Below are 54,858 nucleotides of genomic sequence, written 5' to 3' on the forward strand. Positions count from 1 at the left end.
GGCATGGCCGGGTGACCCATGTCGATGCCTCCAAGAAGTCGGTCGCACAGGCGCGTGAGAATGCGACGCTGTCGGGCATGGACGATCGCCCGATCCGCTGGCTGATCGACGACGCCGCCAAATTCGCCGCGCGCGAAGTCAGGCGCGGCAATCGCTACGACGGGATCATCCTCGATCCGCCGAAGTTCGGTCGCGGTCCGAAGAACGAGACCTGGCGGCTGGAGGAAAGCCTTGCCGGGCTGCTCGGCGATTGCGGCCAGCTGCTCGATGGCGACAGCCGCTTTCTCTTCCTCACCGTCTATGCCGTGCGCATGAGCAGCGTCGCGCTGGCGGAACTGATGAAGGAAAAGCTCGCGCACTTGCCGGGTAGAATCGAATTCGGCGACCTCGTCATGCGCGAGGAAGGCGAGGGCGGGCGGATGCTCCCGACAGCGATCTTTGCGCGGTGGAGCAATACTTGATCCGATCGTTGCTGATGCTGGCTGGCGCCTGTCTCGCGAGCGGCTGCGGTGCGCCCGACAGGAGCTCTGGCGCGTGGATCGGCGACATGCGGATTTGTGCGGACAAGATCGAGACGACGCGCCAGCGGTTCGACCGAAGTCAGGGGCTCGACACACTCCGGATCGGGTTCACGCCCGAGGCTGCCGTGGAATTGCGAGCGATGAGCGAGGACTACGTCGACGAGCAGCTGCCGGTGATCGTCAACGGCGGCGAGATCGCTGCGCCGAAGCTGGTCGAACCGCTCGAGGGCACCGGCATCGATCTCGTCGGCATTCGCCCCGAACACCTCGTCGACTTCCTCGCCTACGCGAAGCGGCCGTGCTGATTTCGCCTGCCGGGTGAAAGCGGCTAGAGCGTGCCTGCAATGAACGATTCGCTGATCCTCGAAGTCGCCGATCTCGAACACGATGTCCTCACCGGCATCTATTCGGAGGAAACCGGCAAGCCGCAGCCGCTGCGCATCACGATCCAGGCCAGGCTGAAGGTCGAGGACCGCTACGAGCCGGACACACCGCTCGAGGCGAGCAAGAACTACATGGACCTCAAGTTCGCCGCGACCGATGCACTTCCGCCGGGCGTGCATTTCAAGCTGATCGAGGCCGTGGCCGATCACATCTGCGAAACGCTGTTCCTTCAGGACGAGCGGATCGAGGCTGTGACGGTCAAGATCGTGAAGCTCGCCATTGCCGAGGCGAACGAGAAGATCGGCATCACGCTTACGAGGCACCGGCGCTGATTTGATGCAGCAGGTCGTGACCATCGAACAGCTTCCCGAAACCGCACTCGATGCGGCGGAGGCGTTCCGGGTCACCTACCTGGCTGACATCCGCAAGATCCTCGAAGCGGGCGACGACGTGGCTATCCGCTTGCCTGCCGCAACCTACGACCATGAGGACTGGCGCAAGGCGATCGTCCGCGACCTCGCGCGCGCTCATGCCCCTGCCCGGGTCAACATGGTATCGGGCGCCGGCGCTGCGGCGATCGAGGCGACTCTCGCCTATCTCGCAAAAGCACCCGGCGTGACCGGCCAGTATCTGCCGCTCGCAGGGGCGGGGAGGCATGACACCCATGGGTAGCGAGCCGCTGGTCGACAGCTTCGCGCGGCCGATCACCTACCTGCGCCTCTCGGTCACCGACCGCTGCGACCTGCGCTGCACTTACTGCATGCCCGAGCGGATGACCTTCCTCCCGCGCGAGGATATTCTGTCGATCGAAGAAAGCTACCGGCTCGCGCGCGGGTTCATGCAGCGCGGCATCCGGCGCATCAGGCTGACGGGCGGCGAGCCGCTCGTCCGGCGCGGCATCGTCGATCTGCTCGCCGCACTGGGTTCGCATATCGGCAGGGAGCTGGACGAGCTTACGCTGACGACCAACGGCACGCAGCTGGCGAATCATGCCGAAGCGATCGCGGCGGCAGGAGTGCGGCGGATCAACGTCTCGCTCGATACGCTCGACCGGTCGAAATTCGCCGCAATCGCGCGGCGCGATGCCTTGCCGCAGGTGCTCGAAGGAATCGCGGCGGCCAAGGCAGCGGGGCTTGCCGTCAAGATCAACACCGTTGCCCAGAGCGGAGTGAACGCCGACGAGCTGCCGGCGCTGATGGAATGGGCGCATGGCGAAGGCTTCGACATCTCCTTCATCGAGACCATGCCGCTGGGAACGGTCGATCATGACCGGGCTTCACGCTTGCTGTCGCTGTCCGACCTGCGCCGTGACCTCGCAGGCCGGTATTCGCTTTCTCCATCTTCTCATCGGACGGGTGGCCCTTCACGCTATTTCGAAGTCGCCGAGACGGGCGGCCGTGTCGGCTTCATCACGCCGATGTCGGACAATTTCTGCGACGGCTGCAACCGCGTGAGGGTGACCGCAACGGGCCAGCTCTATCCATGCCTTGGAGGAAGCGAGGCGATCGACCTGCGCGCGGCCATGAGGGAGGGCGACGATTCGGCCTTCGACCTGGCACTCGACCGGGCCATGCACATCAAGCCGCGCCGCCACGAATTCCGGATAGATAAAGGCAATGCTGTCGGCCCGGCGCGCCACATGTCGGTCACGGGGGGATAGAATGTCGGTCCGCATCCTGTTCCTCGGCCCGCTCGGCGAAATAGCACCCGAAAGCGAGATGCAAGTCGATGCTCCACTCGACTGGAAGGGCCTGCTCGGCCTTTGTCATGCCGATCTTGCAGAAGCGCTTGCGGAAGAGCGGGTCAATGTCGCCTGCCGGGGCAAGGTCCTCGCCGACAAGACGCAGCTCCTCGCGCAGGATGGCGACGAGGTTGCGCTCCTGCCGCCGGTGAGCGGAGGCTAGTCGCTTGATCGACGTGCAGCTGCTGGAGAAGGGCTTCTCGCCCGGGCAAGCGCTCGGCCAGTTCGCCAAGGCGCATCACCCGTCAGGCGCGATAGCCAGCTTCGTCGGAAAGGTGCGTCCCGATGACGGGGTGAAGGCGCTAAACCTGCAGCACTACGAGCCGCTAACCCTACCGGGGATGGAGCAACTGGCGCAGCGAACACATGACGCATTCGAGCTGGACGGCGTGCTCGCCTGGCACCGCATCGGATACCTCAGGCCTAACGCGCCGATCGTGCTCGTCGCCGCTGCCGCGCGCCATCGCCGGAACGCATTCGAGGCTGTCGATTGCCTGATGGACCATCTCAAAAGCGCGGCGTGGTTCTGGAAGCGCGAGAAGCGCGGAGACGGCTGGCACTGGATCGAACCGCGAGCCCAGGACCATGCCGATCTCGCGCGATGGAGCGGAAAACTCGCGTGATTTGACTTGGGTCAAAGCGCGAATCACTCGTCGCCAGCAAAGTGGCTCCACAAGCAAAGGAGTCCAGCATGTCCAAACGTATCCTCCGCGAAGAACTTCTCGTCCGCGCCGAAGTTCGCGACACGCCGAAGACCGCGCATGAGGTCGACCGCACCTTCGAAGTGCCGAAGGGCCTCTATGGTGCGACCGTGGCATGCTACCTGGGCTTCCTCGCCATCATGGCGGTCGGCTTTACCAGCCCCGGCCTGATCATCCCGATGGCGATCTTCACCTTCTTCATCGCGGCTGGCTTCGGCGTCCCCGCGATCTGGACGCGCCTTGCGCCCGCCACGAAGAGCAAGCCGATGACGCTCGGCCAGTTCAGCAACCGCGGCATCATGACCGCGACCGGGCGCCTCAAGGCACGCGATGCAACTGTTCAGATGCTTATCCTGCCGACCCTGATTGTGTGCTGGGCAATCATCGTCGTCACGATAGCGGCCCTGGTGTAGGAACGGAGAGGAAGCGACCCCCTCAGACGGGAGCCTTCACCAGGAACCGCAGGCGCGCGGGGTCGAGCAAATCGATCCCGCGCGTTCCGTTTTTCCGGATCATCCCCGATTTCTCGAGACCCGTCAGTCTTCGGCTGACGGTTTCGATCGTCAGGCCGAGCATCTGTCCCATCTCGCCCCGGCTTAGCGGCAGGGTGAAGGAAGATGCCGGATGGCACGGCGAATCGCTTGCCGCATGGGCGAGCATCAGAAGCAGCGCCGCAACCTTGCCTTCGGACGTTCCGCGGCTGGTCAGCTCGAGCAGCTGGCGCGTGTTGTGGACGTCCTCTTGTGCGCGGCGGAACAGCGCCTGGGTGAGGGCGGGGAACTCGTCGAGCGCGCTTTTCATGGCTGAGCGCGGGAAAACGCACAGGCGGCTCTCGGTTAGTGCGACGACATCGTAATCGGCAAAGGGACGGAACATCTCGCCGACGAAGCCTGCCGGGTGGATGAGGGCGAGGATCAGTTCGTTGCCTTCCTCGTCGATGCTCGTGACCTTGAGGGCCCCGGTCAGCAGTGTCGCACAGACGGTATCCTCGTCGCCGGCAACGAAGAGGGTCTCGCCAGCCTTGAGCACGCGCGTGCGCCCGGTTTTGGCCAGCGCATCGCGTTCCTCGTCTGTCAGGACCGCGCAGGCCGCCCGGTCGCGGACGGGGCAAGTGTCGCAGGCAAGGTTCATCGTTCCACCAGCCCCCGCAGTTCGGCGAGAATTGCGTCTTCCTGCCGGATCTTCACCAGCGAGGCATCGCGCGCCGCCTCGACTTCCTCGCGCACGACGAAATCGAGCGTGGTGTCGGCGTAGAGTAGGTCGAGATCGCCCAGTACGACTGCCGACTGGCTGCGCTCCGAATCGAGCGCGGCGAAGGCGACCTGGGCCGATGCCCAGCGATCGTCGCCCGGCTGCGTGCCCGTCGCCTGGTTGGCGAGGCGGCGCGCCGTGGGGGCGTATTCCATGAAGCGGGCATGCGCCTGGTCGAGCTGCGCGGCCAAGGCGGCAAGCCGCTCGCGCGTATCGGTCGGCAGCGGCGCCGGGGTAAGCGTCGGGCGGGCGTCGGGCGCCGTAAAGCTGCCCGTACGCTCGAAATCTCGCAGCGCGAGCGAAGGATAGTCCTCGCTCGACGTCGCGCATCCGGCCAGCAGGACCGACATTGCGATTACAGGGAACAGGGCTTGCCGTTTATCCATTGCGCCCCATCTAGCACGCAGCTTCGCGAGCGCCAGCCTCTCTCAAAAAACAAGGTGGGCAAGCGTTGACTTCGCGGCGTGTTTCCCTTAACGGCACGCTTCTTTCCGGGCCACGCCATCAGGCGGGGGGTCGGACGCGCCATCTTTGTGAGAAGGTGGCACAGCAACAAGACACGAGAGATAACGACCATGTTCGCAGTAGTGCGCACGGGCGGCAAACAATACCGGGTTGCCGCCGGAGACAAGATCGCAGTCGAAAAGCTCGCTGGCGAAGCCGGCGACACGGTAACGCTGGGCGACGTTCTGCTCGCCGGTGAAGGCGACAAGCTGGCCGACGCCTCGAAGGTTACCGTTTCGGCGGAGATCATCGCGCAGGCGAAGGGCGAGAAGGTCGTCATCTTCAAGAAGCGTCGTCGCCACAACTATCGCCGCAAGAACGGTCACCGCCAGCAGCTCACCCTGCTGCGCATCACCGACGTCGGCGAAGGCAAGAAGGCCGCTCCGAAGAAGGCTGCTGCTCCGAAGAAGGAAGCCAGCGAGCCGGCCAAGGGCGCCGAAGTGAAAAAGACGGCCAAGGCCAAGAAGGAAGCTCCGGCAAAGACCGGCGCGACCGCAAAGGCACCGGCCAAGAAGGCTGCGCCGAAGAAGGCCGCCGCCAAGAAGCCGGCTGCCAAGAAGGCCCCGGCCAAGAAAACCGAATCCAAGAAGTAAGGAACGCGGACGATGGCACATAAAAAAGCAGGCGGTTCATCGCGTAACGGTCGCGACTCAGCCGGCCGTCGCCTTGGTGTGAAGAAGTTCGGCAGCCAGGGTGTGGTCGCCGGCAACATTATCGTGCGCCAGCGCGGCACCAAGTTCTACCCGGGCTCGAACGTCGGCATGGGCAAGGACCACACGCTCTTCGCTCTCGAAGACGGCGTAGTCCGATTCCACAAAGGCAAGCTCGGCCGCAAATACGTGTCGGTAGACATGCTTGCGGAAGCAGCCGAATAAGCGGACAGTTCGCTAACGGGACTGTCCAAACGGGACGGTCCCAGCCGGTCTAGAACCGGCAGACGAAGAGGGAGATGGGGCCGACCCGTCTCCCTCTTGTCGTTTCTCCCTCTTCACGTCGCACGGCGGAATTTCGCATTCCGTCGCAACGCAGATGTCACGCGGCCGGAATAGGAGCCCGGCGCGGGGCGAAGAGGAGTGAATGCTATGTTCCACCGCACCGAAAGGCTGCTGCTGCGGCCGATCTGGCAGGAAGACTGGGAAGCCATCTACGGCGGGATCGCCGACGAGGGCGTCGTGCGCAACCTTGCGCGCGCGCCGTGGCCCTATCGAGCCGACGATGCGAAAGCTTTCGTGGAACTTCCGCAGGACCAGATGTCGCCGCGTTTCCTCGTCACCCGCGCCCGCGATGCCGCGCTTGTCGGATGCATCGGCATCGACCGTTGCGGCGATGATGTCGAACTCGGCTACTGGATCGCACGCCAGCACTGGGGGCAGGGCTATGCCACCGAGGCTGGACGCGGCGTGATCGAGATCGCCCGGATGCTCGGCCATGACGCTCTGGTTGCGAGCCACTTCCTCGACAACCCGGCTTCGGGCCGCGTGCTGACCAAGCTCGGTTTCGAGCCGACCGGTGCGATCAGGCCGCGCCACAGCTGCGGTCGCGGCGAGGAATCGCTGACGGCCGAATACAGGCTCGAACTGGCGGAACGGCCGAGCATGCCGCGCCAGGCAGCCTGACAAAGAAAAGGGCCCCCGCCAGATCGGCGAGGGCCCTTTTCTTTGTTGAGTTCCCGTGTCTTACTCGGCGGGCATCAGAGCGTCGCTGAAGTCGCCTTCGTAGACCTTGATGAGCTCGCGGTCGTCGTGATCCCACGGGTGGAAGCCCGGCTTGAAGTAGGCAAGCCATGCCGGGAAGATGCGGCGAACCACGCCCGGCGAGACGGTGAGGTACTTGAACAGGCCCCAGCGCGCTTTCCAGCCGGTGATGCCGTCCTGTGCGAGCAGGTTGAGCGAATCGGTCCAGCGGTTGCGGAAGAAGTTCATCGTCACGATCAGCATCATCAGGCTGCGCAGCTTCCAGCGGCGGAACGGCTTCCAGTCGCGGGTCGCGTGGTTCCAGGTGTCGAATGCGACCCCCTTGTGCTCGACTTCCTCGACCGCATGCCAGCGCCACATGTCGCGCACTTCCGGATCGGCCTTCTCGAAATGCTTCGGGTTGGCGAGGAATTCATGCGCCATCATCGCCGTGTAGTGCTCGAGAGCCATGGTCGCGGCGAGATTGACGATCTCCGGGCGGCCCTTGTTCATTGCGAGCATTTCCTCGACGCGCTTGTCGATCGCCTTGATGTCGTAGCCGGCATCTTCGGCCAGCTTGTTGAAGGCGATATGTTCGCGCGTGTGGTTGATTTCCTGCTTCACGAAGGCGCGGATTTCGGCCGCGAGCTTCGGATCGGCGCCGTCGCGATGGGCTTTCACCGCCTCGATGAAGAAGGCTTCGCCGCGCGGGAAGGTCGCCGACAGGGCATTGTGCCACGCGGTGCCGAATGCGTCGCCCGCCCACCAGCGGTTGGGCGTGGTGCCGCGATTGAAACGCTCGTCGCGCACGACGATGTCGAGGTCGTCGGGCGTCGGGCTGGTGCGGGTTTCCGTATCGATCTTTGCAGGGGCGTTCACGAGTGGCTCCGTGTGTTACTGACACCAGTGTAAGTAAGCTCTATTTACATAAATGTCAATAAGTGGGATGTCTTGCCGCATCGTTACCGCCGAGCGCGCAAAAGCCGCGGTTTTGCTTGGGGATAGTCGCCTTGCCTGAATTGGGCGGCAGGCGTAATCGATAGGCAGGCTGGCTCCGGCCGGCCGCATGAGGACGGGGAAAGACCACACATGGCGACTCGCAAGCGACTGACACCGGAAGAATCGCGCATGCTCGCGCTGCAGGCTGCACGTGCGCTGCTGATCGAAACGGGACCGCAGTCGGTAACGCTCAAGGCCGTCGCCCAGCGGATCGGTCGCACCCATGCGAACCTCTTGCACCACTTCGGCTCCGCCTCGGGCCTGCAGAAGGCGCTCGCGGCGCATCTGGCGGAAACCGTGTGCGAGACGATCAAGGAAGCAGTGCGCGCCAGCCGTGCAGGCCTCGGTCATCCGCGCGAGGTGGTCGACCTGGCCTTCGATGCTTTCGACAAGGAAGGCGCGGGCGCGCTGGCGGGCTGGATGCTGCTGACGGGCAACGAGGACGCGCTCGACCCGATTGTCGAGACGATCCACCAGCTCGTCGACGAGATCGCCCCCGAAGAGGCCGAGACCCACGACGATGTCATGCGTATCCACGAGGAAACGCTGTCACTGGTGCTGCTGGCACTGGGCGACGCACTGATGGGTGCGGCGCTCGCCAAGTCGCTCGGCCTGCCGCGCGATGCCGCGCGGCGGCGTGCCGAAACAATGCTGGTGCGTTCGCTGGAAGCCTTCCAGCAGGCTTAATCGCCGATCGCGGCTCTCTGCCACGCGGGCAGGGTGGCCGCATCGATGTCCTCGATCCGCAGATGGTCGATGGCCTTGCCGAGTTCGGGGTAGGCGGCCTTGCGCCGTTTCTCGTCCGACGCCTCCAATGGCACCACGACCAGCCGGCGGTTCACTTTCTGCCGCCAGTTCATCCGCGCGGTATTCTCCTGCCCGATGTAGCAGCCCTTCTCGAACGAGACGCCGTGCAGTTCGACCGCATTGGTCTCGAGCCAGAGAATGTCGCCAAGTTCCTCGCGCCCTTCCGGGACGCCGAGGAGCAGGCGATGCGCGAGCCATTCTGAGTCGGCTGCCTTGTCGTTCTCGCTGACCGGCGCCAGCCAGCGTTCACCGAGGTCCGCGAGGCGCGGATCGGCAGCGCCGCCGTCACCCGTCTGCTTGCGCCAGTGCACCGCCACGCCGGGATCGACCGCTATCTCGATCTTGCGACGCAGGCGGTAGAGTGAAAGGCGCTTCGCCAGCTCTTCCGCATGGGCCGCCTCGCAATCGAGCAGCAGTTCGCCGTCCCCTGCCGGCCAGACGAGGAAGTCGAACATCGTTTTTCCCTGCGCCGACAACAACGCCGCGTAGACGGGCAATTGCCCCTTCACGTCGTTGGTGACGAGGCCTTGGAGGAAATCGGCGATATCCTCATCCTCGCTAAGCGGCGTGAGGCGGATGATGGCGCGATCGAACAGGCGGGTTGCGGTCATGGGTGACAAATAGGCGGCGCCGCGCCTAAGGCAATCCCATGTCTTCCCCGCATCAATTCGAGCAGGTCGTCTTTTCGGGCGGCGGGATCCGGTGTTTCTGGCATGGCGGTTTCCTCAGCGAAGTCGGGGATTTCGACGCATTGCGACCCGACCGGGTGAGCGGTGTTTCGGGTGGTGCCCTCTCCGGCGCGGCGTGGATCGGCGGGGTCGAGAACGACCTTCGCGATCTGATGGGTGAGGCCTTCGACATGGCCGACAGCAATGTCGCTGCCGGCCGGAGCAATTTCACCCCGCACCAGGAAATGTACCGCGCAGTCGTTTCGACGACGCTCGACGAGAAGGCGATCGATCGCATCTGCGACGGGCCGGACTTCCAGGTGCTGCTCGGCCTGCCTCCGCAGTGGATACCGTCGCATCTGGTCGCGGTCGTCATGGGCGTGGCCTACAAGCTCGACCAAGTGGTCAACGGGACGCCGCATCTCGATTGGCCGCGCTCGCTCGGCATGAAGAGCCTGCGTGTCGATGCGCGGCAGGCGGCGCGTGACGGCACTCTGGTCGACCTCATTTGCGCCGCGGCGACGATCCCGCCGGTGTTCGACGTTCCCGCGTGGGAAGGGCAGCGCGTGCTCGACGGCGGAATGGTCGACAAGGCGCCGCGACCCGAACCGGACGAGGGGCGCACGCTGGTCCTGTGCACCAGCATCTATCGTAACCTGCCGCAGAGCGATCGCTGCACCTATGTCCAGCCGAGCAGCGAGGTTGCCGCCGACAAGATCGACTTCACCGACCGTTCCAAGATCACCCGCACGTGGGAGCAGGGTGAACGCGATGCGCGCGCATGGCTGGCGCAAGTGGCCGCTTCGCAGTAAGCCGCGCGCCATGACCGAATCCCTCACGATCCGCCGGCCCGACGACTGGCATCTGCATTTCCGCGACGACGAAATGATGCGCGCAGTCGTGCCCTATACGGCGCGCCAGTTCGCCCGCGCGATCGTCATGCCCAATCTCTCGCCGCCCGTCACGACGGCTGCGGCCGCGGCTGCCTATCGCGATCGTATCCTTGCCGCCGTTCCCGAGGGCACGGACTTCACGCCGCTGATGACCTGCTACCTCACGGATGCGACCAATGCGGCCGATCTCGTGCAGGGCCACGCCGATGGCGTGTTCACTGCGGCAAAGCTCTATCCTGCGAACGCGACGACCAATTCCGCCCACGGCGTGACCGACATCGCCAATATCGAATCCGTGCTCGAGCGCATGGCCGAGGCGGGCGTGCCCCTATGTGTCCATGGCGAAGTGACCGAGAGCGAGATCGACGTGTTCGACCGCGAGGCGGTGTTCATCGAACGCATCCTTGCTCCGCTGGTCGAGCGCCTGCCGGAACTGAAGGTCATTTTCGAGCACATCACGACAGAGGATGCCGTGCAGTTCGTCGACGCGGCTGGCGACAACGTCGGCGCGACGATCACGCCGCAGCACCTGCACATCAATCGCAATGCAATCCTCGTCGGCGGGATCAATCCGCATGCCTATTGCCTTCCCGTCGCCAAGCGCGAGAAGCACCGCCTCGCACTGCGCAAGGCGGCAACGTCGGGTTCGGCGAAGTATTTCCTCGGCACCGACAGCGCGCCGCATGCGCGCGGGGCGAAGGAAAGCTCTTGCGGCTGCGCGGGCATCTTCAATGCGCCCTATGCGCTCGAGAGCTATCTGACGGTGTTCGAGGAAGAGGGCGCGATCGACCGGTTCGAGGCATTCGCGAGCGAGAACGGTCCGCGTTTCTATGGCCTGGCGCTCAACGAAACGCAGGTCACGCTGGAGAAGCGCGAGATCACCGTCGAGGACGAAATCGATGCGCTCGGCACGCCGGTCGTGCCGTTTCACGCAGGCGAAACCCTGCGCTGGGTTCTGCGCTAGGCCTTCGTCGGCGGGGTCGCCGCGCGTGCAGCCTTCGCCTTCGACCACATATCCCAGACGAACAGCGCCAGCGCTGCCCAGATCAGCAGGAAACAGGCGAGTTGCGCGGGCTTCAGCGGCTCATCGAAGACCGTCAGGCCGAGGATGAATACGATCGTCGGCGCGAGGAACTGGATGAAGCCGAGCGTCGAATAGTTCATCCGCCGTGCGGCTACTGCGAACAGGAGCAGTGGCACTGCCGTCAGCACGCCGCCGAGGATGATGGCGAGGCTGAGCCACAGGTCTCCTCCGAAAGACGAGCCGGCAGGCGTTCCGGCATACCACCAGGCGACACCGGCGGCCGGGATCAGCAGGATCGCCGATTCGATTGTCAGGCCGGGCAGCGAGCCGACCGGCACCTGCTTGCGAAGGAGGCCGTATGTGCCGAAGCTCGCGGCAAGAGTCAGGCTGATCCACAAGGTGGTGAGCGCCCCTGCGGCGAGGATCGACACGCCGATCATCGCGATTGCTACGGCGGCCCATTGCTTGGTCGAAAGCTTCTCGCCCAGCAGCAGCGTGCCGAGCAGCACGTTGACCAGCGGGTTGATGTAATAGCCGAGGCTCGCCGCATAGACGTAAGTGTTCTGGATCGCCCAGATATAGACCACCCAGTTGACTGCGATCAGCGCCGCGCTCGCGGTCAACACCAGTAGGCTGCGCCTGTCGCGCAGCGCGGCGCGAAGGTCTGGGCCCTGCTTGCGGAACGCGACGATCAGCAGGCAGAGCGGGAGCGTCCAGATGATTCGCCAGCCGACGAACTCGAACGGCGGCACCACCTTCACGAGAATCAGGTAGAGTGGCAGGAAACCCCAGATGACATAGGCGCCCAGTGCGGCAGTCAGGCCGGAAGGGGGCTTTTCGGTGGGCCTGTCATCCATTCGCGCGGCCTTACGAGCGCTTCGTGCGGGCGGCAAGCATCGGCTCGTCGCGCGAAAATATTCGTTTCGTCGCAGCTTTCCAAAGCTGACAGCCGCGTTGCATTCCGTTCAGGAAAGCGGTCCTAAGCCTGAACGCACCGGACGACACGACCTTCCTTGGCCAATCGCCCGCTCAGAAAGCGAAGGACCAGACAATGACTGCTAAGAAATTCAAATTCGCCGCCATCGCGCTTACCGCTCCGGCACTTGCAATGGCCGCGCCGATGGCCAGTGCGGCACCCGTCCAGCCGGGCGTTTCGACCCATGCCTACGCGCATGGCAATGCCGACGTGTACGAGACGGCCAACCACGACCGTGGTCGCAAGCGCGGCTGGCAGCGTGGCCGCGGCAACCCGCACCGCTACGACCGCGATTACCGCTACAACGATGGGTATTACGGTGAGCCGGTGTACCGCGACACCCGTATCTGGCGCGGCCGCGACGGCAATTACTACTGCCGCAAGGAAGACGGCACGACCGGTCTCCTGATCGGTGCAGGCGTCGGCGCGCTGATCGGCCATGAAGTCGCAGGCCGCGGCGACCGCACGCTCGGTGCCATCCTCGGTGCCGCCGGTGGTGCGATCCTCGGCCGCGCAATCGACCGCAGCAACACGCGCTGCCGCTAGGCAAATCAAGAACTTCGGCTGTCCCCACCAACAGTCGGGGCGCGACTTCCGGGTCGCGGAAGGCACCCGGTCGCTCACAAGGCGGCCGGGTGTTTTCATATTCGTGCTTGGCGGGAAATTAACCGTCGCAAAGCTATGCGCGGGAAATGGTTTGCCTCAGCCGAACCACGACCATTCGCCTTGCCTGCCTATCCCTCGGATTGGCGGGCCTTTCGGCATGTGCGGACGAGGCAGCGCAAGACATCGCGCCGGAGACCGATCCGATCGTCCAGCGCGCATTGAACGATCCGCTGATGATCGAGCCAGATCTCGCGTCGCAGAACCTCGGCAACAGCGCGCTCGAATTCGATATCGGCCACCCGCTTCCCCCGGAGAACGACGGGCCCGCTGCCGTGCTCGCCGCGCGCGAGGAAGCGTTTGCAGTGCTTGGGGGCAGTTCGGGCCTCAAGGATTTGCCCGCTAGCGGGAGTGAGGTTGAACTCGCCGAAGCGGAGGCCTTCGACACTGTGGGGCGCCTCGACCGGCTCTCAATATCCAAAAGCTGTGAAGCGCAGCTTCGCTTCTCCGGAACCTGGGTCGCCAGACTGCCGGAGCGCCTGCAGCCGTTCCCGCGAGGGAGTACGAAAGAGGCCATCGGTAGCGCTACAGGAAATTGCCGTGCGGTTGCTGCTCTCTACCTGACGCCGGTGCCGATCGAGGATGTCTTGCGCTACCACTTCAGCAGGCTCGACGAAGGCGGGGCAAGGGCGAGCTATACCAAAGGCGAGACGTGGCATTCGTTGACCGGCAGTATCGACGGTGGCCGCTATGAAATCACCGCGCGTGAGTTGCCTTCCGGCTTGGCCGAAGTCGGAATCGCCTATCTGGGCGCTGCCTGATCAGCCGTTGGAAAGGCCGACGCCGATAGTGGCGCGCGGCTGGTCCATTTCGGTGCTCGCAACCGGATAGGCGCAATAGTCAGCCGCGTAATACGCAGCCGGACGATGATTGCCCGAAAGGCCGAGCCCGCCGAACGGGGCCTTGGAGGAAGCGCCGCTCGTCGGGCGGTTCCAGTTCACGATGCCCGCGCGGATATTGGCCCAGAAGCGGTTGTAGTCCTGCGGGCTGCCGCCGATCAGCGAGGCGGACAGGCCGAAGCGCGTGCGGTTCGCTTCGGCAATCGCCTGGTCGAAGTCCTTCACGCGGATGACCTGCAGCAGCGGGCCGAACAGTTCGACATCGGGCCGGTCGGTCATGTCGGTCGTGTCGACGATACCCGGCGTAAGGAACGGCAGGTCGTCGTTCGGGCGCGTCATGTGACGGATCGCCTTGCCGCCGTTCGAGAGGAAATAGAGGAAACTCTCGACCAGCTGGTCGGCGGCTGCATTGTCGATCACCGGTCCCATGAAGGGAGCCGGATCGGCGAATGGTTCGTCAACGATCAACCGGCTGACGAGCGATTTCACCTCGTCGACGATCGGCGCATACATGCTGTCCTTGACGATCAGCCTGCGCGCAGCGGTGCAGCGCTGGCCCGCCGTCATGAAGGCGGACTGCACGATCAATGTCGCCGCGTCGGTCACCTTGGGCGTGTCGATGACGACGATCGGGTTGTTGCCGCCCATCTCGAGCGCGACGATCTTGCCCGGATTGCTCGCGAGCTTGCGATTGATCGCGATGCCGACCTGGACGGAGCCGGTGAAGAGCACGCCGTCGACGCCGCGATGGGCGACCAGCGCCTTGCCCTCTTCCGGGCCACCGACGAAGAACTGCGCGACCGCTGCCGAGATACCGGCGCGGTTGAAGCACTGCATCAGCAGCTCGCCGGTCGCGGGGGTCTTCTCGCTCGGCTTGAAGATGACGACATTGCCAGCGATCAGCGCGGGGATGATGTGCCCGTTCGCAAGGTGGGCGGGGAAATTGTACGGGCCGAGGACCAGCATCACGCCATGCGGCTTGTGCCGCACCGCAGCGGTGCCCTGCAGCGCGCTGTCGAGCTTCTTCTGGCCGGTGCGCTCCGCATAGGCGGTGACCGAGATATCGACCTTCGCGATGACCGATTCCACCTCGGTGCGGGCTTCCCACAGCGGCTTGCCCGTTTCGCGCGCGATCATTTCGGCGAGCTTGTCGAAATCCTTGCGAACTTCGTTGGCGAAGCGGCGGCATAGCTCGATACGCGTGGCGAGCGGCTGCGCCGCCCAAGCAGGCCAGGCACGACGCGCACGGTCGACTGCCGCATCGACATCACCGACCTTGCCGCGCCACAGTTCTTTACCTGTAGCCGGCTCGTAAGAGACAATCTCGCTTGCCGTCACTTTGGCAGGTTCCCCATCATTTCTGTTTTTCGCGACCTTACCCTGCCGCGTTGCAGTCGCTTCTATAGCTTTAGGCGCGCGCGTCAAACGCGGAGAACCGGCCATAGGGACGGCTAATCTTCGCACCACATCCATGGCATGGACGGTGAGCCTTCCCGACCGCAATTTCCAATCCGTCGAAGCAAGCGGGTCAGGGGAGGGCCCTTCGCAGGCATGCGGGACTTCTGCCCTGATTCCGGAACCGAAATTGCGCGCGCCCTTCGCACCGGCGGGCGGCACCGGATTTGTGCGAAACGAGGGAAGGTAAGTCACACATGCATATCCAATTGAAGAAACTCGCAATTCTCGGAGGCTCGGCCTCTGCAATCGCGATCGCGAGCCTGTCGCTCGGCGCAGCCCCTGCCGCCGCGGAAGAGTGCCTGCTGGACACGAACAACAATGGCATTGCCGATGCGGGCGATACGGATGGCAATGCGACCTCGAATGGTCCGACGACCCTTGCTTGCGGCGAGCGAGCCGAGGCGAGTGGCCCCGCTTCCACGGCGACCGGCTACGAAGCGGAGGCGAGCGGGACTGGGTCGACTGCCTATGGCTCCGTCGCCGTTGCATCGGGCAGCGTTTCGACCGCAATCGGGCGCCAGGCCACGGCAACCGGCGGCCGGAGCACTGCGGTTGGTGCCCAAGCCAATGCCCGCGGGATCCGCTCGGTCGCTGTCGGCGCCGGTTCGCGGGCGCTCGGCCTGCAGTCGAGCGCTATCGGCGTCGATACGCTTGCATCCGGCGCCGGCTCGTCGGCCGTCGGATATACTGCCCGCGCTCGCGGCGATCAGGCGACTGCGGTCGGCAACAATGCAAATGCCAGCGGCGATGACGGGGTTGCGCTCGGCAACGGCGCGCAGGCGCTCGCAGAAAACACCACCGCCGTCGGCTCGCAGTCGACCGCGAACCAGGTCGGAGCGTCCGCCTTTGGCTGGGACGCGATGGCCAATGCCGAGCGGGCGACCGCGATCGGCTTTCTCGCCGATGCAACCGGTGACGACGCGACGGCTCTCGGCTCGGACGCCAGCGCCAATGGCGACGCATCGGTCGCGGTCGGCCTCTCGAGCGCAGCCGGCGGCACCGGCTCGACGGCGATCGGCAACTTCGCATCGGCAACGATGATGAACAGCATTGCCCTGGGCACCCAGGCGCGCTCCTTCAATGTGAACTCGATCTCGATCGGCACGCTCGCCTTGGCGCAGGGCGTGACGTCTACGGCAATCGGCAACAATTCTCTCGCGACCGGCGACGATGCCGTTGCCGTCGGCGACCAGGCGGCTGCATCCGGCCTCAATTCGACGGCTGTCGGCTCGGAGAGTGTCGCCAATGCAACGGCCGCGCAGGCCTTCGGTTGGCAGGCGATGGCCACCGGAGAGCGTGCGACCGCGCTCGGCCATCTCGCAAGCGCCAGCGGCGAACGATCCATCGCGGTCGGCGAAGCGGCGAATGCCGACGAGTTCGGTGCGATTTCCATCGGCGACAACGCCACGGCCAGCGGTGCGAGCGGTATTTCGCTCGGCCGACGCTCGACCTCCAACGGGCCGGGCAGTTCAGCGCTCGGTGCGGAATCCACCGCAGACGGCTTCGAGGCCACGGCGGTCGGCGGTCTGGCCCAGGCAACGGCGGCGCTCTCGACTGCAGTCGGCGGCGAGGCAATCGCCTCGGCAGAAGGCGCCACCGCTGTCGGCAATGGCGCAAACGCCAGCTTCGCCGGTTCGACGGCCATCGGTGTCGGTGCAACCACGACGCGTGCGAACCAGGTCATGCTCGGCGGGTCGGGTAGTTCGGTCACGGTCGGCGATATCGCTGCCAGCACTGCAGCGCAGTCGGGCACGATCTTCATCGCGACGGTCGATGCGTCAGGCACGCTCGGGCAGGGGGTCGATGTCACGACCCTTGCATCCGCGGCTTCGGTCGCAGCGAACACCACGGCGATTGGCGTAAATGCCGCCAATATCGCGACCAACTCGAGCGATATTGCAACCAACGCGACGAACATCGCGGCGAACACGAGCGCGATCACCGCTCTCGATGGCCGGGTGACGCAGAATGAGAGCGACATCGCGACCAATGCGACCAATATCGCGGCGAACACCGGCGCGATTACGGTCAATGCGTCGAACATCGCGACCAACAGCAGCAACATCGCCGCCAACACGAGCAGCATTGCAGCGAACACCACGGCGATCGGGGTCAACAGCACGAATATCGCTGCAAACACCTCGGCCATCGGCGCGAATGCGACCAATATCGCATCGTTGCAGACCCTGACGGCCAGCCACACCAACCAGATCAACCAGCTGTTCGGCGAGACCGCGTCGAACCGGGCTGCGATCGACCGGGCGAACGAAGGTGTCGCGATGGCTCTGGCGATGGAATCGCCGATGCTCCCGGCTGGCACGACTTTCGCCCTGTCGGGCGGCGTCGGCTACTTCGAAGACCAGGGTGCAGGCACACTGGCGATGACCGCTCGCCTGAGCGAGAATGCGGCGTTCTCGGCCGGTGTCGGCGTCGGCTTCGACAGCGGCGAGGTCGGCGCACGCGGCGGCTTCCAGGTCGCCTGGTAAGCTAGCGAGCCGCAGCTCATGACGATGAGAATCGCAAGAATGAAGATGCCGGGGTCAAGCGCCCCGGCATTTTTCCTCGCACTGCTCGCGCTGGGCATGGCGCATCCCGCAGCCGCACAATCGGTTAGCGAACAGCCGCGTCCGCAGGTGCAGCCGCCTGCATCGATAAGGGCGACCCCGAGCCAGCTGGAGCTGTCGAAAATGCTCTGGTCGACGATCGCTGCGGTCGACCACGCCAACAGGTCGGGCAATTATTCGGTCCTGCGCGATCTTTCCGCACAAGGCTTCCAGATACAGAACAACCCGGCACGGCTGACCGAGATATTCAGCGGGATCAGGAATGCGCGCATCGACCTGTCGAGCGCGCTGCTAGTGCCGCCGACCTACAACCAGGCTCCGCAGATGATCCGCGAGGACCTGTTCCGCGTGCAAGGCTTCTTCCAGATCCGTCCGGTGTCGATTGCCTTCGACGTTTACTACCAATGGGAGCAGGGCCAGTGGAAGCTCGTCGGCATCGATCTCCAGCCGGTGAAGATGCTGGAGCGAATGCCCGATTGAGCTAGCGCAAATGGCCTTCCGGTTCGGGAGGGCGGCCATGCGCTTCACCCACCCTGCGAAGCCGGGCCACCTTGTCGTAGAGCGGTGCCCAATCGTCGCGTTCGGCAATGGCGGACCAGATCGTTTCGACCTCGTCGATCAGCATGCTCTCCGGAGCACCTTCGCGCCAGTAATCGTGCTCCGGTTCCATCGGCGAGAATGCGGCGAGAGCTTCGGCCATCTCGCCTTCGGCAGCCTTGCCGGCCCGGTGGCGGTGGAAGAAGGCGTCGGGCTGCTCACCCGTCTCGCGCATCAGCTTCTCGCTTGCGGCGACCAATCTGCCATTGGCCTCGTCGTCACCCGGCTCGAGGCCCAGGCGCCAGGCCCAACGCCTGCCAATGGCGCGCATGTAGAGCGGTCCGAAACGCTCCATCGCGGCGATCAGCGGGGGCGCGTCGGCGAGCAGGCGCAGAGCGACGGCGAACTGGCCGCAGTTCCAGTGCAGTGCCTCGGGCTGGCGGCCAAAGGCGTAAAGGCCCGCATGGTCGAAATAGGCAGCGGTGAAACCCGGGTCCCATTTCGGCAGGAAACGCCACGGTCCGTAGTCGAAGCTCTCGCCCGAAATGTTCATGTTGTCGGTATTGAGCACGCCGTGGACGAAGCTGGCCACCATCCATGAAGCGGCGAGGTCGGCCAGTCGCTCGACGACCTGGTGCATCAGCCGCACCGCGGGCTCGTCGCGTCCGGGAGCATCGTCGGGAGGCGGCGGTCCGGGAAACTGCTCGAGGCAATAATCGACCAGCTGTGCCATCTCGTCTCGCTGCTCGAGCGCGAGCAGGCGCTGGAATGTCCCAATGCGAATATGCCCATGGCTGAGGCGAACCATGACCGCCGAACGTGCGGGCGAGGGCTCGTCACCCCGCTCCAGCTCCTCGCCGGTTTCGATGACGGAGAATGTGCGCGACGTATCGACACCCAGCGCCTCGAGCATTTCGGTCGCGAGAATCTCACGCACCGCGCCTTTTAGCGTGAGCCTGCCGTCGCCGGCCCTGCTGTAAGATGTCTGGCCCGAACCCTTCGTGCCGAGGTCCATCAGCCGCCCGCGCTCGTCCCGCATCTGGGCAAACAGGAAGCCGCGACCATCGCCGATCTCGGGATTGTACACGCGGAACTGGTGCCCGTGGTATTTGAGGGCGAGCGGGTCCGGCAAATTGTCCAGCAGCGGCTCGAACCGTCCGAAATGGCTGATCCACTGCGCATCATCGAAGTCCGACAGACCGACCTCTCGCGCTGCGCGGTCGTTTCGGAAGCGTAGCGTCGTTTCGGGGAAGTCGGCTGGACGCACCGGGTCCGCCAGCCATTCGGAAAGGCCTCGGATGGGGGTATCGGGACGGTAGGTCGCAGGCGCGTCGATCGGATCCATGCTGGCCTTGTGGCGACGGCGGGAGCATGCCGCAATGGGCTGGCTGGCAAATCGACGCTTGAAATCGCTGCCCGCTTGGTAGACGGCGGAGCGACATGGATACGGCCTATACTGACCGCTACTGGCAAAGCCCCGACGGGCTGAAGCTCCACTTTCGCGACTATGCCGGTGGCGAGGGAAAGCCGCCTTTGCTCTGCATGCACGGCCTGACCCGCAATTCGCGCGATTTCGCCGAGCTTGCCGAGCGTCTCAGCCCCGACTGGCGCGTCATCGTGCCCGAGATGCGTGGCCGCGGGGACAGCGAATATGCGACTGACAGCGGGAGTTACACGCCTGCGACCTATGTGCAGGACATCCTTGCGCTGCTCGAGCAGGAAGGGATCGACCGTTTCGTCGCTGTCGGCACTTCGCTCGGCGGTCTGATGACGATGATGCTCGCGGCAATCGCTCCCGAACGGATCGTGGCCGCCGTGCTCAACGATATCGGTCCCGAGATCGAGGCAGGCGGCATCGAGCGTATTCGCGAATATGTCGGGCAGGGACGCAGCTATTCGACCTGGATGCATGCAGCGCGCGCCCTGCAGGAAGTGCACGGGGAAGCGCATCCGAAGTTCGAGCTGGAAGACTGGCTCGAGATGGCCAAGCGCGGCATGGTCGTGCAACAGAACGGCCGCATCGGCTTCGACTACGACATGAAGATTGCCGAACCCTTCGCGGACAATGACGGCGCTGCGCCGCCCGACCTGTGGCCGGCGTATGAGGCGCTCAAGGGGAGGCCGGTCCTGCTGGTGCGCGGTGCCCAGTCCGATCTCTTGTCGGAGAAAGTGCTTTCGACAATGCTCGCCAAGCTTCCCGAGGCCAGTGCGGTCACCGTCCCCGATACCGGCCACGCTCCGTTGCTGACCGAGCCGGAAGCCGCGACCGCGATCGACAGCTTGCTCGCCAGGATATCATGAGCAATACGAACCCGAACAAGGCGCGCATCCTGCACCTTCACTCGACCTTTTCGGCCGGGGGGAAGGAACTGCGCTGCGTCCAGCTGATCAACGCCTTCGGCCCGAAGGTGCAGCATTCCATCGTCTCGGCCGTCCCCGGCCAGATGGATGCCTCGCAGCATATTTCCAAAAATATTCGAGTAACTTACCCGCGTAACTTCCCGCCGCTTCAAGGTAGGGCAACGCCGGGGCGCCTCAACCGGATCGCGCAGGCCATGAAGGACTACGACCTCGTCCTGACCTACAACTGGGGCGCGATGGACGCGGTGATGGCGCATACGCTGTTCAGCCAGCACATGGGCCTGCCGCCGCTGATCCATCATGAAGACGGTTTCAACGAAGACGAACGCAAGCGACTGAAACCCTTGCGAAACTGGTATCGCCGGATTGCGCTGGGTCGCTCGTCCGGGCTCGTCGTACCGTCGGAAACGCTCGAGGAAATCGCGCTCAAGACCTGGCAGCAGCCGCTCGGCCGGGTGAAGCATATTCCCAACGGCATCGACACCAAGGCATTCGCCCGCAAGCCGAAACTCGACGCCCTGCGCGGTGTCGTGAAGCGTCGCGGCGAAAGATGGGTCGGCACGGTAGCAGGCCTGCGCAAGGTGAAGAACCTGACCGAGCTCGTGCGAGCCTTCGCTCATCTTACCGAGCCATGGCAGTTGGTCATCGTCGGCGAAGGTCCGGAAGAGGAAGCGATCCGCGACGAGGCCAACCGGCTCGGCATCGGGCACCGGCTCCACATGCCGGGTTTCGTGCCCGATCCCTCGCGCTACATCGGCCTGTTCGACATTTTCGCGCTGTCATCGGAGACCGAGCAGTTCCCGATTTCAGTCGTCGAGGCGATGGCAGCCAGCCTGCCGGTCGTCGCTCCCGATGTCGGCGATATCCGGCACATGGTGAGCGACGCCAACGAGCACCTGATCTACAATCCTTCCGACAAGGGCGGGCTCGAAGCGATGCTCGTCCCGCTGGCCGAGGACGAGGCCGAGCGGAAGGCGATCGGCGAGCAGAACCGGCAGAAGGCGGTCGCCGAATTCGACGAGAAGGCGATGATCGATACCTACCGTCGGCTCTATTCCTCGGCGATGGGGCGCAAGACGCTTCCCTAAGACCTTGCTTAAGGTGCAGTTCACCGTGCGGGGGACAGCCCTTGCAACAAGAATTGCATCGCAGCGCCCATCGGCTAAAGACGCAGCAACCCGTTTCACCAACTGATTGGAAGCGCCCTCGTGGCTCTCACACCGACCGACAAGACCGAAGACAAGAAGGCCCAGCGCAAGGCAGCGGAAGACGAAGTCCTCCTGCGCGAGATCGACGACGCCGTTCGTCAGGACCAGTATGCCGATTTCGCGAAGAACTACGGCAAGCCGCTCCTGGCGGTAATCGTCGTCGGCCTGCTCGCCTTTGCCGGATATCTCTTCTGGGACAGCCAGAACGAAGCGGCGGCCGAGAAGGACAGCGAAGCGCTGGTCGCCGCGCTCGACCAGGTTGAGGCGGGCAACCTCGATACCGCAGGCACCCAGCTCGATGCGCTGATCGCGGATAGCGACGGCGGTGCGCGCGCGACGGCACAGATGCTGCGCGCTGGCATCGCGCAGGAGCAGGGCAACAACGCGCAGGCCGCCGAAATCTTCGGCGCCGTCGCGGCTGACTCGAGCGCTCCGCAGTCGCTGCGTGATCTCGCGACCATTCGCCAGGTTGCCGCGACCTTCGACGATCTCGAACCTTCCGAAGTGATTTCGCGCCTGCGTCCGATCGCCACCCCGGGCCATGCCTATTTCGGCAGCGCGGCGGAAATGGTCGCGATGGCCTACCTCGAACAGGGCAAGCAGGCGGAAGCCGGCGCGCTGTTCGCGCAGATCGCCAAGGACGAGAACGCCCCTGAAACGCTCAAGTCGCGCGCCCGGCAGATTGCCGGCCTGCTCGGCGTCGATGCAGTCGAGGATGTCGACGAAGTCCTCGACCAGATGGTCGGCGGCGAGGAAGCTCCCGCCGCAGCACCGCAGAACTGATTACGGAAATGATTGGCATGACTGACAAGCGCAATTCCATGGTTTCGAGCGCCCTGCGCGGCGCACTGGCCGTCGGCCTTGCTGCGAGCGTTTCGGCTTGCGGGATTTTCCAGAGCGACGGCCCGAAGCAGACCCCGACCGTGGGTGATCGCACTCCGGTCCTCTCGCGCATCCAGACCGGCGCAGTGGTAGACCCGGCGCTGCAGGGCGTGTCGGTCGTGCTTCCCCCGGCGACTTCGAACGCCGATTGGGCGCAGGCTGGCGGCAACGCCGGCAAGTCGAACGGCCACCTCTCGCTCGCCGAGAACCCGCAGCGCGCGTGGAGCGCGAATATCGCCGGCTCGACCAATCGTCGCCGCCTGGCAGCTGCTCCGGTCGTTGGCGGCGGCAAGCTCTACGCTGTCGATACCTCGGGCATCGTGAGCGCGTTCGACGCGCAGACCGGCTCGCGCAGCTGGACCTACCGCATGCGCATCGACGACAGCCTCGAAACCTCCGCGTTCGGCGGCGGTGCGAGCTATTCGAACGGCCGCGTATTCGCCACCAACGGTGTTGGCGACGTTGTCGCTCTCGACGCACAAACGGGTGAGGAACTGTGGAGCGTGAAGCCGGCAGGCCCGCTGCGCGGCTCGCCGACCATCGCGTTCAATTCCGTCTTCGTGATGACGCAGGACAACCAGATCCATGCGCTCAACACGGCCGACGGTTCGCCCATCTGGCAGGAATCCGGTTCCTCGGCGCAGGCCGGTGTATTCGGCGTTGCAGCACCGGCTGCCGGGCAGGGCACGGTTCTCGCCGGCTACAGCTCGGGCGAACTCGTCGCCTATCGCTACGAGAACGGCCGCGTGCTGTGGTCCGACGCGCTGGCCCTGACCTCGATCTCGACGCAGGTCGGTTCGCTTTACGATATCGATGCCGACCCGATCATCGACCAGGGCCGCGTTTACGCGCTCGGGCAGGGTGGCCGTATGGCCGCCTACGAGCTCATCACCGGCCAGCGCATCTGGGAAATCAACGTTGCGGGCATTTCGACCCCGGCCATTGCCGGCGAGTGGATTTTCGCCCTGACCGACGATGCGCGCCTGCTCGCCATTGCGCGCACGACCGGCAAGGTCCGCTGGATCACCCAGCTACAGCGCTACCGTGATGAAAAGGACAAGGAGGGCCCGATCTTCTGGACCGGCCCGGTCCTCGCGGGCGGCAACCTGTGGGTCGCGAGCACACGCGGTGCGGTCTACAAGATCAGCACGGGCGAGGGTTCGGCAGTCCTGTACCGCGATCTCGACGAGAGCGTCTCGCTCCCGCCGATCGTGGCAGGCGACACGCTCTACATCCTCGACGATGGCGGCACGATCCACGCTTTCCGCTGATTAGGCGGGAAATCGGCCTTACGCGGGCCTTAACCATTTGCCGCTACGCGTGCGCTTATGAGTGCGCACGACCATTCGGGTTTCGTCGGGGCCAAATCGCGCCCGCCGCAAAGTGATGTCTCGCCGGCCGTCGGGCTGGTGGGCCTCGCCGGGCTATTCGCGTGGATCCTGTTCTGCAGGAATTACGCGGGGTTTGCCGAGATGTTCGACTTGCCGGGGCCGCGTGCCCCGATGTCCGGACCCTATGCGGCCATCGCAGCGCTGTTTTTCTCGGCCGGACCGATGGTCGCATGGTCGCTGTTCGTCGAGAAAGTCCATCGCAGGGCATCGACCGGCATCGACTGGGACGCACCGCGCCCGGTCGGGCAGGACCTGTCGACATCGCTGGTCAAGGTAACGGGGCTCTACGCGACTTTCGCCATCATCGGCGGGCTCTACTGCCTTGCGCGGTGGTACTGGCAGGGACAGTACCAGTTCGCGATGGAGATCATCTTCGCGGCGGCAGCCCCCGTCATCCTGCTGACCGTCCCCTACGTCCTGTGGATCGACCGCTACATGGTCCAGCCGCGCGACCATGCGTGGCATTTCGGAGCGATGCTCCTCGGCCGCGACGGCTGGGAGCTCGAAGAGGTCAAACGCCATTGGCGCGCGTGGATCATCAAGGGCTTCTTCAGCGCCTTCATGATTTCGATCGTCCCGGGCGGCTTCGCCTTCATCGTCGAGAACAATGTCGAAGGCATCCTGGCCGACCCGGTGAGGCTTGCTCAGCTGTGCATCGAACTGCTGTTCGTGATCGACGTGCAAATCGGCACGGTCGGCTATCTCGTCACCATGCGCCCGCTCGATGCGCATATTCGCAGCGGCAACCCGTTCCTGTCGGGCTGGCTCGCCGCGCTCATCTGCTATCCGCCACTGGTCTATGCCTTCATGGGGCAGGGCGGGATGATCGCCTACGAGGTCAACGCTGCAGGCTGGGCGCACTGGTTCTACGGAAGCCCGGTGCTGCTCTACGGCTGGGGCGCGCTGCTGGTGTTCCTGACCGGAATCTACGCATGGGCAACAGTCGCCTTCGGCCTGCGCTTCTCGAACCTGACCTATCGCGGCGTCATCACCAACGGGCCCTACCGTTGGACTCGCCACCCGGCCTATGTGTCGAAGAACCTCTTCTGGTGGTGCGCGGTGATGCCGTTCTTCGTCACCAGCGGTTCGCTGACCGACGTCATCCGCAACACCTTCTTCCTCGGCTGCGTGAGTGCCATCTACTACTGGCGCGCCAAGACCGAGGAGGCGCACCTGCTTGGCGAGGATCCCAAGTACCGCGAATACCACGCGTGGATGGAGCACAACGGCCTCATCACCGCTCCGCTAGCGCGCTTGGCGCGGATGTTGGCGCCGCGCGGACAGGCTGTCGCCCAACCGGCGGAGTAGGGCCTTACAGCTCCGTACCCTCGTCGGTTGCGTACATGCGGATGTTCCGGCTCGGCTGGCCGAACTGTTGCATAGCTTCCTGGAACTTCGCCATGTGCGCCGACTGGGAATGGGCCTGGAGCGCTTCCTGGTCGCGCCAGCGTTCGTAGAGGACGAGGACGTTCGGGTCGCTCAGGTCCTGCGCGAATGTGTAGTCGATGCAACCATCCTCGGCGCGCGAAGCTTCGACCATTTCGATAATCGCATCGCGCGCATGCTCGAGCACGCCTTCATCGAGTGTAATCGTACCGTTGATCTGGATCATGGCGTCTCTCCCCGCTGTCAGAAGCTGTACTTGTAGACCCGCTTGATGTCGCCGGCCCATTCGCCGTGATACTTGTCGAGCAGGCGCTGTGCCGGAACCTTGCCGCTTGCGACGATCTCGTCGAGCGTTTCGAGGAAGCCGGTCTCGTTGTCGCCGCTCGTATTCAGCCGCGCGCGGTTCGACAGGCCGAGGCGCGCGATTTCGAGGATGTCCTTGCCCAGATCGCGCATCGTGCCGCCCCGCGGGAGCGGGGTGTCGAGCGCGTGCTTGGGAACCGCGTTGCGCAGTTCCTCGCGTTCCTCGACGCTCCAGTGCTTGACCCGGTCCCATGCTGCATCGAGCGCAGTCTGGTCGTAGAGCAGGCCGACCCAGAAGGCGGGCAGGGCGCAGATGCGGCTCCACGGCCCGCCATCGGCTCCGCGCATTTCAAGGAAGCTTTTCAGGCGTACTTCGGGGAATGCGGTCGAGAGATGGTCCCACCAGTCGCTCGCAGTCGGCTTTTCTCCGGGTAGGGCGGGCAGCTTGCCGTCGAGGAAGTCGCGGAAGCTCTGGCCGGCTGCGTCGATATATTTGCCGTCGCGGAAGACGAAATACATCGGCACGTCGAGCATGTAGTCGACCCAGCGTTCGTAGCCGAAGTCCTCGTCGAACACGAAGGGCAGCATGCCGGTGCGATGCGGGTCGGTGTCGGACCAGATGTGGCTGCGATAGGAAAGGTAGCCGTTGGGCTTGCCCTCGGTGAACGGCGAATTGGCGAACAGCGCGGTCGCCAGCGGCTGGAGCGCAAGGCCGGTGCGGAACTTCTTCGCCATGTCGGCTTCGCTCGAATAGTCGAGGTTCACCTGGATGGTGCAGGTGCGCAGCATCATGTCGAGGCCGAGGCTGCCGACGCGCGGCATGTGCCGCATCATGATCTCGTAGCGCCCCTTGGGCATGATCGGCAGCTCTTCGCGCGTCTTGTCGGGCCACATGCCGAGGCCGAGGAAGCCGACGCCGCAGCGCTCTCCGATTTCCTTGACCTGCGAAAGGTGCCTGCCGGTTTCCGCGCAGGTCTGGTGCAGGTTTTCAAGCGGTGCGCCGGATAGTTCGAGCTGGCCTGCCGGTTCGAGGCTGACCGTGCCGTCTTCGCCCTTCATGGCGATGACCTTGCCGTTTTCCTCGATCGGCTCCCAACCGAAATCGCGCAGGTTCATCAGGATGTCGCGGATGCCGCAAGGCTCGTCATAGGATGGCGCGTGAAAGTCGTCGCGCTTGTAGACCAGCTTCTCGTGTTCGGTGCCTATCCGCCAGGCATCTTTCGGCTTCTCGCCAGCCTGCATCGGAGCGACGAGTTGGTCGCGGCTCTCGATGATGGGGTCTTCGGCCCCCGAACTCTCCCGTGTGCTCATGGCAACGGCCCTAGGCGCGAGAGATTGTTGAGAAAAGTGCAAATTGCATTCTGCAACGGGTAGTCAATCTTGCGCGCCGCAGGCTCGGACCCATTCTCAGGCCCAATCCCCGCGCGAGGCCATCCATGCCGAGATTGCCGCAATCGCCGCCGTTTCGCCGCGCAGAATGCGAGGGCCAAGGGAAATGGCTTTGGCCTCGGGATGGGCGCGGATCAGCTCGCGCTCCGCATCGTCGAAACCGCCTTCCGGGCCGATCAGCAGGCCGGCCGGGCCGTCGTGCGCTGCAAACGCTTCGAGTGCCGGCTGGCCGCCCAATTCGTCGGCAAAATAAAGCGCGCGGCCCGTCGGCCATTCGCGCAGCAGTGTTCCGAGCTTTTCGACCCCGGCAATGTCGGGGAGCGCTGTGCGTGCGCATTGTTCGGCTGCTTCAGTCACGATCGTCCGGGCGCGATCGAGATTGAGCTTGTCCGCCACGCAGCGCCGCGTGACGACAGGTGCGATCCTCGCCACTCCGAGCTCGGTCGCCTTCTCGAGCACAAGGTCGAAGCGGTCCTTCTTGAGCAGGGCGGGGCAGAGCCAGAAATCCGGCACACTCTCGCGTTCGCGCAGTTTTTCGACCACCGACAGCTCGATGCGCCGCTTTCCCGCAGAAGCGACTTTCGCGGCCCATTCGCCGGTCTGGTTGTCGCAAAGGATCACAGCATCGCCTTCGCCGACACGCATGACCCGCGAAAGATAATGCGCCTGATTACCTTCGACCGGCACTGAGCCGCCTTCCTCGAGCCGCTGCTCGACGAACAGGCGCGGTGCGCTGCGGGGCGGCCAGGCGGGTGTCGCGGGCATGGCTTTGCACTAGGCCCGCCCGGCGCTAGGGAGCAAGCGTGAACGAACAGATCGTCCCCGACAGCGAACATCGCGGCCTCGTCGCCCGGCTCCCGCAAGTTCCGAGAGACCTTGCACAATTGGCGCGATTCGACCGGCCGATTGGCTGGTGGCTCCTGTTTTGGCCCTGCGTCTGGGGCGTGTGGCTGGCCGGTGCGGGCTGGCAGTTCGCCATGCTCGGCTGGCTGTTGCTGGGCAGCATTGCAATGCGGGGCGCGGGCTGCGTCTACAACGACATCGTCGATGCCGATCTCGACCGGAAAGTCGCGCGCACAGCCGTTCGCCCGGTCGCAAGCGGGCGCATATCGAAAAAGGTGGCCTGGGGCTGGCTACTCGCGCTGTGCCTCGTCGGACTGGTCGTACTGCTGCAACTGCGCCTGGAGGCACAGATCGTCGCGCTGGCGAGCATCGTACTGGTTGCGGCCTATCCCTTCATGAAGCGGATCACCTGGTGGCCGCAGGCATGGCTCGGGATGGTCTTCACATGGGGGCTGCTGGTCGGCTGGACCCAGTTTCGCACCGACAATCTCGATGCGCTGGCGGCGATCTATCTCGGCTCGGCGCTGTGGGTCATCGGCTACGACACGATCTATGCGCTACAGGACCGGGAAGACGATGCGCTGGTCGGCATCCGGTCGAGCGCGCTGCGCCTCGGCTCCAAAGTGAAGGCAGGCGTGGCGATGTTCTACGCCGCCACCCTTGCGCTCTGGGGGCTGGGCTTTTGGCTGCTGCGCGAGGACTGGATCGCATTGCTGACGCTGCTGCCGGTCGCAATGCATCTCGGCTGGCAGGTGGTAACGCTCGATGCCGACGATCCGGACAATCCGCTCGAGCGGTTCCGTTCGAACCGCTGGGCAGGCGCATTAATGGCGGCAGCCTGCTTCGTCGTCGGCAACGCAGGAGCCTGAGCCATGTGCAATCTCTACCGCATGACCAAGAACGCCGACGAGGTCGCCAAGTGGTTCGATGCGATCAACGAGATGGGCGGCGCGAATTTCGGCAGCGAAGTCTATCCCGGCTATCCCGGCGCAGTGATCGCGGACGGCAAGCTAACGAAGATGAGCTGGGGCTTCCCGCTGCAGATGAAAGGCAAGAACGGCCAGCCGCTGAAGCCCAAGCCGGTCAACAACACCCGCACCGACAAGCTCGACAGCTTCTTCTGGCGCTACAGTTTCGAGGAACGCCGCTGCCTCCTCCCGCTGACCGCATGGGCCGAGGCGGAGGGGACGAAGGGGGCCAAGACCCGAAGCTGGCTTTCGATCCCCGGCGCCGAACTGTTCGCCTGCGCGGCGATTTGGCGGGACACCGATGAATGGGGCCCCGCCTACTCGATGGTGATGACCGATGCGGCAGGCGTCGCAGCCGAGGTGCACACCCGCATGCCGGTCATCCTTGCGCCGGACGACTATGCCGTCTGGACGGGCGGCGAGCCTGCCGAGGCGCGTGCTCTCTGCCGGCCTTGGGAAGGCGACCTCGAGATCGACCGGACCGACCAGCCCTGGTCGGGCGGGGCCTCGCAGGCTTCGCTGCTTTGACGGCGGGCGAAAAGCGGTTCGCGGATCAGCGGCTCATTCATAGCTGACCACCTCGAATTCGATCCCGTCCCAGTCGAAGAAATAGAACCGGCGGCCCGGCTCATAGTCATCGTGTCCGAAAGGCTCGAGGCCCGCGTCCGCGACAATGGTTTCCGCCGCGTCGAGGTCGTCCACCAGCAGTCCGACGTGATTGAGCGGCTGCCCCTTGCTGAACCGTTCCCGCGCCTCGCCGTCGGTGTAGAGAGCGAGGTAGGTCGTCTCGTCGCCGACATGGATTGTCTTGCCGCCTAGTTGCGATGGTCCGCGCCAGCGCTCGTGCCAACCAAGCAGGCGCGTGAAGAGCGCTGCGCTGCGCTCGGGGTCGGATACGGTAAGATTGGCGTGTTCGATCTGGCCTTTCGGCATGATGACGCTCCTTGCGTTGCGCGAGAAGAAGCCCCTCGCGAATCGGGCGTCCATAGAAATGGAACCTCAAGTAAGGTTGAGGTCAAACGCTTTCTGCGCTAGCTTATGCGAATGACCGGAAAATCGAGCACGGATCTGCTTCCCATTGGGGAGCTCGCACGGCGAACGGGCCTGTCGGTCTCGGCGATCCGCTTCTACGAGGAGAAGGGCCTGATTGAGGCGCTGCGCACGAGCGGCAACCAGCGCCGCTTCCTGCGCTCCGATATCCGGCGGCTGAGTTTTATCCTCATAGCACAGCAGCTCGGCCTCTCGCTGTCGGCGATCGAGGAGGAGCTGAAGCGGCTCCCTCAGGGACGCAATCCTACCGCGCGCGACTGGCGTGCGATCAGCCGCTCGATCCGGGGCGAGATCGATGCGAAGATCACCATGCTCCAGCGCACGCGCGACCAGCTCGACGGCTGTATCGGGTGCGGTTGCCTCAGCTTGAAGAAGTGCCGCCTCTACAATACGGAAGACCGGCTCGCGTCGGAAGGGCCGGGGCCGCGGCAGGTGCTGCGCTAGCTTTCCGGACCGAGCGCCGGGTCCAGATCGCGCGGCCGCTTGAAGTGGACGAGCTTGCCGCAATCCTTCGCCAAGTCGGACCAGTCGTCGATCCGAAGCTCGAACACGGCATAGGTCGCCGTCGGATACTTGGTCGCCGCCTCGTCGAATTCCGGCGTCTCGGATTCCGGCGGGACGAGCGTGTAGAGCATTTCCTGGAGGCCGGGATTGTGGCCAGCGATTAGGACGGCATCGGCATCGCCCGCATGCTCCTGGATGACTTCTATGATGGTCGCAGGATCGGCGAGATACAGCCGCTCATCCCAAGTCGCTTCGACATCGGGAAGGGCGTTCTCGAGCGTGCGCTTGACCCGCTCGGCCGGGCTGGCGAGCACCATGTCCCACTCCTGCCCATGCTCGCGGATGTGCCGTCCGATCAGCGTTGCGCCCTTGCGCCCGCGATCGTTGAGCCCGCGATCGAAATCGCGTTTGCCAACGTCGTCCCAATCGGACTTGGCATGGCGCAGCAGGCCGAGTGTCTTCACGTTTCCTGACCGTCCTTCTGTTCCACTGCCACGGCTTCCCCTGAAACACCGCCCGCGACGCGTTGTAAAGCCTCATCCAGTGTCAGCCGTATGACCGGGGTGCCTTCGGGAAAGGCGGAGAGGAGGCGCGAGGGGAAGGCGGCCGATAGCACGACGAAATGGCCCTTGTCGTCCTTGCTGCGGATGAGACGGCCAAACGCCTGGGCGAGCCGCGCTCGGATAATGCGGTCGTCATAGGCCCCGCCGCCGCCCGCCGCTCGCCGTGCGCGGTGGAGGATCGAGGGCTTGGGCCACGGCACCGCCTCCATGACGACGCAGCGCAGGCTTTCGCCCGGGACATCGACCCCGTCGCGCAAGGCATCGGTGCCGAGCAGGCTGGCCTTGGGATCGTCACGGAAGATGTCGACCAGCGTGCCGGTGTCGATCGGATCGACGTGCTGGGCGTAGAGCGGCAGGCCCGCGCGGGCTAAGCGGTCGGCAATCCGACCATGCACGATGCGCAGGCGCCGGATCGCAGTGAACAGGCCGAGCACGCCGCCGCCTGCCGCCTCGATTAGGCGCGCATAGGCGCCGGAGAGCGCTGGCAAGTCGCCGCGCTTGATATCGGTGACGATCAGGACCTCGGCCCGGTTGGCATAATCGAACGGGCTTTGCGCTTCGGACAGGCGTGGCTCGACCTCGATATGCGGCGCGCCGCTTGCCTCGATGGCGCTTTGCCAGTCGTCTGCATCGCGCAGGGTCGCGCTGGTCAGCATGACGCCGTGGCTCGGCTCAAGCACGACCTTGGCGAAGGGTTTCATCGGGTCGAGCCAGTGGCGATGGATGCCGACATCGAACTCGCGCGCTTCCGACCTGTCGACCGCGAACCAGTCGACGAATTCGGGGTCTGCCGGGCCGCCGAGACGGTCGAGCAGGGCTTCCCACGCTGCGATCAGGTTCACTCGCCACGAAAGCGAATGGCGCGCGCCCTCGATCCGCGCGCGTCCCTGCGCATCGAGCCAGTCGGGCGCGTCCTCGAGAATCGCCTCGAGCCTCACACCTAGCTTCACCAGCGGTGCGCGGATGGCGGCGAGTGCCCGCTCAGCCTCCTGCGCGGCTTGGATGAGATTGCCCGGCAGCTGCGCGACTTCGGTTTCGATTCCGTAGCCGGCTTCCTGCCCGCCGCTTTCGTCGCGCGCATAGGTCAGTGCCCGCACGGCGGCTAGCAGCTTCTCGATTGCACCGAATGCCTCGCCGTCGTTGAGGCGTTGGAGCCAGCCGTCGGAGGGAAGGGCGCCTGCTGCCTCGATCGCCGCTTCGATCGCCTCGCCGCCATCTTCGTCATAGCTCGCAATATCGGCGAGCCGCGCCGCAAGCCCGCGCCTGCGGCCCTTGGACTTGCGCTCCGGCCCGATGATCCAGCGGCGCAGCTCGATCGCTTCCTGCCCGGAAAGAGCGGCAGAGAAGGTCGAATCCGCCGCGTGAAAGACATGATGACCCTCGTCGAATACGATGCGGGTCGGGCGCTGGGCATGATCGCGGCCGCGCGCGGCGTTGACCATCACCAGGGCGTGGTTGGCGATGACGAGGTCGGCTTGCGCGCTCGCCCGCGCGGCATGTTCGATGAAGCACTTCCGGTAATGCGGGCAGCCCGCATAGACGCACTCGCCGCGCTGGTCGGTGAGCGAGGCGATACCTCGCTTCCTGAACAGCGTGCCGAGCCAGCCTGGCAAGTCGCCGCCGATCATGTCGCCATCCTGCGAATAGGCCGCCCAGCGCGCCACCAGCTGCGCGAGGATCGCCGCTCGCCCGCCGAAGCCGCCCTGAAGAGCGTCCTCGAGGTTGAGGAGGCAGAGGTAATTCTCGCGCCCCTTGCGCACGACGACCGGCTGCGAACCGTCGCCGCGCTTGTCGGGCCAGGCTCGCCGCGCCTCGCCGCGAAGTTGGCGCTGGAGGTTCTTGGTGAAGGTCGAAACCCAGACCGTCCCTTGCGAAGCGGCGGCCCACAGCGAAGCAGGCGCGAGATAGCCCAGCGTCTTGCCGATCCCCGTGCCCGCCTGTGCAAGTAGGACGTGCGGCAGCTTCCTCTGGTCGCGCGGCGCGAACACGCCGGCGACGGCCTTGGCGTAATTGCGCTGCCCCTCGCGCCGTTCCGCACCGAGGCCGGTGAGATGTTCGAGCTGCGCCTCGACCTCGTTCTCCTCGATCAGCACTTGCGCAGGCTGCGGTCGGTCGGCGGTTTCCTCCCATTCCGGCAGACGCGAAAAGAGCCATTTTTCCGGTTTCACCGGCTTGGCGACATGGGGTGAGAGGACCTGCGCCCAAGGCCACCGCAGCCGCATCAGCGATTGCAGCGAGGACCAGGCGCCTTCACGTTCGGGCCAGTCCTCGCTCTCGCAGTGCTCCACGAGCACACCGGCCGCCTGCTGAAGCATTGCGGGTACCGCGTCGTCGCTCTCGGGCGGATCCAGACCCAACGCGCTCGCGAGCCCCTTGGGCGTCGGTACGCAGAAGCGGGCGGGGTGCACGAACGCGAACAGTTCGAGCAGGTCGAGACAGGACAGGTCGGGATAGCCAAGCCGCGTCGCCACAAGCGGGGCATTGAGCAGCAGCATCGGGGTGTCGGATGCGGCGACGATCGCCTCGCCCTTGGAACTGCCCCGCGTCGCGCCATTGGCGTCGCGAATCCATGTGCCCGCATGGGAGGCGTGAATAGCTGGAAGGGGGAGCGGTACAGCCACGTCCGCGCGTTAGAACACAAGTGGAACGGGCCGCAAGGGGCTCCGGACAATTGGAACCAGCCTTTGGGACCGTCCGTTGGGCGGAAAACAGGAGAAACTACAATGTCCAACACTCATTCGAGCGAAAACGGAAGTTCCCACGGCGGTAAATGGACAACGTTTTTCGCCATGATCGCGACGTCGATCGTGACGATGTTCGTGCTCAAATATTCGAACGTCTACGAGCCCGATCACATCTTCTTCAGCCAGACCCGCATGTGGATGGCGCTGATGATGGGCATGGCGATGATCGTCATCATGCTCGGTTTCATGTGGGGCATGTACAAGAGTTTCGCGACCAAGGTGCTCGTCATGGTCGGGGCGGTCATCGGTTTCGCCCTGTTCCTCTTTCTCGCCCGCAGCCAGCAGACGGTCGATGACGAGGCGTGGATGAAGGCGATGATCCCGCACCACTCGATCGCCGTCCTGACCAGTCGCCGTGCAGAGATCAGCGATCCGCGCGTGCGCAAGCTGGCCGATGCGATCATCGAGGCGCAGGTGAAGGAAATCGCCGAGATGAAGCTCCTGCTCGAGGATATCGAGGTCAACGGCGAGCAGGGCGATGGAACACCAATCCCGCCGCGCACCGCAGAACTGACCCCCAAGCTGCTCGATGAAGCGGAGGACGCGCTCGAAAAGCCGATGACCCCGGAACTTCGCGAGGAAGTCGAAACAGGGACCTAGCGGCGCTGGCGTTCCATCAGTTCGATGAGTTCTTCGAACTTCTCGCGCTGCTGTGCTTCGTCTCCGCTGGCAATCGCCTCGGAGACGCAGCAGGCGGCGTGATCCTTGAGGACCTGGCTCTCGACTTTGGCGAGGGCCGACTTGATCGCCGCGATCTGGTTGAGCACGTCCATGCAGTACCGACCGTCCTCGACCATCTGCGCAACACCGCGCACCTGGCCGGCAATCCGGTTGAGACGTTTGATCTTTGCGTCGGCTGCATCGGACATTGCGAAACGATCCCTTGGCTATACCCCTCGGGGGTATATATAGGAGCGCGATATCACGCTTCGCAAGCACTACAGGTACCATGACCATCCAGCTTTCCCGTCGCCGCCTGATTACCGGTTCCGCCGCACTCGCAGCCGCTTCGACGCTAGCCATGCCCGCATGGGCCAGGGGGCGATCGCTTACGCACGCGGGGCGCGGCTTTGGCGAGGTGTCGGGCGAGGATATCCACCTGCGGATCGCCGACCACCACTTCGAAACGGGCGGGCGCTCGGGCCATGCCTTCGCGGTCAACGGCACCGTGCCGGGCCCGCTGGTGCGCCTGCGCGAAGGGCAGAACGTCCGGCTTCACGTGAAGAACGACCTCGCGGAGGATAGCTCGATCCACTGGCACGGGCTGCTGCTGCCGTTCCAGTTCGACGGCGTACCGGGCGTCAGCTTCCCGGGTATCAAGCCGGGCGAGACCTTCACCTACGAATTCCCGATCCGCCAGAACGGCACCTACTGGTGGCACAGCCACTCGGGCCTGCAGGAGCAGGCGGGGCATTACGGCCCCATCGTCGTCGAGGCCGCCGAACCCGATCCTCGCTACGACCGCGATTACGTCGTGCTGCTCAGCGAATTCACGCCGATGCATCCGCATGAAATCGCCCGTAAGCTGAAGGTCGGAGAGCATTACTTCAACAACACCATGCAGACTGCGACCGAGGGCGATATGCCGATCGGCGAGCGGATCATGTGGGGCGGCATGCGGATGAACCCGCGCGACATTTCCGATGTCACCGGCTCGACCTACACCTACCTCGTCAACGGCCACGGCCCGGCGGACGATCTCGAATTCCTGTTCACGCCGGGCGAAAAGGTGCGCCTGCGCATCATCAACGGGTCCGCCATGACCTTCTTCAACGTCCGCATTCCGGGCGTTCCGATGACGGTCATCGCCGCTGACGGGCAGGACGTGCAGGATGTGACGGTCGACGAATTCCAGATCGGTACTGCGGAAACCTACGACGTGATCGTCAGCCCGCCCGATGGCAGCCATGCTTTCGTTGCCGAGGCTATGGATCGCAGCGGAATGGGCATCGCGAGCCTCACCAGCCACAAGGGCCACCGCGCGACGCCGCCGGCATTGCGCGAGACGCCGACGCTGACCATGGTCGACATGGGCATGGGCGGCATGGACCATTCGGCACATGGCGGCATGGAAGGCATGGACCATGGGGCGGGCGGAATGGACCATTCCATGCGCGATACCTCGCAGCTTCCCGATGATGTGAAGGTCGGCCCGGGCGTCGACATGGTCAGCCCCATGCCGGTCGACCGGATGGATTTCCCCGGCCTCGGCCTCGATAAGGTGACGCACCGCGTGCTGCGCTACACCGACCTCAAGGCGAAGCGGATGAACCCGCATCGCACCGTCGAGCGCGAGATGGAGATCCACCTCACCGGCAACATGGAACGCTACATGTGGTCGTTCGACGGGAAGAAGTTCTCCGCCGTAACCGACGATCCGATCCGCTTCGGGTACGACGAGCGAGTTCGCGTGAAGCTCGTCAACGACACGATGATGGCGCACCCGATCCACCTGCACGGACATTTCTTCGAGCTGGTAAACGGCGATCCGGGCCACAACATGCACCAACCGCTCAAGCACACCGTCGTGGTGCAGCCCGGCGGCACGGCGACCTTCGACGTCACCGCGAACGAGCCGGGCGACTGGGCCTTCCACTGCCACCTGCTCTATCACATGCACGCAGGCATGATGCAGACCGTGACCGTGCGACCCTTCCCGAAGGGAGACGGCGCATGATCCGGCTTGCCCTCCTTGCCGGTGCGGCAGCGATCGCAACGCCGCTCGCCGCACAGGACCACTCTGCGCATGCCGGGCACCAGGCCCAGCCTGCCGAGCCCGAGATGGACCATTGCGCGATGGGCCATCTCCCGCCCGAGCAGTGCCCACCGAAGCACGAGACGCCCGAGGATCATTCGCAGCACGGTGCGATGGACCACTCGAAGATGGACCATTCGGGGCACACGACCGATGCCGCGAAGGACGAGCATGCCGGTCACAGCGCGATGGATCATTCGGGCCATGGGGCTTCATCCCAGCAGGACGAACACGCTCGCCACGCCGGTATGGATCATGGCCAGATGAATCATGGCGCGGATGACAAGTCCGCTCCCGGCGCAGCGCCCGAAAGCGCTGTCCCGCCCCGCGCATTCGAAGGCCCGCTCCACGCAGCCGACGCGATCTGGGGTGAGGAGACCATGGCCCGTGCCCGTGCTGCGAACCATGCGACTCATGGCGACATGAAAACCGGCGTCGTGATGATCGAGCGGCTCGAGGCGCGCATTCCGACCGAGGGCGGCGAGGACGGTTTCCTGTGGGACGGCCAGGCCTGGTACGGCGGCGATATCGACAAGATTTTCTTCAAGACCGAAGGCGAGGGCGAGTTCGGCGGCGCAGTCGAAGATGCGGAAGTCCAGCTGCTCTGGAGCCATGCGATCGGCCCGTTCTGGGATTTCCAGGCGGGCGCGCGGCTCGATATCGAGCCGGAGACGCGGAGCCACCTCGCACTCGGCGTTCAGGGCCTCGCGCCTTACATGTTCCATGTCGATGCGGCGGCATTCCTTTCCGACCGCGGCGATGTGACTGCGCGGATCGAGGGCGAGTACGACCAGAAGATCACCCAGCGCCTGATCCTCCAGCCTCGCGTCGAGCTCGAACTGGCGGCACAGGACATCCCCGAGCGGGAGATCGGTGCAGGGCTGACCAAGATCGAGCCGGGCCTGCGCCTGCGCTACGAAATGGCCCGCGAGTTCGCGCCCTACATCGGCATCGAATACGAAGCGAAACTCGGCGAGACGGCCGACATCGCGCGCGCCAATGGCGAAGATGCGGCCGGCTTCAAGCTGCTCGCCGGCATTCGCGCCTGGTTCTGATTTTTCCGAACTAGGGTTTGACAGGATCGCCTGCCCGAACTTATCGGATGGCTGGTCGCTTGAGATAGCGACACACGAGAGGCTTTGATTTTGCGACAGAAACACCTTCGAAAACGCAGGTAAGGCGGCCAAGCGGCCGTTCGTTTCGTCATAGCTCGCGCGCGCCTTCGCGCTTGCAACACAATCAGCTCTCAATCAAAGCACCCAAACCATGACCATGACCGATCTCATCGAAGCTGCACGCGTATCCAAGGCCTGGCCGTTCCAGGAGGCGCAGCGGCTGCTCAAGCGTTATCCGGACGGCGCGAAGCCCGACGGCTCGCCGATCCTGTTCGAAACCGGCTACGGCCCCTCGGGCCTGCCGCATATCGGCACGTTTCAGGAAGTCCTGCGCACCACGCTCGTGCGCCGTGCATTCGAGGCGCTGATCGGCGCGAAGCCGGAGGATGGCAAGACCCGTCTCGTGGCCTTTTCCGACGACATGGACGGGCTGCGCAAGGTGCCCGACAATATCCCGAACGCGCATATTCTGGAGGAGAACCTCCACAAGCCGCTCAGCCGCATTCCCGATCCGTTCGAGAAGGGGCACGAGAGCTTCGCGGCGCACAACAATGCCAAGCTGCGCGAATTCCTCGACCGCTTCGGATTCCACTACGAATTCATCGCGGCGAACGACATGTATAACTCGGGTCGTTTCGACGATGCGCTGCGGCAGGTCCTGCGCAAGAACCAGGACATCCTCGACATCATGCTGCCGACCCTGCGCGAGGAACGGCGGCAGACCTATTCGCCGATCCTGCCGATCTCGCCCACCACGGGCCGTGTGCTGCAAGTTCCGGTCGAAGTGGTCGATGCCGAAGCGGGCCTGATCCGCTTCACCGACGAAGATGGCGCAACGGTCGAACAATCGGCCCTCGGCGGCATGTCCAAGCTGCAGTGGAAGGTCGACTGGGCGATGCGCTGGTATGCGCTCGGCGTCGACTACGAGATGTACGGCAAGGACCTGACCGACAGCGGTGTGCAGTCGGGCAAGATCGTCAAGGTACTCGGCGGCCGCAAGCCGGAGGGGCTCATCTACGAGATGTTCCTCGACGAGAACGGCGAGAAGATTTCCAAGTCGAAGGGCAACGGCCTGACGATCGAGGAATGGCTGACCTACGGCAGCGAGGATTCGCTCGGCTTCTACATCTTCCCGAACCCGAAGAGTGCCAAGCAGCTCCACGTGGGCGTGATCCCGCGCGCGGTCGACGATTACTGGCAGTTCCGCGAACGCCTCGCCGAACAGCCGCTCGACAAGCAGCTCGGCAACCCGGTCTGGCATCTCGAGCGCGCAAACGGCGGTTTTGAGGGCAGCGAGGCACCCGGCGCGGGCGACAGCCTGCCGGTGACCTACGGCCTGTTGCTCAACCTCGTCAGCGTGCTCGGCGCGGAGGCGGAGCGCGACGCGGTGTGGTCCTACCTCGGCAATTATGTCGAGAACGCCGATCCGGCCGCGCATCCCAAGCTCGACGAGCTGGTTTCGACTGCGCTCGCCTACAACCGCGATTTCGTCGCGCCGCATCTCGTCAAGCGCGCGCCGACCGAGACGGAGGCTGCAGCCCTTCGAGCGCTAGACGATTTCCTCGCCAAGGCTCCGGCAGACATGTCGGCCGAAGACCTGCAGACGGAAGTCTACGAGATCGGCAAGCGCGAGGAGTTCGGTTTCGAAAACCTGCGCGACTGGTTCAAGGCGCTCTACCAGACGCTGCTCGGCAGCGACCAGGGGCCGCGCATGGGCAGCTTCATCGCGCTCTACGGCATCGAGAACAGCCGCAAGCTGATCGCAGAGGCTCTGGACCGCGCCTGACAGGCTGGCGCGGTCGCCTCACCCCCATTTGCGGGTGCGGTACCACTTGGTGATGATGTATTTCACCCCGTCGAGCACGGGCGTGCCGGCATGCATCGCGTCCTCGTTCGGCTTACCGGTTTCATCGGCATTGTTCCACACGAGCAACGCCCCCGGCTTGGGATCGATGCTGAGGCCGGCGTGGGTGAAATGCGTCGCGCCGCCCTGCTTGACCGGGTTGAGGAAGGCCATCGCGGTCCAGCTGCGCTGGCCGCCGCGCTTGCGTTCGAGCTTCCAGTATTCCTCGGTCGTGTAGAACCAGTCGTTGTGCGGCTTGAACTCCTGCCCCGGCAGGTAGCGCTGGCCCTGGATCGCCTCGCCCGTTTCCGGTTTCATGCCGAGCAGGTCGTCGATCCGCCGCGAGATACCCATGATGAAGGGATCGTGCGGGTTGAGATTGCCCGAGTAGGACGTGCGGAAACCGGTCGAATAGTCGACCTTGAACAGCTCGCTCGGCTGCGCGACGAGATCGATCATCGTCACCAGCCGCTCGCACTCAGCGCCGGTCAGGAAGCCGCCTATGCCATACAGCTCGAGCTTGTCGGTCGGTACCTTGTAGGCGCGCGGATCGGCTTCGAGCCGTTTGCGGACGGTATTGCCGACGCGCTTGAGCGCATCGCGATCGGGTATCGTTTCAGTCTTCGCCATCGCGGCATTTGGTAGCATCGCTGTCGCCGCTCGCAAGCCTTCTGCTGGACCGGCGCGAATGCGCTGCTATCTTCCGCCAATTCCTTGAGGGAGGGAGAACAAAATGGCTGAGGGTCAAACGCGCTATTCGCTCGGGGCGATGGCATTTCACTGGATCATCGCGATCGCCGTAATCTGGAACTGGCGTATCGCGGAGAACGCCGAGCACGCCGCCTCGCGGGAGGCCGCCGGGGCGATCATGGCCGATCACAAGGCGCTGGGGATTACCATCCTGCTGCTGACGCTCGGGCGGCTGGCATGGCGTCTCACGCACAAGGTGCCGCCGCTGCCGTCGACGCTGGCGAACTGGGAGCGCGTACTGGCGCGCACCGTCCATGTCATCTTCTACGTCATGCTGATCGGCCTGCCGATCGGCGGCTGGCTCGCGAGCAGCTTCTACGGCAAGGGCATCGACATGTGGGGCCTGTTCACCTGGCCCGCGCTGCCGGTCGGCGAGAATGCGGACACCGGCAAGGCAATCTTCGAGCTTCACGGTACCGGAGGCTCGATCCTGATCTACCTGATCGGCCTGCACATCCTCGGCGCGCTCAAGCACACATTCTTCGACAAGGCCGGCGGCATTTTCCGCATGCTGCCCTTCGGCAAGGCCTGAACGGGCAATTCTTCGAAGGCAAAAAATGAACCCCCGCCCTGATGGTCAGGACGGGGGTTCCCTGTCCGCGCGGGCCACTCTCCCGCGCGGCGAAGCTTTGGTCGCTTACCAGAAGAAGTCGTAGATCACGTCGACCACTTCGCCGGAGTAGATGTCCACGAGCAGTACGTCGTCGTAATAGCGGACCCAGCGATAGGGGCCGTAGACCTCCGGCAGGCGGTAGCGCCACGGATCGTTGATGTAATACCGGGCCGAGAAGAACAGGCTGTCGAGATAGAAGCCGATGCTCAGGCGGCGATAACGATATCCGCGATACGGCGCGTAATAGTGGCCGAGCCGGTAGATGTTCCGGTTGTAGGTGCGGTAGTTGCGCCAGTTGTAGCGGTGGTTGTTCCGCCAGCTGCGACGGTCCCACCGGCGGTGGTTGCGGTCGTAGCGGCGCTGGTCGCGATAGCCGTCACGGTAACGGCGACCATCCCGGTAGCTGTCGCGGTAGCCGTCGCGGCGACCTTCACGGTAGGCCCGCCTCGTATCGCGGCGATCATCCCTGCGGTCGGCACGGCGACCGTCGCGGTAGCCATCCCGATAGGTCCGGTTGCGCGAGGTATCGGCATAGCTGCGATTGCGCTCGCGGCGTTCGACACGGCGGTCGGTGCGGCGTTCGACCCTGCGATCGGCACGGCGGTCTGCCCGACGATCGACGCGGCGTTCGAAGCGGTCGCCGCGCGCATTGCTGCGGCGATCCATCGCGCGCTCGCGGCGGTCGATCTGGGCCTGGCGGCGTGCCTGTGCCGGAGCGATGGCCGGACCACGGTCACGGCGTTCGGCGCGGCGCTCACCACGGCGTTCATTGCGTACCTGCGCGGGACGCTGGCTACGCTGCGGCGCGACGGCTGCGCGGTCGCGGCGACGTTCCTGCCGGGCCTGCTGGCGATTGCCACGGCGATCCCGCCGCGCTTCGCGGCGTTCGCCGCGGTTCTGGCGGGCTTGCCCGCGATCACGGTCGCCACGTTCGGCACGCTGCTGCGCCTCGGCGGCTTCCGCTTCCGCAGGAACAGCGACGAAAGCCATCGCAAGCGCGAGGGCCGACGCGCTGCCCGCGGTCAGTAGTTCCTTGAGTGTCATTGCGGCTCTCCAATTGAGCAGGCCGGATATGCTCCGGCCAATGAAGTCGGCTGCCGCTGCCCACCCAGTGCGGCCCTGTTCGGTAAGAACCTGTTAGGATTCGGCAAATGACCCGAAACTGAACCGGTCATTGCGGCGTGCGTTAAGGTTTCTCTAGAGAAGTCTGAATGACTTGACGCTGAACGATGTTGGGAGGAGGGGAGCGCGATGTACGAGACGCTCGAAGACATCCGCGCCGACATCGATCGCCGCCTGGTCCGCGCCGCGAAAGACCGCAAATCGCCGATGCACACGCCCGTCGTCGCGACGGCCGATGCGGACCTGCGCGTCATGGTCCTGCGTGAATTCGACGCGGGAAAGCGCCTTCTACGCTTCCACACGGACCTGCGCAGCCCGAAGGCGCGCACGATCGGCGAGGGCGCTCCGGTCGGGGTGCTGCTCTACGACAAGGGCCAGAAGATCCAGGTCCGCTGCCGCGGCGAGGGGCGGATAGAGCATGATACGCCCGCGGTGCAGGCTGCATGGGACGCTGGCACGAACTTCGCCCGCCGCTGCTATCTCGGAGATGGACCGGGCGCGCTCAGCGACATGCCGACTTCTGGCCTCCCCGACTGGGCGGAGGGCATCCAGCCGACCGACGAACAGGTCATGCCGGCACGCGACAATTTCGCGATCCTGCTGGTCGAGGTCCGCTCCTTCGACTGGCTCTACCTCGCGCACACGGGCCACATGCGCGCGCAGTTCGATGGCGAGGAAGGGCGCTGGGTCGCGCCCTGACCCGGGCCGAAATCAGATCTTGGGCTTGATCGCCCGCAAGGTGAGATCGAAGGTCAGGTCCTCGCCCGCGAGCGGGTGATTGCCGTCGACCTTCACCGTCTCCTCGCCCACTTCGAGGATCTGCAGCATCATCGGCTGCCCGTCGGGCGTCTGCGCCTGCAATGCCATGCCGGGCTGCGGAGCGGGCTCCGGCGGCAGGTTCGCGCGCGGCAGGTCCATGACGAGCGCCGCATTGCGTTGCCCGAATGCCTGGTCGACCGGGATCGAGACGGTCTGCGCATCGCCGATCTCCATGCCGGTCAGCGCTTCCTCGATCTGCGGGAAAATCTGGCCGTTACCGAGCGTAATCTCCTGCGCCCCGACCTGCGCGGTATTGGCAATCTCCTCCCCGTCGGTGCGGCGGAGGATATAGTCGATGGTCACGGTGTCACCGCTGTTGGGAGTGGTCATGGAGTTCCTTTGGAATTCGTGTTCGCGGCTCGATCGAACCGCATCGGTCGCGCACCTCTCAGTAGGTCGCTTCGGCACGGAGTCTCGCAACTCCGCGAAGTCGAGTCAAACAGGGAGCGCTAGAGGGGCGCCTTGTCTTCGATTCCCTCTTGAGGGTTGTCGGTCGGGGGCACGATGGCACCGAGCGAATCCTCGATGTCGATCAGGGTGCCCAGGATCGTGGCGATTTCGCCGCGTGCGTCGAACTCTACCTCGGTGCGAAACTTGACGCGCCTGTGTGCACCGTCCTGCCGAACGATAGATCCGACATAGGAGAACGGAAGACCCGCGCGTAGTGCGACTGAGATCGCGTGATTGGCCTGCTCCCTGCATTCCGGGTGATGGGCATCGACGAGCGCATCGATACCCTTCGTCTGCTGTTGGGAAGTACCGAGCACCTTTTGCGCACCGGGCGACCAAGTAACGTCGTTGCTCGCAAGCGCGTAGCGCCAGTGTCCCATCTGCGCGGCATCCTCGGCGGCTTCGAGTGCGCGCTTGCTCGCGGCAAGTCTTTCGATGTCCTCTCCATGACGGGTCAGGAGCACGGCAATCGGAAGGACCGAAATGACGAGCGCGAAAAGGTACACCTGGAAGAACATCACCTGCCCCTCGATCCCGTCGAATGACTGGCTCACGATTCCATAGCCCATCGCCGTCAATAACGACCCTATCCCCGCCACGATGAGCAACGCGATCGAAGCGCCGCTCAGCCCGACGAGGAATGTCGTGAAGAGCACGACGACCATAGGCAGGAAGAAGAGTGGATACAGGGCCTGTCCGAAGGCGGCCACGCTGGCGAGACAAGTGGCAATGAACAGCCAGAAGGCGGGAAGCGAAATGAGCCTGCGGGCATGATCCGTGTCCTGGGCGACGAAGAGGATCGTAGGCGTCACAGTCAACATGCCGAGCAGCACGGTCGTAAGCCAGGAAACGATGAACTTCTGTTCCCACATGCCGGTCAGCAGAGCGGCAAGTCCGGCGCTGACTGCGCTCGCAAGAAAAGCAGCGATAGTGAAACCGGCAATCACCCGGGGGCGTGCGAACAACCCGTCGTCGCGAAGCAGGAAGCTCATGACGGCAAGGACGATCCCGCCTTCAACGAGGTTGGCCAGCGTATAGCCGAGCGCCGATAGAAACGAGCCATCGGCGAGGAGGTTTGCCGCAAGCGACCCAAGCGCGACACCGATAATGAGCGCATTGCGCCTGGCTTGCTTGAACAAGATCAGGCCTGCAACATAGACCCCACTTGCAGGCCAGACGGCCGCAATGCCGTCTTCGCCGCTAGTCAGGGACAGCGCGATGTGGGCACACCCGAAGTATGCAATGGCGAATACTATTGGCCACAGCATTGCACGCGTGCGTGCACTCTTGTTCGTCATCTTGTCAGTCCCCCAAGGTCGCGTGGCGCTTGGCAGGACTGACATTTATTAGCAATTAACGCGTGAGCTTCTTGTAGGCCAACCTGGTCGGACGATCCGCAGCGTCGCCCATGCGGCGGCGCTTGTCTTCTTCGTAGGCTTCGAAGTTGCCCTCGAACCATTCAACGTGGCTGTCGCCCTCGAAGGCGAGGATGTGCGTTGCGAGGCGGTCGAGGAAGAAGCGGTCGTGCGAGATGACCACGGCGCAGCCGGCGAAGTTCTCGATCGCGTCTTCGAGCGCGGCGAGGGTTTCGACGTCGAGATCGTTGGTCGGCTCGTCGAGCAGGAGGACGTTGCCGCCGGTCTTGAGCATCTTGGCCATGTGGACGCGGTTGCGTTCACCACCCGATAGCTTGCCGACGTTTTTCTGCTGGTCCGCGCCCTTGAAGTTGAACGCGCCGACATAGGCACGCGTGCTCATGTCGTGGCCGTTGACCTTCATGTAATCGAGCCCGTCGGAGATTTCCTCCCACACGTTGTTCGAAGGCGTCAGGTCGTCGCGGCTCTGGTCGACATATCCGAGGCGCACGGTGTCGCCGATCTCGATCGTGCCGCTGTCGGGCGTTTCCTGGCCGGTGATGATCTTGAACAGCGTGGACTTGCCCGCGCCGTTGGGGCCGATAACGCCGACGATGCCGCCGGGCGGAAGCGAGAAGCTGAGGTCTTCGAACAGCAGCTTGTCGCCATAGGCCTTCGAGATGTTCTTCGCCTCGATGACCTTGCCGCCAAGGCGCTCGGGCACCTGGATGACGATCTGCGCCTTGCCGGGCTTGCGGTCGCCCTGCGCTTCCTGGAGCTGTTCGAACTTGCGGATACGCGCCTTCGACTTGGTCTGGCGCGCGGCCGGCGTCTGCCGGATCCACTCGAGCTCGCGCGACAGGGCCTTCTGGCGGCCGCTTTCCTCGCGCGCTTCCTGTTCGAGGCGCTTGGCCTTCTTTTCGAGATAGGTCGAGTAGTTGCCTTCGTACGGGTAGTAGGACCCGCGATCGAGCTCGAGGATCCATTCGACGACATTGTCGAGGAAGTAGCGATCGTGGGTGATCATCAGCACCGCACCCGCATATTCCTTGAGGTGGTTTTCGAGCCACTGGACGCTTTCGGCGTCGAGGTGGTTGGTCGGCTCGTCGAGCAGCAGGATCGACGGCTTCTGGATCAGCAGACGGGTGAGGGCGACGCGGCGCTTCTCACCGCCGGAAAGGCTTTCGACGCCCATGTCCGAAGGCGGGCAGCGCAGCGCTTCCATCGCGATTTCGAGCTGGTTGTCGAGCGTCCACCCGTCGACCGCGTCGATCTTTTCCTGCAGCTCGCCCATTTCGGCCATTAGCGCATCGAAATCGGTGTCGTCCTGCGGATCGCCCATTTCGGCGCTGATTGCATTGAAGCGATCGACCATGTCGGCCGTCTCGCGTGCGCCGTCCTTAACGTTTTCGAGCACCGTCTTGGTCGGGTCGAGCTCAGGTTCCTGCGGGAGGTAGCCGACGGTGATGTTCTCGCCCGGCCATGCCTCGCCCAGGAAATCGGTGTCGATACCGCCCATGATCTTCATGAGCGTCGACTTGCCCGCGCCGTTCGGACCCACGATGCCGATCTTCGCACCCTGGTAGAACTGCAGGTTGATATTGCTCAGCACCGGCTTCTGGGCACCGGGGAAAGACTTGGTCATGTTCTTCATGACAAAGGCGTATTGCGCGGACATCGGAGGCGATCCTTCGGGGTAATTCGGGTGAACGGGATTTGCCCGCGCAGATAGGGACTGAAGGCGCTTCGGGCAAGCGCGCGGTGGCGCCGGCGGGCCGGTTTTGTGCGGTGACCGGCCTTCCGCTCCATTTTCGCCGAAAATTCAACGGGTGGTTAACCTTGACCGGTTAGGACGCGGTTCGGGAACTTGGACGGGGATATGCAAAGCCAGATCGTAGGACTTGTTACGCCGCTGATGGCGCTGGTCTTTGTGGCCGTCTTCCTGCTGCTGTGGTGGCGCGGGCAGATGGGTAACCACGTGCTCGGCTTTGCCGGTTCCTACGCGTTCTTCGCGATCGGCTTTACCGTCACCCACGTTTTCGACGTGACGTCGCCCTACCTGTTCCACTCCACCCAGCTGTTTTACACGCTCGGCACCGTCAGCGTGATCTGGGGCGCGGTAACCCGCGTCGGCCAGGAAACACCATTCGGTGCCCTCGCGCTCGTCTATGCGATTTCGGCAGCGACGCTCGCGGTTTCCGTCGGCGTATCGAGCGACGTGGCGCCGCGCCTCTACATCGTGAATACCGGCTACGGCATCATGTTCACGCTCGGCGCGATGGCCCTGGTGCGCTCGCGCCGGCGTGAGTTGTTCGACACGTTGGTGATCATCTTCTTCGCGCTGAGCGCGATCAATTTCTTCGTCCGTCCGGTCCTGACGCTGCTGATCGAGCAGAATATCCCGGCCGCCGATTACCGGGAATCGATCTACTACTCGGTGCTCAACCTTGCGCTCACGATCATGTCGCTGGTCACCGCGATTACGCTGTTCGGGGCCTGCGTTTCGGACCTCCTTGGATCGGTGAAAGACCGTGCCAATCGCGACGGCCTGACCGGTCTCAGGAACCGCCAGTCTTTCGAGCACGAAGTCCAGCTCAAGATGGAGCGGGCCAGGAACGCGAATGTCCCGCTTGCTCTTGTCGTCGCCGATATCGACCACTTCAAGCAGGTCAACGACCTGTGGGGCCACCAGACCGGCGACAGCGCCATCGCGCAATTCGGGCGCCTGATCGAAGGGCAGATCCGCGATGCCGACATTTCGGGCCGCATCGGCGGCGAGGAATTCTGCATTCTCGTGTGGAACTGCGACGAACAGGCCGCCGAGCGCCTTGCAACGCGCATTCGCAAGATTTTCGCCATCGAGCAGATCGACGGCATGCCCAAGCACATGCGCCTGACCGCCAGCTTCGGTGTTGCAGGGCTGCAGCCAGGCGAACGCTATCCGGGCTGGTTCGCCCGCGCCGACGAAGCGCTCTACGCCGCCAAGGAAGGCGGGCGCGACATGGTCGTGGCTGCATCCGACGAACGTGTTGCCGATCTGGAAGACGGGGACTCGGTTCCGGCATGGGTGGCAGCGGCCTAGGCCCACCTATCTGCGCGCTGGACAGGTTCCACGCGCGCCGATAGCAAGCCTCGCCATGAACAAGTCGCTGCTCGCGCTCACCGCGCTTTCGCTTTCCCTCGCCGCCACCACGACCGCACAGGCTGACGATCATGGCTCGATGACGCTCGAGCAAATGGCCAATGCCGCGCTCACGCAGGATACGATCGCGTGGGACTTCGTCGAGGGGATCACGACCGAGGTCGGCCCGCGCCAGGCGGGGACCGAGGCGGAAAAGCGCGGCCGCGACTGGGCGGTCGCATGGCTCAAGGAGCAGGGCTTCCGGAACGTTGCCGACGAGCCGTTCGAGATGGAAACCTGGGTCCCGGGCGACCTGCACAAGGCGGAAATCCTCAGCCCGTTCCCGCAGCCGCTGGTCGTCCAGCCGCTCGGCGGAACGGCGTCTACCGGCCCTGACGGCATCACCGCAGAGGTGGTCTATTTCCGCAATGTCGCCGAGCTCATGGCAGCTCCCGATGGCAGTCTCGCAGGCAAGATCGCGTTCATCTCGCACAGCATGACGCCGACGCAGGACGGCTCGCAATACGGCTTTGCCGGTCCGGCCCGCTGGGTCGGTTCGGGCATAGCGGCGAGCAAGGGGGCGGTTGCGACCGTGATCAAGTCGGTCGGCACCGACTACCACCGCAATCCGCACACTGGCGGGGCGGGCTTCCCGGAAGGTGTCGCGCCGACCCCCGCTGGTGCGCTCTCGCTGCCCGATGCGGCCAATCTCGAGCGCATGTTCGCGCGGGCCGATGGCCAGCCGATCACCATGAAACTGACGCTGACCCCGCAGCAGCTCGGCACGACGCTGAGCGGCAATGTGGTGGGCGAGATCGTCGGGCGCGATCCCTCGCTCCCGCCGGTCCTGATCGCATGTCACATCGACAGCTGGTGGAACGGAACCGGCGCGTTCGACGATGGCGCGGGCTGCGGCATCGTTTCGGCAGCCGCGCTCCACGTGTCGCACACCGGCCAGCCGCTGCGCACCATTCGCGTGCTGATGGCGGGCGCTGAGGAAACCGGCCTGTGGGGCTCGAAAGCCTACAGTGCCGCGCATATCGACGAGCCGATCGCCGTCGGCCTCGAAAGCGATTTCGGTGCGGACCGCATCTGGCGCTTCGAAAGCAATTTCCGCGAGAGCAACCCGGAACTGCACGCAAAGCTGGCAGCAGCGGTTGCGCGCTTCGGTGTGGCAAACTCGACCAATGTCGCGAGCGGCGGGGCGGACATCAACATCGCGCGCGACCAGGGCACGGCGATCATCGACCTGCAGCAGGACGGCACGCGCTATTTCGACTTGCACCACACGCCGGACGACACGCTCGACAAGATCGATCCGGTCCAGCTGCGCCAGAATGTCGCGGTGTGGACGCAGGTCGTCGGCATCCTCGCCAACGAGCCGGGGCCGATCAAACCTGCGGAGTGATTTCCTGCGCTTCGGGCAAGTCGCGCGAAACGAGGCGCGGCAGGAGTGCGATCTGAAGCACCGCCCGGACCAACAGAAACAGGCTGAACGAGAGCCACAGCCCGTGGTTGCCGAGCGGCCAGGTCAACCATAGCGCGAGCGCGAAGACGATCGCCGAACCAGCCATCGAGATGAGCAGCGCGCGCGTCCAGCTCGCGCCGACGAATATCCCGTCGAACACGAAGCCCGCGACCCCGGCGAAGGGAATCACCAGCAGCCATGGGGCGACATCGATTGCCGCCTGCGCCACATTATCGGTCGCGGCGAAACTGCGGAGCACTGGCTCTGCGAGCCAGAAATAGGCGAAGGCGACAAAGGCGGCAGCCGCGAAGCCGCGCAGCAGGATGGCCTTGAGATAAGCGACGAAACCGCGGCGGTCGCGCGCCCCGAAGCGCTCGCCATTGAGGACCTGTGCGGCGTTCTCGAACCCGTCGAGCAAGAGGGCGGTGAAGACGAAGATCTGGTAGATGATGCCGTTCGCAGCCAGCACGACTTCGCCGCGTTCCGCGCTCAAGCGGGTGAGGGTGGCGAGGGCGACCATCAGGATGACCGTGCGCAGGAACAGGTCGCGGTTGACCGACAGGAACGGGCGAAGCGAGCCCCACGAATAGCTCGCACCCTGCCGCGCTGCCGAGGCCAGCCGCACCAGCGTCTCGCCGCGGCAGACGAAGGCGGCGACCACTGCCAGCTTGGCATATTCCGCGATGAAGCTCGACCAGCCGATCCCGGCGATACCCATGTCGAGACCGAGCACGAACCACAGGCCGAGTGCGACATTGAGCAGGTTGTAGCCGACCTCGAAGATCAGCACGGCGGTCATCTTCCGGCGACCTACGAGGAAGCCGACGAGGGCGAGATTGGCCATCACCGCCGGGGCGGACCAGTAGCGGATTTCGGCATAGACGCTCGCTGCCCCCATCACGTCGCCCTGCGCGCCCAGCGTGGCGAGCAGCCACGGCAGCAGGACCGGCTTGAGCACGAGCAGGGTCGCCGCGATGGCGAGGCCGACGATGAGTCCGCGTAGCAGGATCTGTGCCTGTGCGTCCTCACCCTCACGCGTGCCTGCCTGCGCGACGAGGCCGGTGGTCCCGGTCTTGAGGAAATTCATCACGGTAAAAAGCACCGCGAACAGGCGCGCGCCGACATCGACCGCCCCTTGCGCCGAGGCATCGCCCAGCCGGCCGACGATCCACATGTCGCCGAGCCCGATCAGCGCGGTCGCGACATTGGTCAGCATGGCGGGGAGGGCGATCGCCCAGATCGCACGCGTGTCGATGGAGGATGTCCGGAGTGCGGTAGGTCGAGTATTCATCGTGCCGCCTCCCTCGCTTCGCTTGGGAGCATTCTGGCCGAAAGTGTCCCCCGGACACTTCCGAGTCCCAAGATGCTGGTCGGGGAGACTGGATTCGAACCAGCGACCCCCTGTACCCAAAACAGGTGCGCTACCAGGCTGCGCCACTCCCCGACCGTGCGCGCGCCTCTAGAGGCATTGCACGCCTATCTCAACGTCTTTCGCGACAAATCGTGCTTTGCGGCAAAGCGGCTGCACTTTTGCTGTCATGGAAGGGACATCCGGTGGGCCCGGCAGGATTCGAACCCGCGACCTAGCCGTTATGAGCGGCCAGCTCTAACCGCTGAGCTACAGGCCCCCAGATGCCGTCGAGCCAGCGCGCGTTACAGCGCGGCCTCTCAACTATCAAGGCGTTGCGATCGCGGGCGATCACTTGCGCACGACCGATCGCATGATGTGTTCGACGCTGGTCGGCTTCACGCTGCGCAGTTCGAGATAGCCGTAAACGCGGCGCCACCAGTCGTAGAGGCGATCGAGATCTTCCTCGCTGCGCACGTAGGGCGTGTTGCCCGGCACGAGCGAAGGGCTGTGGAAGGACAGGACGAGCAGCGGCAGCCCGTCGTCGAGCGCGATGTCGATGCCGCGAATGGCTTCCTCCACCGACACGCCTTCGGGCGTCAGCGGAATGCGCTCGAGCAGGCCGAGCTTGGTGAACAGACCGGGAAGCCGGTTCACCTTCTCGAGCATTGGCGAAAGGCGGCGTCCCAGTTCGCGCAGCAAACCCCAGTGGACCGTGGTCAGCGGAAGCTCGAGCAGCGATTGCGCCTCGTCTACCCAATAGGGCTCGAGCGGATGGTCGAGGTAGTTGCGCCCCCCGAAAGGCGAATAGTCCCACAGCGGCCTGACCGACGTATCGATGGCGACACCGGCATCGACCAGCATCTCTCCACTGTCGGGTCCGAGCCCGTAACGCCCGGCGCGGTAGATCATCGGCGCGGTTTGGAAATTGCGCTCGATCTCGCCCTTCAGCCGGGCGAACTTCTCGCGCTCCAGCTCGCGCGGCAGGTTGCCGGCGAAGCTGTTGTGCGCCGTCACATCTTCCTCGAAGGGAGGGTTGACCCACGGGTGGAGCTGGATGCCGATTTCCGCCTTGCCCTGCCTGACAGGACCGGAAAGGATTTCGGCAGCCTCCGGCGAAGTCGCGATCGGGTAGTCGATCAGGTAGAGCGGAACGACGCCGAGACCCTCGCAGAACTGCTGGAACTTCGCGAGGCGCGGGACATGGCCGAGACCGTGCCCTTCGGCGCTGAAAGGCTTGTCCCAGTCGAACTCTTCCTCGGTATCGACGGTAAGGAGCGCGCGCTGCCCGAAGTCCGGCGCGAATTGCGCCTTCGAGCCCGCTGGGGGAGGTTCGATGATTGACCGGTCCACCGTGCCGGTAGCCTTCCCTCCAAATGCCCTGGGCGACGGCCCTAGGCTGCGGGATTCTGGCTATGTCCGGCGGTCGATGCGGTCAAGACCGGGAGGGTCAGCAGCAGCCAGTCGTCCACCCTTGCGATGTTACCGCCCGCCGCGCGCGCTTCGGCCTGTGCCAGCCGCAGGGTGAAACCGGGGCCGAAAGAACCTGCGCTGAGCGCGCCGGAAGAGCCCTGTACGGTTGCGGAAAAGACGTCGTCCTCGGCTGCCAGAATGGTCGAAAGTTCGCAGCAGAGCCGTGCCATCGGGCCGGCGCGCGACAATTCGACGCGCAGTTCCTCGCCAGCGCCGGCCGTGCCCGCGATCGTCGCGAGAAGGCGCCAGATGAGCGCCTCGCAATCGGTGCCGGAAAGGGCGATCGTGCCGGCAGGAGTGGACTGGTAGTCGAATGCCGAAGTGCGGGTGCGCAGGGCGTCCTGCAATTGCCCGACCTGACGGTCGACGATTGCGTTGAGGTCGCAGGCACCGTCCTCCAGCTCGAGCGCGCCGGTTTCCAGCTTGGACAGGCGGTCGAGTTCCTCGAACCCGGCAAGGATGCGTGCGCCGTCCGAGGCGATATTGGCTGCCAGTGCGCGGTATTCGTGCGGGGCGGGGCCGAAGACCTGCTGCTGGATCACCTCGGCAAAGCCCTGGATCGCGTTGGCCGGGGTGCGCAGTTCGTGGAGCAACTGGCGCAGGCGATCGGCCTCGGCGGCTCCCTGCGCATCGAGCTGGATGCCGACATTCTGCGGCGGGCGGCGGAACATGCCCGCATAGCCGGTGAAACGGCCATCGCCCGGCGCGAAGCGCGGCGCCGCATCGACGACCCATGAACCCTCGACGTCCTTGGCTCCGGCAAGCTCGATTGCAGCGGAATGGATCGGCTGGCGCAGCAGCACCGCGCGGCGCATCGTCTCCCCCTTGAGGCGCGTGCCGATAACCTGCGCTGCAACATGGCGCTGGGCCCAGTTGATGCGGCCTTCCATGTCGGTCGTGAATGCGAAGCCGGTCGGCGCGGAAACGCTTCCGGATGCAGTATCGCCAAGCGGCAGGCGCGGAGCTTCCGCTTCGGTGGGCTGGGCGGTGCGCGCCTTGCGGAAGCTCTCGATCCGCTTGACGAGTGCACCGATCTCGCTTTCGTGCTCGTCCTCGAGCGGTGCGGTCGCGTCATTGGCAGGCTCGGGAATTGCCTTCGCCTTTGCCGGAGCCTCGATGACCATGTCGGCGGGCGCAGTGCCCTCTTCGGTCGCGGCACCCGGCGGCTCGGGCAAACCGCGATCGTGGATGCCGAGGCGATCGAGCACGGCGGTCGTCGACCGCGGCAAATCGCGCCGTAGCCGCAGGAAGCCGCGCGCACGGATCGGCAGGCGCGGGATGAGCGCGTTCCACTCCTGCTCGCTCAGCCGCGAATGGGTGAGGGCGGCGGCAACGACTTCGGGCTCGTCTTCGGCCAGGTGATAGGTCAATTCGGGATTGCGCAGGCGCAGGCCGGGATCGGCGATCATCGCCGCGCGGTCCTTGGCCGGAATGATTTCTCCCAGCGCGCCGAGGCGGAGCCAGGCTTTCGCAGCGAGGTTCTCGTCGCGCGTGCTGTCGCGGCTGCCGAGCAGGTCGAGGAGCTGGCGGAACTGCGTTCGTGCCGCACGCTCGCTGCCTGCGCGGTGGCGCAAGACGGTAGCAAGGCGGTCGTCGAACTGCATCTCTTCTCCGGCGGGAACATGCGCTGCCCCGTGGCGACGCTTCGCGTCTGTAACACGATAGGAGAGGGCGTGAACTGCAACTGAGCAGGCCGTTGCAAAGCGGGACAATTGCTGTCAGAAACAATAATATTAGCCGCTGGCGATGTATTTGGCGGCAATCGTTACGGGGGCGCGGATTATTTGAATCGCGTCATGAGGGGAAAGGTGTCGCATGGCTAACCTTGACGAGATCGACCGCAGGCTGCTCGCAGAACTGCAGAACGAAGGTCGCGTGACAAATGTCGAGCTTGCCCAAAGGGTTGGACTGACGGCACCGCCGTGCCTTCGCCGCGTGCGCGCGCTCGAGGAAAGCGGCGTCATCCAGGGCTACCACGCCGAGCTGAACGCCTCCGAACTGGGCTTTGCAATTACCGTGTTCGCCATGGTCAGCCTGAAAAGCCAGGCGGAAGATGCGCTGCGCGAATTCGAAGAAGCCATGCGTGCGCTGCCCGAAGTGCGCGAAGTGCACATGCTCAATGGCGAGATCGACTTCATCCTGAAGGTTGTCAGCAAGGACCTGCAAAGCTTCCAGGAATTCCTCACCAGCAAGCTCACGCCCGCGCCGAATGTGGAAAGCGTGAAGACTTCGCTGACGATCCGCACGAGCAAGCACGAACCGGGCGTGCCGCTGGAATAGGATCTAGCGCGGCTTGCGATACATCGGAACGAGCGGCGGGACCGGAGAGACTTCGATCAGGCCGACCGGCTCAAACCCGTAGCGCTTGTAGAACGGGACCAGCCCGGGGCTCGATGCTTCGAGATACGCCGGCATTCCGGCATCGTCTGTAACGGCCAGCCGGTGCTCGAGCAGCCGTCCGCCAAGTCCCTCTCCCTGACGGGCCGGATCGGCGCCGAGGGTCCAGAGATACCAGTGATCCTCATGCGGGTGGAACTTCGCCATCTCGCCCTGCAGGGCTTCGCCCAAAGCATCTATTTCCGGTTCGCCCGAAGGCATGTCGAGCGCGGCGATATCGGCCGGGTCGGTTTCGATGCCCGGCGGCAGCCAGATCGCCGCGGCGCCGAAATCGGAGAACGCATCGACGCCGCCGCTCTTGAAGCCGTTGCGACCGATCGCCACCACCCAGCGCGGCCACCAGTGCAGGTACTGGTCGGCCGCAGTCCACCAGAAGCGCGCGACCGGGTCGCGCGCGAAGGCGAGGGTGATGACGTCGAGGACTTCGCGAGACC

Annotated in this window: 58 protein-coding genes and 2 tRNA genes (2 of these 60 running past the window's edge); 35 read left to right on the top strand and 25 right to left on the bottom strand. The window is 64.6% G+C overall.

Features of this window, described 5'->3' with window-relative positions; genetic code table 11:
• The 8 genes from EO245_RS06795 to EO245_RS06830 all read left to right on the top strand — a co-directional run.
• On the top strand, positions 1-461 hold the 3' portion of the coding sequence (locus tag EO245_RS06795) for a class I SAM-dependent methyltransferase (RefSeq protein WP_128892211.1). Its footprint begins 427 nt before the window's first position; 461 of the gene's 888 nt are visible here — the last part of the coding sequence; its start codon lies beyond the left edge, outside the window; the stop codon is at positions 459-461.
• Positions 458-826 carry a hypothetical protein gene (locus EO245_RS06800; protein WP_164931275.1) on the top strand — a complete coding sequence of 123 codons (369 nt, stop codon included), beginning with the start codon at positions 458-460 and terminating at the stop codon, positions 824-826. The genes EO245_RS06795 and EO245_RS06800 overlap by 4 nt, the downstream gene beginning before the upstream one ends.
• A gap of 39 nt (positions 827-865) precedes the next feature.
• Positions 866-1,237: a dihydroneopterin aldolase gene (locus EO245_RS06805; protein WP_128892213.1), complete on the top strand. Its 372-nt coding sequence runs from the start codon at positions 866-868 to the stop codon at positions 1,235-1,237.
• A 4-nt stretch (positions 1,238-1,241) separates the two neighbouring features.
• On the top strand, positions 1,242-1,577 hold the full coding sequence (locus EO245_RS06810) for a Rossmann fold domain-containing protein (RefSeq protein ID WP_128892214.1): 336 nt from the start codon (positions 1,242-1,244) through the stop codon (positions 1,575-1,577).
• Positions 1,570-2,565: a GTP 3',8-cyclase MoaA gene (gene moaA / locus EO245_RS06815; RefSeq protein WP_128893496.1), complete on the top strand. Its 996-nt coding sequence runs from the start codon at positions 1,570-1,572 to the stop codon at positions 2,563-2,565. Before EO245_RS06810 ends, moaA begins: the two co-directional genes overlap by 8 nt.
• Position 2,566: 1 nt before the next feature.
• Complete coding sequence (locus EO245_RS06820; RefSeq protein ID WP_128892215.1) at positions 2,567-2,809, top strand: MoaD/ThiS family protein; 243 nt, start codon at positions 2,567-2,569, stop codon at positions 2,807-2,809.
• A 4-nt stretch (positions 2,810-2,813) separates the two neighbouring features.
• A complete protein-coding gene (locus tag EO245_RS06825; protein ID WP_128892216.1) occupies positions 2,814-3,269 on the top strand; it encodes a molybdenum cofactor biosynthesis protein MoaE in 456 nt (151 codons plus the stop codon).
• A 68-nt stretch (positions 3,270-3,337) separates the two neighbouring features.
• Positions 3,338-3,760: a hypothetical protein gene (locus tag EO245_RS06830; RefSeq protein ID WP_128892217.1), complete on the top strand. Its 423-nt coding sequence runs from the start codon at positions 3,338-3,340 to the stop codon at positions 3,758-3,760.
• Positions 3,761-3,782: 22 nt separating this feature from the next.
• On the opposite strand, the gene EO245_RS06835 is transcribed toward EO245_RS06830, so the two are convergent.
• Together EO245_RS06835 and EO245_RS06840 are read right to left on the bottom strand one after the other, a co-directional pair.
• Complete coding sequence (locus tag EO245_RS06835; protein ID WP_128892218.1) at positions 3,783-4,478, bottom strand: Crp/Fnr family transcriptional regulator; 696 nt, start codon at positions 4,476-4,478, stop codon at positions 3,783-3,785.
• Positions 4,475-4,984 carry a hypothetical protein gene (locus EO245_RS06840; RefSeq protein ID WP_128892219.1) on the bottom strand — a complete coding sequence of 170 codons (510 nt, stop codon included), beginning with the start codon at positions 4,982-4,984 and terminating at the stop codon, positions 4,475-4,477. The genes EO245_RS06835 and EO245_RS06840 overlap by 4 nt, the downstream gene beginning before the upstream one ends.
• 189 nt (positions 4,985-5,173) lie before the next feature.
• On the opposite strand from EO245_RS06840, the gene rplU reads away from it, so the two are divergent.
• From rplU to EO245_RS06855, 3 genes are all read left to right on the top strand, one after another.
• Positions 5,174-5,695 (top strand): 50S ribosomal protein L21, encoded by a 522-nt coding sequence (gene rplU, locus EO245_RS06845; RefSeq protein ID WP_128892220.1) that lies wholly within the window; start codon positions 5,174-5,176, stop codon positions 5,693-5,695.
• Positions 5,696-5,707: 12 nt separating this feature from the next.
• Positions 5,708-5,977, top strand: coding sequence for a 50S ribosomal protein L27 (rpmA, locus tag EO245_RS06850; RefSeq protein ID WP_128892221.1), 270 nt, complete (start codon positions 5,708-5,710; stop codon positions 5,975-5,977).
• Between the two features lie 207 nt (positions 5,978-6,184).
• On the top strand, positions 6,185-6,718 hold the full coding sequence (locus tag EO245_RS06855) for a GNAT family N-acetyltransferase (RefSeq protein WP_128892222.1): 534 nt from the start codon (positions 6,185-6,187) through the stop codon (positions 6,716-6,718).
• 60 nt (positions 6,719-6,778) lie between these two features.
• Here the strand turns inward: EO245_RS06855 and EO245_RS06860 are convergent, their stop codons facing one another.
• A complete protein-coding gene (locus EO245_RS06860; protein ID WP_128892223.1) occupies positions 6,779-7,654 on the bottom strand; it encodes a metal-dependent hydrolase in 876 nt (291 codons plus the stop codon).
• Positions 7,655-7,864: 210 nt separating this feature from the next.
• Between EO245_RS06860 and EO245_RS06865 the strand changes: the two genes are divergently transcribed.
• Positions 7,865-8,461: a TetR family transcriptional regulator gene (locus EO245_RS06865; protein WP_128892224.1), complete on the top strand. Its 597-nt coding sequence runs from the start codon at positions 7,865-7,867 to the stop codon at positions 8,459-8,461.
• Here EO245_RS06865 and EO245_RS06870 read toward each other — a convergent pair.
• Positions 8,458-9,192 carry a folate-binding protein YgfZ gene (locus tag EO245_RS06870; RefSeq protein ID WP_128892225.1) on the bottom strand — a complete coding sequence of 245 codons (735 nt, stop codon included), beginning with the start codon at positions 9,190-9,192 and terminating at the stop codon, positions 8,458-8,460. The genes EO245_RS06865 and EO245_RS06870 overlap by 4 nt on opposite strands.
• Before the next feature lie 38 nt (positions 9,193-9,230).
• Between EO245_RS06870 and EO245_RS06875 the strand changes: the two genes are divergently transcribed.
• Positions 9,231-10,061 (top strand): patatin-like phospholipase family protein, encoded by an 831-nt coding sequence (locus EO245_RS06875; RefSeq protein ID WP_128892226.1) that lies wholly within the window; start codon positions 9,231-9,233, stop codon positions 10,059-10,061.
• 10 nt (positions 10,062-10,071) lie between these two features.
• The gene (gene pyrC, locus EO245_RS06880; RefSeq protein ID WP_128892227.1) at positions 10,072-11,106 is read left to right on the top strand and encodes a dihydroorotase; all 1,035 of its coding nucleotides are present in this window, start codon (positions 10,072-10,074) and stop codon (positions 11,104-11,106) included.
• On the opposite strand, the gene rarD is transcribed toward pyrC, so the two are convergent.
• On the bottom strand, positions 11,103-12,023 hold the full coding sequence (gene rarD, locus EO245_RS06885; RefSeq protein WP_128892228.1) for an EamA family transporter RarD: 921 nt from the start codon (positions 12,021-12,023) through the stop codon (positions 11,103-11,105). The genes pyrC and rarD overlap by 4 nt on opposite strands.
• A gap of 194 nt (positions 12,024-12,217) precedes the next feature.
• Here rarD and EO245_RS06890 point away from each other — a divergent pair, with 194 nt between their 5' ends.
• A complete protein-coding gene (locus EO245_RS06890; RefSeq protein ID WP_128892229.1) occupies positions 12,218-12,688 on the top strand; it encodes a glycine zipper 2TM domain-containing protein in 471 nt (156 codons plus the stop codon).
• Between the two features lie 200 nt (positions 12,689-12,888).
• Positions 12,889-13,566: a hypothetical protein gene (locus tag EO245_RS06895; protein WP_128892230.1), complete on the top strand. Its 678-nt coding sequence runs from the start codon at positions 12,889-12,891 to the stop codon at positions 13,564-13,566.
• On the opposite strand, the gene astD is transcribed toward EO245_RS06895, so the two are convergent.
• The gene (gene astD / locus EO245_RS06900) at positions 13,567-14,982 is read right to left on the bottom strand and encodes a succinylglutamate-semialdehyde dehydrogenase (RefSeq protein ID WP_234026837.1); all 1,416 of its coding nucleotides are present in this window, start codon (positions 14,980-14,982) and stop codon (positions 13,567-13,569) included. It abuts the gene before it with no gap.
• A 314-nt stretch (positions 14,983-15,296) separates the two neighbouring features.
• On the opposite strand from astD, the gene EO245_RS06905 reads away from it, so the two are divergent.
• On the top strand, positions 15,297-17,588 hold the full coding sequence (locus tag EO245_RS06905; protein WP_128892232.1) for a YadA-like family protein: 2,292 nt from the start codon (positions 15,297-15,299) through the stop codon (positions 17,586-17,588).
• Between the two features lie 39 nt (positions 17,589-17,627).
• Positions 17,628-18,146, top strand: a complete 519-nt coding sequence (locus tag EO245_RS06910) for a hypothetical protein (protein ID WP_164931276.1) — start codon at positions 17,628-17,630, stop codon at positions 18,144-18,146.
• Position 18,147: 1 nt separating this feature from the next.
• Here EO245_RS06910 and EO245_RS06915 read toward each other — a convergent pair whose 3' ends face one another.
• The gene (locus EO245_RS06915) at positions 18,148-19,548 is read right to left on the bottom strand and encodes a protein adenylyltransferase SelO family protein (protein WP_128892233.1); all 1,401 of its coding nucleotides are present in this window, start codon (positions 19,546-19,548) and stop codon (positions 18,148-18,150) included.
• A 95-nt stretch (positions 19,549-19,643) separates the two neighbouring features.
• Between EO245_RS06915 and EO245_RS06920 the strand changes: the two genes are divergently transcribed.
• The 5 genes from EO245_RS06920 (at position 19,644) to EO245_RS06940 (ending at position 25,353) form a co-directional block, all read left to right on the top strand.
• Positions 19,644-20,504 (top strand): alpha/beta fold hydrolase, encoded by an 861-nt coding sequence (locus tag EO245_RS06920; protein ID WP_128892234.1) that lies wholly within the window; start codon positions 19,644-19,646, stop codon positions 20,502-20,504.
• The gene (locus tag EO245_RS06925; RefSeq protein WP_128892235.1) at positions 20,501-21,652 is read left to right on the top strand and encodes a glycosyltransferase family 4 protein; all 1,152 of its coding nucleotides are present in this window, start codon (positions 20,501-20,503) and stop codon (positions 21,650-21,652) included. Before EO245_RS06920 ends, EO245_RS06925 begins: the two co-directional genes overlap by 4 nt.
• Positions 21,653-21,772: 120 nt before the next feature.
• Positions 21,773-22,555 (top strand): tetratricopeptide repeat protein, encoded by a 783-nt coding sequence (locus tag EO245_RS06930; protein ID WP_128892236.1) that lies wholly within the window; start codon positions 21,773-21,775, stop codon positions 22,553-22,555.
• A gap of 17 nt (positions 22,556-22,572) precedes the next feature.
• Complete coding sequence (locus EO245_RS06935; RefSeq protein WP_234026838.1) at positions 22,573-23,925, top strand: PQQ-binding-like beta-propeller repeat protein; 1,353 nt, start codon at positions 22,573-22,575, stop codon at positions 23,923-23,925.
• A gap of 57 nt (positions 23,926-23,982) precedes the next feature.
• Positions 23,983-25,353 (top strand): isoprenylcysteine carboxylmethyltransferase family protein, encoded by a 1,371-nt coding sequence (locus EO245_RS06940; protein WP_128892238.1) that lies wholly within the window; start codon positions 23,983-23,985, stop codon positions 25,351-25,353.
• A gap of 4 nt (positions 25,354-25,357) precedes the next feature.
• On the opposite strand, the gene EO245_RS06945 is transcribed toward EO245_RS06940, so the two are convergent.
• From EO245_RS06945 to EO245_RS06955, 3 genes are all read right to left on the bottom strand, one after another.
• Entirely contained in the window at positions 25,358-25,657 is a 300-nt protein-coding gene (locus EO245_RS06945) for a putative quinol monooxygenase (RefSeq protein WP_128892239.1), read from the bottom strand.
• 17 nt (positions 25,658-25,674) lie between these two features.
• On the bottom strand, positions 25,675-27,045 hold the full coding sequence (locus EO245_RS06950; RefSeq protein ID WP_128892240.1) for a glutamate--cysteine ligase: 1,371 nt from the start codon (positions 27,043-27,045) through the stop codon (positions 25,675-25,677).
• Between the two features lie 96 nt (positions 27,046-27,141).
• Positions 27,142-27,888, bottom strand: coding sequence for a 16S rRNA (uracil(1498)-N(3))-methyltransferase (locus EO245_RS06955; RefSeq protein ID WP_128892241.1), 747 nt, complete (start codon positions 27,886-27,888; stop codon positions 27,142-27,144).
• Between the two features lie 38 nt (positions 27,889-27,926).
• On the opposite strand from EO245_RS06955, the gene ubiA reads away from it, so the two are divergent.
• Both ubiA and EO245_RS06965 read left to right on the top strand, forming a co-directional pair.
• Positions 27,927-28,835, top strand: a complete 909-nt coding sequence (gene ubiA / locus EO245_RS06960; RefSeq protein WP_128892242.1) for a 4-hydroxybenzoate octaprenyltransferase — start codon at positions 27,927-27,929, stop codon at positions 28,833-28,835.
• Positions 28,836-28,838: 3 nt separating this feature from the next.
• A complete protein-coding gene (locus tag EO245_RS06965) occupies positions 28,839-29,462 on the top strand; it encodes an SOS response-associated peptidase (protein ID WP_128892243.1) in 624 nt (207 codons plus the stop codon).
• Positions 29,463-29,495: 33 nt separating this feature from the next.
• Here EO245_RS06965 and EO245_RS06970 read toward each other — a convergent pair whose 3' ends face one another.
• Positions 29,496-29,867 (bottom strand): VOC family protein, encoded by a 372-nt coding sequence (locus tag EO245_RS06970; protein WP_128892244.1) that lies wholly within the window; start codon positions 29,865-29,867, stop codon positions 29,496-29,498.
• Positions 29,868-29,978: 111 nt separating this feature from the next.
• On the opposite strand from EO245_RS06970, the gene soxR reads away from it, so the two are divergent.
• Positions 29,979-30,428, top strand: a complete 450-nt coding sequence (gene soxR, locus EO245_RS06975) for a redox-sensitive transcriptional activator SoxR (RefSeq protein ID WP_128892245.1) — start codon at positions 29,979-29,981, stop codon at positions 30,426-30,428.
• Here the strand turns inward: soxR and EO245_RS06980 are convergent.
• Positions 30,425-30,952 carry a histidine phosphatase family protein gene (locus EO245_RS06980; protein WP_128892246.1) on the bottom strand — a complete coding sequence of 176 codons (528 nt, stop codon included), beginning with the start codon at positions 30,950-30,952 and terminating at the stop codon, positions 30,425-30,427. The genes soxR and EO245_RS06980 overlap by 4 nt on opposite strands.
• Entirely contained in the window at positions 30,949-33,672 is a 2,724-nt protein-coding gene (locus EO245_RS06985; RefSeq protein WP_128892247.1) for an ATP-dependent DNA helicase, read from the bottom strand. The genes EO245_RS06980 and EO245_RS06985 overlap by 4 nt, the downstream gene beginning before the upstream one ends.
• 102 nt (positions 33,673-33,774) lie before the next feature.
• On the opposite strand from EO245_RS06985, the gene EO245_RS06990 reads away from it, so the two are divergent.
• Positions 33,775-34,395 carry a DUF305 domain-containing protein gene (locus tag EO245_RS06990; RefSeq protein WP_128892248.1) on the top strand — a complete coding sequence of 207 codons (621 nt, stop codon included), beginning with the start codon at positions 33,775-33,777 and terminating at the stop codon, positions 34,393-34,395.
• On the opposite strand, the gene EO245_RS06995 is transcribed toward EO245_RS06990, so the two are convergent.
• Entirely contained in the window at positions 34,392-34,664 is a 273-nt protein-coding gene (locus tag EO245_RS06995; RefSeq protein WP_128892249.1) for a metal-sensitive transcriptional regulator, read from the bottom strand. The two genes, EO245_RS06990 and EO245_RS06995, sit on opposite strands and share 4 nt — an antisense overlap.
• A gap of 80 nt (positions 34,665-34,744) precedes the next feature.
• Between EO245_RS06995 and EO245_RS07000 the strand changes: the two genes are divergently transcribed.
• From EO245_RS07000 to EO245_RS07010, 3 genes are all read left to right on the top strand, one after another.
• Complete coding sequence (locus EO245_RS07000) at positions 34,745-36,472, top strand: copper resistance system multicopper oxidase (protein ID WP_128892250.1); 1,728 nt, start codon at positions 34,745-34,747, stop codon at positions 36,470-36,472.
• Positions 36,469-37,605, top strand: a complete 1,137-nt coding sequence (locus tag EO245_RS07005; RefSeq protein ID WP_128892251.1) for a copper resistance protein B — start codon at positions 36,469-36,471, stop codon at positions 37,603-37,605. The genes EO245_RS07000 and EO245_RS07005 overlap by 4 nt, the downstream gene beginning before the upstream one ends.
• A gap of 211 nt (positions 37,606-37,816) precedes the next feature.
• Positions 37,817-39,451, top strand: a complete 1,635-nt coding sequence (locus EO245_RS07010) for a lysine--tRNA ligase (protein WP_128892252.1) — start codon at positions 37,817-37,819, stop codon at positions 39,449-39,451.
• Between the two features lie 18 nt (positions 39,452-39,469).
• On the opposite strand, the gene EO245_RS07015 is transcribed toward EO245_RS07010, so the two are convergent.
• Complete coding sequence (locus EO245_RS07015) at positions 39,470-40,138, bottom strand: 2OG-Fe(II) oxygenase (RefSeq protein WP_128892253.1); 669 nt, start codon at positions 40,136-40,138, stop codon at positions 39,470-39,472.
• Between the two features lie 103 nt (positions 40,139-40,241).
• On the opposite strand from EO245_RS07015, the gene EO245_RS07020 reads away from it, so the two are divergent.
• A complete protein-coding gene (locus EO245_RS07020; protein ID WP_128892254.1) occupies positions 40,242-40,790 on the top strand; it encodes a cytochrome b in 549 nt (182 codons plus the stop codon).
• A gap of 105 nt (positions 40,791-40,895) precedes the next feature.
• Here EO245_RS07020 and EO245_RS07025 read toward each other — a convergent pair whose 3' ends face one another.
• Positions 40,896-41,915 carry an RcnB family protein gene (locus EO245_RS07025; RefSeq protein ID WP_164931277.1) on the bottom strand — a complete coding sequence of 340 codons (1,020 nt, stop codon included), beginning with the start codon at positions 41,913-41,915 and terminating at the stop codon, positions 40,896-40,898.
• A 207-nt stretch (positions 41,916-42,122) separates the two neighbouring features.
• Here EO245_RS07025 and EO245_RS07030 point away from each other — a divergent pair, with 207 nt between their 5' ends.
• Entirely contained in the window at positions 42,123-42,692 is a 570-nt protein-coding gene (locus tag EO245_RS07030; RefSeq protein ID WP_128892255.1) for a pyridoxamine 5'-phosphate oxidase family protein, read from the top strand.
• 12 nt (positions 42,693-42,704) lie between these two features.
• Here EO245_RS07030 and EO245_RS07035 read toward each other — a convergent pair whose 3' ends face one another.
• From EO245_RS07035 to ettA, 3 genes are all read right to left on the bottom strand, one after another.
• Positions 42,705-43,142: a peptidylprolyl isomerase gene (locus EO245_RS07035; RefSeq protein WP_128892256.1), complete on the bottom strand. Its 438-nt coding sequence runs from the start codon at positions 43,140-43,142 to the stop codon at positions 42,705-42,707.
• Between the two features lie 119 nt (positions 43,143-43,261).
• The gene (locus tag EO245_RS07040; protein WP_164931278.1) at positions 43,262-44,560 is read right to left on the bottom strand and encodes an MASE1 domain-containing protein; all 1,299 of its coding nucleotides are present in this window, start codon (positions 44,558-44,560) and stop codon (positions 43,262-43,264) included.
• Between the two features lie 55 nt (positions 44,561-44,615).
• A complete protein-coding gene (gene ettA / locus EO245_RS07045) occupies positions 44,616-46,295 on the bottom strand; it encodes an energy-dependent translational throttle protein EttA (RefSeq protein ID WP_128892258.1) in 1,680 nt (559 codons plus the stop codon).
• Between the two features lie 201 nt (positions 46,296-46,496).
• Here ettA and EO245_RS07050 point away from each other — a divergent pair, with 201 nt between their 5' ends.
• Positions 46,497-47,699: a diguanylate cyclase gene (locus tag EO245_RS07050; protein WP_128892259.1), complete on the top strand. Its 1,203-nt coding sequence runs from the start codon at positions 46,497-46,499 to the stop codon at positions 47,697-47,699.
• A 55-nt stretch (positions 47,700-47,754) separates the two neighbouring features.
• Entirely contained in the window at positions 47,755-49,146 is a 1,392-nt protein-coding gene (locus EO245_RS07055) for a M28 family peptidase (RefSeq protein ID WP_128892260.1), read from the top strand.
• Here EO245_RS07055 and EO245_RS07060 read toward each other — a convergent pair.
• The 5 genes from EO245_RS07060 to EO245_RS07080 all read right to left on the bottom strand — a co-directional run bounded on the left by EO245_RS07060 (position 49,130) and on the right by EO245_RS07080 (position 53,631).
• The gene (locus tag EO245_RS07060) at positions 49,130-50,497 is read right to left on the bottom strand and encodes an MATE family efflux transporter (protein ID WP_128892261.1); all 1,368 of its coding nucleotides are present in this window, start codon (positions 50,495-50,497) and stop codon (positions 49,130-49,132) included. The two genes, EO245_RS07055 and EO245_RS07060, sit on opposite strands and share 17 nt — an antisense overlap.
• A gap of 76 nt (positions 50,498-50,573) precedes the next feature.
• Positions 50,574-50,650, bottom strand: a tRNA-Pro gene (locus EO245_RS07065).
• A gap of 111 nt (positions 50,651-50,761) precedes the next feature.
• Positions 50,762-50,834 (bottom strand) — tRNA-Ile (locus EO245_RS07070).
• A 71-nt stretch (positions 50,835-50,905) separates the two neighbouring features.
• Complete coding sequence (locus EO245_RS07075; protein WP_128892262.1) at positions 50,906-51,907, bottom strand: polysaccharide deacetylase family protein; 1,002 nt, start codon at positions 51,905-51,907, stop codon at positions 50,906-50,908.
• 41 nt (positions 51,908-51,948) lie between these two features.
• A complete protein-coding gene (locus EO245_RS07080; protein ID WP_128892263.1) occupies positions 51,949-53,631 on the bottom strand; it encodes a histidine kinase dimerization/phospho-acceptor domain-containing protein in 1,683 nt (560 codons plus the stop codon).
• A gap of 211 nt (positions 53,632-53,842) precedes the next feature.
• Between EO245_RS07080 and EO245_RS07085 the strand changes: the two genes are divergently transcribed.
• Complete coding sequence (locus EO245_RS07085) at positions 53,843-54,307, top strand: Lrp/AsnC family transcriptional regulator (RefSeq protein ID WP_128892264.1); 465 nt, start codon at positions 53,843-53,845, stop codon at positions 54,305-54,307.
• A gap of 3 nt (positions 54,308-54,310) precedes the next feature.
• Here EO245_RS07085 and EO245_RS07090 read toward each other — a convergent pair whose 3' ends face one another.
• Positions 54,311-54,858: the 3' portion of an N-acetyltransferase gene (locus EO245_RS07090; RefSeq protein ID WP_164931279.1), read on the bottom strand. Its footprint extends 37 nt past the window's final position; only the last 548 of its 585 coding nucleotides appear in the window; its start codon lies beyond the right edge, outside the window; its stop codon occupies positions 54,311-54,313.

The organism is Erythrobacter sp. HKB08 (genome assembly GCF_004114695.1).
Classification (GTDB): Bacteria; Pseudomonadota; Alphaproteobacteria; order Sphingomonadales; family Sphingomonadaceae; genus Parerythrobacter_A.

Excerpts from the sequence above, each read along its gene's own strand:
- EO245_RS06805 (WP_128892213.1), top strand. The coding sequence starts at position 866 with ATGAACGATTCGCTGATCCTCGAAGTCGCCGATCTCGAACACGATGTC.
- EO245_RS06810 (WP_128892214.1), top strand. The coding sequence starts at position 1,242 with ATGCAGCAGGTCGTGACCATCGAACAGCTTCCCGAAACCGCACTCGAT.
- moaA (WP_128893496.1), top strand. The coding sequence starts at position 1,570 with ATGGGTAGCGAGCCGCTGGTCGACAGCTTCGCGCGGCCGATCACCTAC.
- EO245_RS06820 (WP_128892215.1), top strand. The coding sequence starts at position 2,567 with ATGTCGGTCCGCATCCTGTTCCTCGGCCCGCTCGGCGAAATAGCACCC.
- EO245_RS06830 (WP_128892217.1), top strand. The coding sequence starts at position 3,338 with ATGTCCAAACGTATCCTCCGCGAAGAACTTCTCGTCCGCGCCGAAGTT.
- EO245_RS06835 (WP_128892218.1), bottom strand. The coding sequence starts at position 4,478 with ATGAACCTTGCCTGCGACACTTGCCCCGTCCGCGACCGGGCGGCCTGC.
- EO245_RS06840 (WP_128892219.1), bottom strand. The coding sequence starts at position 4,984 with ATGGATAAACGGCAAGCCCTGTTCCCTGTAATCGCAATGTCGGTCCTG.
- rplU (WP_128892220.1), top strand. The coding sequence starts at position 5,174 with ATGTTCGCAGTAGTGCGCACGGGCGGCAAACAATACCGGGTTGCCGCC.
- rpmA (WP_128892221.1), top strand. The coding sequence starts at position 5,708 with ATGGCACATAAAAAAGCAGGCGGTTCATCGCGTAACGGTCGCGACTCA.
- EO245_RS06855 (WP_128892222.1), top strand. The coding sequence starts at position 6,185 with ATGTTCCACCGCACCGAAAGGCTGCTGCTGCGGCCGATCTGGCAGGAA.
- EO245_RS06865 (WP_128892224.1), top strand. The coding sequence starts at position 7,865 with ATGGCGACTCGCAAGCGACTGACACCGGAAGAATCGCGCATGCTCGCG.
- EO245_RS06870 (WP_128892225.1), bottom strand. The coding sequence starts at position 9,192 with ATGACCGCAACCCGCCTGTTCGATCGCGCCATCATCCGCCTCACGCCG.
- EO245_RS06875 (WP_128892226.1), top strand. The coding sequence starts at position 9,231 with ATGTCTTCCCCGCATCAATTCGAGCAGGTCGTCTTTTCGGGCGGCGGG.
- pyrC (WP_128892227.1), top strand. The coding sequence starts at position 10,072 with ATGACCGAATCCCTCACGATCCGCCGGCCCGACGACTGGCATCTGCAT.
- rarD (WP_128892228.1), bottom strand. The coding sequence starts at position 12,023 with ATGGATGACAGGCCCACCGAAAAGCCCCCTTCCGGCCTGACTGCCGCA.
- EO245_RS06890 (WP_128892229.1), top strand. The coding sequence starts at position 12,218 with ATGACTGCTAAGAAATTCAAATTCGCCGCCATCGCGCTTACCGCTCCG.
- EO245_RS06905 (WP_128892232.1), top strand. The coding sequence starts at position 15,297 with ATGCATATCCAATTGAAGAAACTCGCAATTCTCGGAGGCTCGGCCTCT.
- EO245_RS06910 (WP_164931276.1), top strand. The coding sequence starts at position 17,628 with ATGAAGATGCCGGGGTCAAGCGCCCCGGCATTTTTCCTCGCACTGCTC.
- EO245_RS06915 (WP_128892233.1), bottom strand. The coding sequence starts at position 19,548 with ATGGATCCGATCGACGCGCCTGCGACCTACCGTCCCGATACCCCCATC.
- EO245_RS06920 (WP_128892234.1), top strand. The coding sequence starts at position 19,644 with ATGGATACGGCCTATACTGACCGCTACTGGCAAAGCCCCGACGGGCTG.
- EO245_RS06925 (WP_128892235.1), top strand. The coding sequence starts at position 20,501 with ATGAGCAATACGAACCCGAACAAGGCGCGCATCCTGCACCTTCACTCG.
- EO245_RS06935 (WP_234026838.1), top strand. The coding sequence starts at position 22,573 with ATGACTGACAAGCGCAATTCCATGGTTTCGAGCGCCCTGCGCGGCGCA.
- EO245_RS06940 (WP_128892238.1), top strand. The coding sequence starts at position 23,983 with ATGAGTGCGCACGACCATTCGGGTTTCGTCGGGGCCAAATCGCGCCCG.
- EO245_RS06945 (WP_128892239.1), bottom strand. The coding sequence starts at position 25,657 with ATGATCCAGATCAACGGTACGATTACACTCGATGAAGGCGTGCTCGAG.
- EO245_RS06950 (WP_128892240.1), bottom strand. The coding sequence starts at position 27,045 with ATGAGCACACGGGAGAGTTCGGGGGCCGAAGACCCCATCATCGAGAGC.
- EO245_RS06955 (WP_128892241.1), bottom strand. The coding sequence starts at position 27,888 with ATGCCCGCGACACCCGCCTGGCCGCCCCGCAGCGCACCGCGCCTGTTC.
- EO245_RS06965 (WP_128892243.1), top strand. The coding sequence starts at position 28,839 with ATGTGCAATCTCTACCGCATGACCAAGAACGCCGACGAGGTCGCCAAG.
- EO245_RS06970 (WP_128892244.1), bottom strand. The coding sequence starts at position 29,867 with ATGCCGAAAGGCCAGATCGAACACGCCAATCTTACCGTATCCGACCCC.
- soxR (WP_128892245.1), top strand. The coding sequence starts at position 29,979 with ATGACCGGAAAATCGAGCACGGATCTGCTTCCCATTGGGGAGCTCGCA.
- EO245_RS06990 (WP_128892248.1), top strand. The coding sequence starts at position 33,775 with ATGTCCAACACTCATTCGAGCGAAAACGGAAGTTCCCACGGCGGTAAA.
- EO245_RS06995 (WP_128892249.1), bottom strand. The coding sequence starts at position 34,664 with ATGTCCGATGCAGCCGACGCAAAGATCAAACGTCTCAACCGGATTGCC.
- EO245_RS07000 (WP_128892250.1), top strand. The coding sequence starts at position 34,745 with ATGACCATCCAGCTTTCCCGTCGCCGCCTGATTACCGGTTCCGCCGCA.
- EO245_RS07005 (WP_128892251.1), top strand. The coding sequence starts at position 36,469 with ATGATCCGGCTTGCCCTCCTTGCCGGTGCGGCAGCGATCGCAACGCCG.
- EO245_RS07010 (WP_128892252.1), top strand. The coding sequence starts at position 37,817 with ATGACCATGACCGATCTCATCGAAGCTGCACGCGTATCCAAGGCCTGG.
- EO245_RS07015 (WP_128892253.1), bottom strand. The coding sequence starts at position 40,138 with ATGGCGAAGACTGAAACGATACCCGATCGCGATGCGCTCAAGCGCGTC.
- EO245_RS07020 (WP_128892254.1), top strand. The coding sequence starts at position 40,242 with ATGGCTGAGGGTCAAACGCGCTATTCGCTCGGGGCGATGGCATTTCAC.
- EO245_RS07025 (WP_164931277.1), bottom strand. The coding sequence starts at position 41,915 with ATGACACTCAAGGAACTACTGACCGCGGGCAGCGCGTCGGCCCTCGCG.
- EO245_RS07030 (WP_128892255.1), top strand. The coding sequence starts at position 42,123 with ATGTACGAGACGCTCGAAGACATCCGCGCCGACATCGATCGCCGCCTG.
- EO245_RS07035 (WP_128892256.1), bottom strand. The coding sequence starts at position 43,142 with ATGACCACTCCCAACAGCGGTGACACCGTGACCATCGACTATATCCTC.
- EO245_RS07040 (WP_164931278.1), bottom strand. The coding sequence starts at position 44,560 with ATGACGAACAAGAGTGCACGCACGCGTGCAATGCTGTGGCCAATAGTA.
- ettA (WP_128892258.1), bottom strand. The coding sequence starts at position 46,295 with ATGTCCGCGCAATACGCCTTTGTCATGAAGAACATGACCAAGTCTTTC.
- EO245_RS07050 (WP_128892259.1), top strand. The coding sequence starts at position 46,497 with ATGCAAAGCCAGATCGTAGGACTTGTTACGCCGCTGATGGCGCTGGTC.
- EO245_RS07055 (WP_128892260.1), top strand. The coding sequence starts at position 47,755 with ATGAACAAGTCGCTGCTCGCGCTCACCGCGCTTTCGCTTTCCCTCGCC.
- EO245_RS07060 (WP_128892261.1), bottom strand. The coding sequence starts at position 50,497 with ATGAATACTCGACCTACCGCACTCCGGACATCCTCCATCGACACGCGT.
- EO245_RS07080 (WP_128892263.1), bottom strand. The coding sequence starts at position 53,631 with ATGCAGTTCGACGACCGCCTTGCTACCGTCTTGCGCCACCGCGCAGGC.
- EO245_RS07085 (WP_128892264.1), top strand. The coding sequence starts at position 53,843 with ATGGCTAACCTTGACGAGATCGACCGCAGGCTGCTCGCAGAACTGCAG.